This is a genomic window from Formosa sejongensis, from assembly GCF_033447105.1.
In the GTDB taxonomy this organism is placed as follows: domain Bacteria; phylum Bacteroidota; class Bacteroidia; order Flavobacteriales; family Flavobacteriaceae; genus Formosa.
Map to the genome: position 1 here is coordinate 1 of NZ_JAWQUN010000003.1, position 57,671 is coordinate 57,671.

Genomic DNA, 57,671 nt, shown 5'->3' on the forward strand with positions numbered 1-57,671 from the left:
CATTGGAGCTTTTCACAAATCAACATTATTGCTTAGATTTGTGCAACAAGAGCCGTGTGAGGGGAGACTTTCAAGCACGGTTCTGTGAGAGGCTTAGGGTGAAAATCCCTTTGCCTACTCGATGCCTAGACGTTGTAAACAATACCCGAAAAATGCCGAGAATTGAACTTCAAACTGTAATAAAGGCTGATAGAAATATCGTTTTTGACTTGTCGAGAAGTATTGATTTGCATAAAATATCGACCGAACAAACTAATGAAGAAGCAATCGCTGGAATAACAAGCGGATTAATTGGAATGAATGAAAGCGTAACTTGGCGAGCAAAACATTTCGGAATCTATCAAAAACTGACTTCCAAAATAACGGAATTTGACAGACCGAATTACTTTGCGGACGAAATGGTTAAAGGAACGTTTTCGGAATTTAAACACGAACATCATTTTGCGGAATCAAATGGCGGAACTTTGATGACTGACTTTTTTGATTATAAATCACCATTTGGAATTTTAGGAAAGTTAGCTGACAAACTCTTTCTCAAAAAACATATGACTGAATTACTAACTGAAAGAAACCGAATTGTAAAAGAGTTTGCGGAATCTGACAAATGGAAAGAAGTGATAAATGAATAAAGTACTGTTTACAGTCGAGTAGACGGCTCTTGCTAAAACAGCCAGAGTGCGCCTCTCACACCACCGTACATACGGGTCTCGTATACGGCGGTTCGTAAATCATCAAACCAAAGTGCTTTGCACTCTTGGTACTATCTTCTAATTTAAGCAGAGGCTACAACTAGTGCTCCTATGCGAATTTTGAAGAGAATTACGTTCAGCCCTTCCCTATTTGTGAGACCATCTGAGATATTGCCTCTGCTCGTTTCCTGTAAGTACAATGACTTCTGCTGACTTCTCCAATTAACCAATTCGTAATTTTCCCACTTCGCGTTCTCCAGTTGTTACTCTCGTATCGAAATCGAGATTATGACCACGGTTAATACTCGTTGTTTCCTGTTTTACTATTTCAAAAAAGCGTTCGTAATATTTAGCGGTATCGGGATCATTTACTTTCCCGAAAAACTGATAGGATAAATTACTTAGAATAGCACGACTCGCTTTATCCCCATACATAATATCATTCTGAATTTTATCCTGCATCACATAATCTGTGGCAATTTTATAACTCCTTGATGTTGCCGGAATCCGATGCATATTTAATAATCGAATAGTCGGCGCTTCTTCCATCATAAGAAATGAAGGATTACCATGGCGGACACTCATTTGTTTTGTGAATATGGCCGCATTAAGTGTCGTTAATTGCCATTTTGGCCAAATTACTATCAATTATGTGTAAAAAATTACACCTCTTATAAGCTTAAAGAAAAAAGGTGTAAAAATATAGAAAATAAAAGCTTGAATAAGAAAAGTTGAAAAATCACCTATTCACACAAATAACTGATTATTAGCTAAATATAAACAAATAAAGACATTTAAGAATCATTATTACTTACCAATACAATATGTAGTACAACCTTGTAAATAAGGGCTTTTAGCATATCAGGTGTAATCAAGGTGTAACACTTTGTTATCCTTTGTTTGATAATTTTATTCTAAAACTAAAGCATCTTCATCCAATTTCATTAATACCATATGCACCACTAAAAATGAAGTTGATAGCGCACTTATATATGTAAGCAACAACATGGTTAAATTAATTCAGTGTAAACCTTGGTAAAATACAAGTATTAAAGGGTAAGTATTAAGAAGGTTTACAAATAAAAAATGTGCTATTTTGAAGTCTATTATAATCTCTTTATCAATGAAACACACAAACATTATAACACTCGTTGTTTTTACAATTATATTATCTTCAAATCTATTTGCACAACAGAAAAAACAACCCAATGTGCTTTTTATAGCTGTTGATGATTTACGTGCAGAACTCGGATCTTATGGTTCTAAAATCGTTAAATCGCCTAATATTGATGCCTTAGCAGAAGTTGGGGTTCAATTTAATCGGGCTTATTGCCAGCAAGCTATTTGCGGTCCTTCACGTGCAAGTATCATGACGGGAGCACGACCAGAAACCATCAATGTTATCGATTTATTTCAGGATTTCCGAGCCAATCGTCCAGATATCGTTACGATTCCGCAGCATTTTAAAGACAACGGATACGAAACTGTTTACACCGGAAAAGTCTTTCATGGAGAATACACAGATGATGCCATGTCGTGGAGTCGTAAACCGACTTTAGCGAAACGTAGCCCTGATGCTCCAAAAACTGAAGGGGGTTATGCTTTGGTAGAGAATCAATATATGTATTTGAAAAACAAAATTGATTTAGAAAATAAATACGGAGAAAAAATGATCCGTGAAAATTGGTTAGCAAAAGGTCCTGACACAGAAATGGCAGATGTCCCTGACGATACCTACGATGATGGTCTTAACACGCTTACTGCGATTGCTACTTTAGACGAATTAGTTAAAACGGATAAACCCTGGTTTTTAGCTTTGGGGTTTAAAAAACCACACTTGGATTTTATTGCTCCAAAAAAATATTGGGATATGTATGATGAAAATGCCATTCCTATCGCTACACAAATTAACCCTCCAAAAAATGGTGCGTCTATGGGTTTATCACAATCTTTAGAAATTCGTGTAGGAGCAGATATGCCAAAAACCGGTGATTTTTCTCCAGAATTACAGCGTCATTTAATTCATGGCTATTATGCTTGTATAAGTTACATTGATGCGCAAGTTGGAAAAATGATAGAAGCTTTGAAAGAATCTGGAGAATATGATAATACCATTATTGTATTTTGGTCAGACCACGGATTTAATTTAGGTGAAATGGGTTATTGGGGTAAAGCAACAAATTATGAAATCGCTACTCGAGTACCTTTTATTATTTCTGCACCTGGTATAACAGATAAATTTGCTGGCTCACAATCCGATGCATTAGTGGAATTATTAGATATATTCCCTACTCTATGTGAATTAACAGGAACAGAGCAACCAGACCATTTAGAAGGAAATAGTATCGTACCCATTCTAAAAAAACCAACTTTGAATTCTAAAAAACCAGCCTTTAGTTTATTCCCTACTCCTGCGATGCGCGAATGGGCAGCTAGACCATTTACACCGCCTTTTAGAAATTCGTTTTTTCAACCTTTAATCATAGAAATTGAAGCAAATATTGAAGCCCAAATGGGAGATAAATGGGACAGAGAAACCTTTGAAGAGTTTGTTATGGGCTATGCTATGCGTACCGACGATTACCGCATCGTAATTTGGAAGGATAGAAGATATCCTGATGAAACGCCTTTATTTGTTGAATTGTACGACCATAATAATGATCCTGATGAAACCGTAAATATCGCAGCCCAAAACCCTGAATTAGTTAAGAGTTTAACAGCTACTTTCAATAAGGAATATCCTAAATCTTAAATTTAAGTATAGATATTTAATCATTTAAAACAATAATTCAAGGGACTTTCGAGTCCCTTTTTGCATATAAATCATCCCTTATAGCCTTCAAATACACAGGCTTATTTACGGAACTAAAACGCAATCTATGTCATGTTTCTATTCTAAAATTTGACGCATTACCATCGTCCAAACTAAGATAAATATTCCAACGCAGTAGACACCTGAAATAGATATAATTTACAATTGTATTTTTGTGCGCTCCTAGCACCTGATAGTCTTTAATCGCTAAAACAAAATGCTTTAAAGAATATAGACTGAACTACTAATAGTAGTCAAATCAAGGACAATTCTATTTCATCATCAATATGCATAAATAACATAAAAATGCGTTTTAAACAGCTATTTAAAACATTTATAATAGCATTAAAAGAACCACTTCTGTATGCATTTGAATCTGATAAATAGCCTTCACTTTTGTTATAACTGAATATAGTATTACAACCTCGCTATAAAACAAAAAAGAACCCGTATTAATTAAAACACGGGTTCCTGATGCAATAAATATATGAAATGTTATTTCCCTACTCCTAGAATAACAGTATCATTAGTTGTCTTTACCGTCTTTTCAAGGGTTTCACCATTACTCCAAACGACCTTTACTTTTACAGGTTTTTTACACGTACCTAAACCAAAATGGGCATAATTATTATGACTTAAAGAATAAGCCGCCCCAGTTTCTCCAACACGTTGTATTTGCGAATTATTACAAGACTTTACAGTAACTAAAGCGCCTAACGGACTCACGTTTCCTTTTTTAGAATTCCTAACTTCTACGGTTATAAATTTATTTGTATCTGTTTTTAAACCTTCATTTTTAAACAAATGCCATTTCCCCCGTTCATTACCAATCACAACGTCTACTTTTCCATCATTATTATAATCGAAAGTTTCTGTAGCCATTCCGATAGCTCCTAATTCAGGCGTTACAATATTATGTTTTAGTGATTTTTCGAAAGTAGAATCGCCATTATTTAAATACAAAGTCGATGTATTTTCATGAATCAAATCTCCCCTATTGATCACCAAAATATCTTGAAAACCATTATTATCAAAATCTGCAACCGATGCTTCTACCGTATGTTCTAGATCTTTTAAATTGGCTTTAGCTGTTACATCTTTAAAGGAACTACCTGTATTTTCTAATAAAATATCATCTAAACCTTCTGGATGATTGTATTTAGGATAATCCTTTACACCATGAACAATTCCTGTTGAAGGTGCAAATAGGAAACCAGCGATACGCCATTTATTATTTCCCACATAACCAATATACCATCCTTTTTTTTCTTTATAATTTGCATGATCAGGAAAACCTAAGGCATCACTAACAACCAGTTTAATGTCTTTACCTGAATGGGTTTCTGCAGGAAATTCATAATCGTAAGATGATTCTCCAATATAATAGGTATCGTTATTTGGCCATTGCGATTGGAAATTTTCCATATTTAAAACATCTCCAACCTCTAAATCTTCAAACTGAAATTCCCCACGTTTTGTAAAGAATCCGAATGTATTGGTATCTTGATCGAAATACGTTTCTCCTTTTTCAAATTCTAATCCTCTAGTAAAAAACAAATCAAAATCTCCATCGTTATCAAAATCTAATTCTACCACAGAAGTCACTTCATCAATTTCAGCTGGTAGTACCTTTTTGGTTACATCTTCAAAAGTAAACCCTTCTCCTCCTTGGTAAACAATTACATTACCATAACCATACATAATGATATCTGAAATATTATCGTCATTAAAATCGGTTACTAATACTTTTTGGCCATTCACTTTACTTAGTGGCAACATTGAATTTAAAACAAGCTCTCCATTGCCATTATTTTCATAGACATAATTTTCACTCTGTCCTTTTTTAGTTTCATCTGGAAACGCAAAATTTAAAAGATCTAAATCGCCATCATTATTCACATCTACAAACTTAACCGTACGACCGCGCATTAATGCTAAAGGGGTCTTAAAATCAGGTAACGGAACAAATTCTCTGTCTTTTGTAACGCGATACATTTTAGAATTTCTAGCATTTCCTCCAGAACCTCCACCTCTAGACATAACAACTTCTAGGTTGCCATCTTTATCGAAATCTCCAACAGAAATACCGTGTAAATCACCCATAATAATATCATGAGGTTTTGCAAATTTTCCATTATTATTCCAACACACTTGAACAGCATATCCGTGATCGTTAATAAGTAAATCTAAAAAGCCATCTTGATCTAAATCGGCCACTACTGGAGCGTCCCATTTTCTCAAATTCTTTTCCTGTCTTGGGAAATCGTTATAAACTTCGGTAAACTTAGTGGTTTGATTTGTTTGTCCAATAACAGATGCCACTGTGATAAGCATAGCACAAGCAGACATTTTTAAGTTACGTTCGTACTTTTTTAATAAAAAATATTTCATAATTAATATGTAATAAAAGGTGTGTTTAAGATCATACAATTACCAAAAAAATCATTAATTTTAATTGAGTCATACTATCTTTTACTATTACTATTTTACCTTATTTAAAAGTAAAATCATTTTTAGAACTTTTCCTCTAATTGAAAATCGTATTGGATTAAACTGAATTCATTTATTGAAAAAGCGTACTATCACGCAATTGTTCCCAGTTCGATTTATCCCAACCTATTGGAGAAGGGAAATCCGAAGATTCATTAAAATATTCCTTAGCCATCATTTTAACGATATCAGGAAATTGTTTCGCAATGTTTTTTGTTTCAGCCGGATCATTTTTTATGTTATACAGTTCCACAAGAGCTCCACGCCCATCCATATAATCATAATAAATTCCTTTTTCTAATTTACCAGTATAGCGTAGCAAATAATCACCTTTAATTATTACCCAGGCCGGAGGAGCAAATTCTTGCTCTGTTTTATGATTCATGGTAGATTTAGTTATTAAATATCCCCATCTAGTAGAATGTATACCAGCCCAAATTAAATGATCACGAATTGGTTCTTCTTGTTTTCCCTTTAGAAGAGGTAGAAGGCTTTTACCATCTATATTATCAGGCAATTGTAAGCCAGCCGCATCAATAGCTGTGGGCAATATATCCATTGCAGAAACTAATTGTTCTGAACGCTTTGACTTGGATATCCCTTTAGGCCAATACATAAACATTGGGACCTTAAAACCTCCTTGATAATAGTTGCCTTTTGTTCCTGAGAAAGGCGTATTACCAGGAAGTGGGGATCCCGATTTGAAACCATCATAAGAACCGCCTGCCATAGCTCCATTATCTGAAGTAAAAATAATAATCGTATTATCAAGTTCATTTTTGGACTTCAGATAATCTACAATTCGTTTTACATTCGTATCTACAGCATTTATATGTGCGTAAAAATTATTCAGTGTATATGAATCGGAATTAAACTTATTATAATACTTATCAGGAGCTTTAGGTTCTATAGAATCGTGAACAGCATGATAATGCAAATCCACATAGAAGGGTTTGTCGCTTTCAATAGACTCTTTAATAAAGGTCAATGCTTTGTCCGTAAAAACATCTGTATTATAACCTTTCTGTTTTTCAGCATGTTCAAAATTTTCCCAAACAAGATTAGAATTATAGTATTGACTGGCCCAATAATTATAACCAAAATAATAGTCAAAACCGTTGTTTATAGGATTTTGTTCGTCTACGACAGAGCCCATATAACCACTTTCAACCATTTGGTCATATACTTCTGGCTGCTCCTCTTCTAAAAGATAATGATTCATATTTTCCTCTAAACCATTTTTTCGAAGAATACTATTTAAAATTTCTTCATTTCTTTTTCCTATATGCCATTTCCCAATATGAGCGGTTCTATAACCATTCTTTTGTAATATTTCTGGCAGAAGTGTTCCTGGTATAAACCCTCCATTATCAATGTCTTCTATAGTATACATGCCATATCTATTTTGATTGGTACCAGTCATTATACCAATACGGGATGGAGCGCAAAGATTGCTAGAAGTATGTGCATTAGTAAAAATCACACCCTCATTTGCCAGAGTGGACAGCTCTGGAATTGCTGTTTTTGAGAATTCTAGTGATTTATCTAAGGAATACCCTTGTAAGCTGTCTACTAAATGAACAAAATAAGGATCAAAATCTTCTGTCGTAATTGTGTCGTTATTAATACCAAATTGTCCGTAACCCAGATCGTCCATTAATATAAACAAAACATTAGGCTTCTTTTCTTTAGGCTCGGAACAACTGTAGATTAGAACAAATAGTACTAAATATTTAAATGTTTTTTTAGAAAATAGTGTTCTCATGGTTATAATTCTTGAATAAACCGGTCTGCTTTATAGTTTAAATTTATTTAATTTCAATAAGTAAAATTCCATTAGATTTCAACGTAAAATTAGAACCTAGTTTTTGACCTGTTAACATATCCGTAGCATTTATTGTTTCTCCATTTTTCATAGCAATTTTGAGGTCTGCTGAGTTTTTCCCAATGTTAAGAATATTCATTAAATAACCACCTTTAGAGTTTTTAACAACCCTCCAAGTACAGCCTTTATGTTCACTGCCATTTGATTCAGTTAAAATTACTTCTGGTTTACTATCTAAAATTTCGTCTAAGACTTTATTTTTAATTACATCTGGAGTAGAGTCTATATCAAGTAAAATAAGGTTGCCGTTACTTGCGTTAAGACTTAAATTCCTATCTTGACTATATTCATTTTTTGACAGACTTTCATTACTATCCATTATTACTGTTCCTCCTTGATCAAGGTAACTTTGAAGGGTATTGAATTCATTATCTGTTACGTATTCTGTTTTATAAACCAAAATTACATCCCAATTATTATTATCTTGTTTTTTAATAATATTTTCAGTGGCATAACCCATTGGAAAACCTTCGAAATAAAGAGCTTCGTACATAGGAAATTGCTGAGTCATGTGTAACTTTTTATTGATAGCAGATGTTTCTGAATAAAATAAACGTACAGGTCTTCTTTGTTTTCTAAAAGCAAATATTTCTTCTGAGAATGAATTTAAATCCATCATTACCTGAGTATATTCATTTGCTACATGCGGTTGCATATTTACAGAACCCGCAAAAGAACCTGCCAAAGCAGGATCGAAAAAATCCAATTCACCTTCTAATCTATCTTCTGGAGAGCCATCAGGATCTCTTGCCCAAAACCACGCTAGTTGCCCATCCATTCCTTGTAAAGTTGACAACCATGTTGTGCTTCTCACATAATCTGCCGAAATACCTAATTTTCGCCAATTTGATGCCGATAGATAATGAGATTCTGAATTGAAATGAATTTTATTTGGTGAAACAGACTCCATAAAATCATAAGCAACACTCATTTCTTCCCAGAAATATGCATAACGATCTTCCCATTCTTCTGGTTCCTGTTTTCTAATATCGTGTTCTCTTATTTTGGCATCATCACCAATCATAGATGTTAATTCAGTTAATGCCTCCATATCTATACCGTGTGAACGTGCATTTTCTGTAAACATATTTGGCATTATTTTGATACTAGTATCTGCTTCTGGATTTGTAATTCTTAATTGAGTTTGAAGAAAAGTAAACCAATCTATACTTCTATCCATATTATATCTACACCAGTCGTACCACATTGGAGTTCCTCTTTTAATACTGTCTATAGGAATTTCAATTTCTACAGTTTTAAAATTTTCGAATGAAGAATCCCAGTTTTTATTTAAATCATTGATTTTTCCATCATATTTAGCAGCTAACCACCCTCTAAAATTATTAAGTGTATAAGAAGATAATTTTGTCATTTCATTAAAACGACCTGTCCAATGGTTTTTTTCAGAAAACCAATGCGCTTCATTGGACAATACATATCCCATTTGAGTCACTTTTTTGCCTTTGGTCAATGTACCTGCTTTTTGTATTACATCGCTCCAAACTTGTCTTGCGGTTGGATTGTCAATATCAAAACCCGTAAAAAGGGAACGTCCATCTGCAAGCTCAGGGTCTTTTTTATGTGCCCAATCTGGCATACCCATATTCCAAAGAATCATAAATCCAACATTAGTATCTGGAATGTCTGTAATTAATTTCAGTTTTTCTTCATCGAAACTACCATCTTCATTTAAGATAAAAGGATTAATAGCTCGATCTTCATTGACCTCGTAAAGTGTGCTCCCACCGTGATATATAGCACCTAAATGATCGTTATAAACACTTGTATTAGTTAAAGGTTGCCCCACAGTTTTAGAAAAATAATCGTACAAAAAAACGGGTTTGTTATCACTAACATACATATCCTCTTCTACATTAATATTTTGCCAATTAACTTTAGAAACAGCTCTTCTTTTTAAGGTACCATTAAGTTCCTTTTCAAGATTCGTTATCCCTTTATTTAAGATCTCGATAACTTTTCTACGCTCAAAATCTGGAAGTTGTTGAGCGTATTTTGTCTTTTCACTTTCAAAAGGTTTATAGTAACCGAAAAGTTTTTCAATATCTTCAAAATGGGCTTCATCCCAATCAGCAAATTTCAGAAACTCTTTAGAAAACCACAGTGTTGTTTCTTCTCTTGTTACATCAATGGATTTTGATTTTGCTTCATCCATTAAACTCTCAAGTTTTTCAAATTTTTTTATTGCCTCAGCATTTAGTTGATTTTCTGGAGCACATGCAACAAATATGAAAATTAAAGAAATAATGCAATATATTTTATGAACAGTGGTGGTGCTATTTTTTATCATTTTATCTTAAACATTTTCACCAAACAATAGGCATGAATACAGTCATTTCTGCTTGCCCTCTATTGCTCCAAGCATAATAAGGAACCAGCTGTGTTTTATACGATTTAAAATTCGGTTTGGTAACCGTTTGATACATATCCTCTGTTTTACCTTCACGTAATAAAAGTTCTGCTTCTACAATAGTTACACCACCTAGAAAATCATCTTTATGAACTGCTTTTAAAGGCACATCTCCTTTTAAATACACATCTAAAATAGCGACGTCTTTTGGTAAATCCGGAGTTTCAATACAATATACTATTGGACCACGTTTAACAGCCACTTGGTTTCTAACCTCTTCAATACGGTCATGACCTTCAATTAAGGTCACTTCCATTGGCATATATAAAACAATTGTATCTCCTACTTTCCAAACTCTATTTATAGTAGCAAAAGTTCCAGGGTTTACTTCAACAGGAACAGCCTCTCCATTCACTTTTAAAGTACTACTAACAGCCCATTTTGGAATTCTTACTTTAATATCGAACGCAGAATCTTTACAAGCATCAACCGTAATTTTCACAACCCCTTTCCATGGATATTCCGTGTCTTGAGAAAGTTTTAAAGCTGAACCATCTAGCATTTTTGTATCTAAATTATTCCCACCAAATAATACTACGGCAACACCGTTTTCTGATAAATTATAAGCCCATCCTGAACTTTTACAAATGGTTCTTACTAAATTTGGTGGACAACAAAAACACTCTAAATAAGGTTGTCTAACAGGACTTTCTGTAACATCTGCATGGGAATCGTAATTTCTAGAATTGTTTACCATTCTTAACGGATTAGAATAGAAATAATCTTTTCCTTCAATACTAATTCCAGATAAACCACTGTTATATAAAACCAATTCGATAATATCTGCATATCTTGATTCGTCCTTAATAGCCATCATTCTGCTACTAAACATCGCGTTACACAAGTTTGCACAGGTTTCGTTATAGGCTGTCATATTTGGCATCATATACGCATCAATGAAACCTTCTTCTATCATATCTAAACTGGTTGAAGCACCATAATGTGCTTGTCCAACAGCTCCCGTAACATACATTTTTTTGCCCGTTACATTTTCCCATAAAGCATCTAAAGCATCAAGTAATGCCTGTTCTCCAGTTTCGGCATATACATCGGCAGCTCCTGCATAATAATACAATGCTAAAACGGCATGACCAACAGCTTCTTTCGATTCTCTAAAAGGTGTTCTTTCCTGAACCATATCTCCAATAGGATAGCCAACTGTAGTAGAATCGTGCTTTATTTCGAACGTTCCTCTTCTGTTAATAAACTTTTCTGCTAAATTTAAGTACTTCTTATCCCCTGTCGTTCTGTACAATTCTACCAAGCCCATAATTTGAGTTTGATTAAATCCAAAACGTTGATAATGCTTCGTATCTGGCATAAAATACGCGTATAATAAATCGGCCATTTTAACGGCTATATCTAATAAATTACGTTGTCCCGTAATACGATAGTGTACAGAACCTGCAATAAAAAGATGTCCGAAATTATACATTTCGTGATATTTTCTGTTCTCAAAACGGTCTACTCCTTCCGTAATTTGAACATGTGTATGAATGTAACCATCCGCCTCTTGAGCCCTTCCAATAACAGCAATATACTCATCTAGTTCTTTTAATAAAGACGCATCTTGAGTCAGTCCATACACATACATTTTAGCTTCCATAAATTTATAGAAGTCACCATCATGCCAATAAAATCCTTTATGCTCACCTTCCATTTCACCGGCTGCGATTTTAAAGTTATTTAATCCGTGGCCAATATCTCCACATAAAAGATCTCCCATATATGGAAGCATTTTATCTTCTGCCGTTTTTACTTTATCGGCCCAAAAACCTGAATTCCATTTACAATCACCGAAATTGATACTTTTAAGTTTTACAAATGGACTCTGAGAATTGTTTGTAATGGCATTATTATGAAAGTTAGTGCTCATAATTTATTTTTTAAAATGTAAGTATCTCCCTTACGTTAATGTTTTAGTTTGCTTTTTTAATCGTGATGTCGTCAATAAATAGTTTTGCTGCTCTATTTTTTGGCAAGTCGCTTTTATGAATTTCAATATGCATTTTATCGGTAACTGCCGAAGCTGATTTTCTTGAAACCTTAGCTTCTACAGTAACCCATTGGCGACGTGCTAATTTATCTAGATTAGGAAATACAACATCTATCTTCGGATCGTCAAAAACGATATGAATTTTATTAGCTACACGACCTTGGTCTAACCAAACTTTCATAGATAGAATAAAATCTCCAGCAGGTAATTTCAGCGCTCCTTCCGGTGTTATTGCTGAAACAATATCAGCATCTAATGTTTCATTTTTTCCATATCCTGAAAACTGTAAACTATTTACACCAGAGGCATAATCGCCTTCTACAATCGTTAAGTATTTTGAAGATACGTCGTCGAACAACCAGAATTTTTGGTAGTCGTTAGCATTCGAATCTTCTGGAACCATTTTTAATGGTCTAGGATTTTCTTCAAATAAAATAGGCCCTTCAAAACCATAAAATGCACGGTCTTTAGCTAATAAATTATCCGATGGTTTTTGCCAAACACGCATGTATTCAATTTCAAAATCTACTGGTAATTCTTCTTTGTGAGGTAAACCTAACCATTTAAATATTTCAGAATCTAACCACACTTCCATTGGATTGTTTAAAATCCAATCTAAGCCAACATCGTCTTGAGTAAAGTGGTGAACTTGTTTCCCATCTATAAAAAGTTTTAAGAAATCTTCTCCCCATTCTGCGCCGTAAACATGAAAATCGTCTGCTGTTCTAAACGGTAAATCTTCGGTATGTTGAAACACATTTGTTGGACGTGTTGCTGGCGGACTCCAATCGTGTGCCGTTGCTAAATATGAATCTTCTTTAATGTTCCCATTTTTATTCTTAGGGTTACCCATTAATTCGAATACATCCAACTCTTGTTCGTAACCTATAGCCCAAAAAGCCCCTGTAATTGCAGCATTTCCAACTTTAGATTTCACTTCCATATAACCGTTTAAAAATCGTTTTTTGGTAATCACACCTGCCGTTGTAATAGGTAACGGCTTACCGTCTATCATACCATATGCGGCTGCCCCCATATTCCCATCGGCATATTCTTCTTGAGCAAACGGATAATCAGGTTCCCATTGGGTTCTCAGTTTTAAAAGTCCATCTTCCACAATTACATTATGAGGTGCAAATTGTGAAGGCGCACGACCTTTCCAAATATAATAATCATTATTCTGACCTTCAATAAACCATTTGGTTGTATCTAATTTAGTCCCTTCAAATTCGTCACTAATCTCTTCATTTAACACCCAACCTTCTGTATTTTTTAAATCAGAAAACGGATAATACGGAGACTCTGGAATTTCAATTTTACTTTTTTCTTTTGAAGTTGTTGTTGATTTCTTTTGTGCTTCACAATTCAAACTAAATAAAGCTATTACACCTAACAATGGCACGAGTTTGTACACTTTTCTATATGTCATCTTTTTATTTTTTTAATTTTAATTGAATCTCTTCTATCGATAAGTTTTTAGTTTCCGGTAAGAATTTAAACAGGATTAATAACCCTATAAAAACAACCCCTCCATAGAATAAGAAAATCGTACTTGCTCCCATATTAGCCAATTGCCAAGGGAAAAACAATTGTGTTAGTGCGCTTATTGTACTTGAAATAAGTGCAAAAAACGGAATCGCAATACCTCTTAACGATATTGGGAAGATTTCGGAAAGTAATACCCACATTATTGGTCCTACAGAGAAGTGAAAAGCTGCTATAAAACTAAGAATTCCTATTAATATTAAAGTCGCATTAAGTACTGCCGATTTTTGCAAAAACACACTAGAATTATCTCTGGCAGAGATATCTCCCATAACGCCTTTTACAGCTTCTTTAAATTCTATATCTGTTGCGAATTGCGTGCCTACTAATACTGTTAATTTATTCACATTTGGTATATCTTGCATTTCTGAAATGGCTTCATTAGTCACTTCATATTTAGCCGAACCAAAACCATAGGCACAAATACCCAAACTTATAATTACCCAAATTAAACCTGAAATCATCATTGGGCGTCTTCCCATTTTATCGATTAAAACTAAAGATAATATGGTAAATATTACACTTGTTAGACCAATCCAAATGGCTTGTTCAAATGCTGCATTTTCACCCAAACCTAATTGCTCCATAACCGTTGGCGCATACGTTAAAACGGCATTTATACCTGTAGATTGCTGTACAATCGCCATTGTTAAAGCCACTATGGCTACAATACTCATTTTCTTACTAAAAATTTCTTTTAGCTGACTCCCTACAGAACGGTCTTGATTGCCTTGTGCAACACTTTCTTTCATTTCTGCAACATGTGCTTCTATTTCATGTTCTGGAATAACTTTGGTTAAGGTGCGTTTTGCTTCATCAAAAAATCCTTTATATACTAACCATGCAGGACTACGAGGTACAGTAAAAAGTAATATAAACCATACTAAGGCAGGTATAATTTCTATCCCTAACATCCATCTCCAAGTATATTCTCTCAAACCTAAAGTCGTTACCCATTGCGCATCAGAATTAGTAACTTGTAGCAACCAATAATTAATAAAATAGGCGGCAGTTAAACCAACTACAATATTTATTTGCGTCATAGACACTAATTTACCCCTCCATTTTGGTGGTGCGATTTCACCGATATACATCGCTGCTAACGTAATAGAACTAAACGCTAAACCACCTAAAAAACGGGCTGCAAATAATGTAATAAAAGAAGGTGCAAATGCAGAGCCTAAAGCTGAAATTAAATATAAAGCTGCTATAATTTTCAACGTAGCTTTACGTCCGTATTTATTACTAGACCAAGCCGCTAATGGCAATGCCACTAAAACACCTATCCCAGGACCGAAACCCAAAGACCCGACTTGCCATTCGTTAAGATTAAATTCTGCAGTAATAAATTTAAAAGCTCCAGAAATTAAAGCGGCATCTAAACCAAATACAAATCCACCCATAGCGACTATGGTAGAATATGTAAAGGCATTATTTTTATGTGAACCCATGTTTAGTTTAATTAGTTAGTGGTTTGTTTGTTTATACTCGTACTATTTAATTTTGGTTAGCCTTTTATTGGTAGCATCATCTCCTTTTCTACCAATTCTGGAGTTCTATAACGATCCATTCTATCGACATCATACTTTTCAAAATCTTGCTTTAACATCCACATTGGGCGTTCTAAGGTTAGTTCCCATGCAAACAATTGCTTATACATGGCTTTAACACGTTCTGGATATTTTGCAGCTAGATCGTCTAATTCTGAAATATCTTCAGGAATAAAATACAGTTCTGCTGGTCGATCTGCAAAGCGTATTAATTTCCAATCGCCATCTCTATAAACAGCACGTGCTTCCTTTTTCCAATATAATGATTCGTGAGGTCTAGCAGTATTTTCGCCTGTTATAAACGGTATTAAATTCACACCATCTACGTCTACTAAATCTTCAACATCTCCACCTCCCGCGGCATAAAATGTAGGTAATAAATCCATAGTACTAACAGGATAGCTATATGTTGTATTTTCCGTTAACACACTTGGCCAGCTTATTAAATAGGGCACACGAATTCCACCTTCTAAATGATTGGATTTTGTACCACTTAAAGGTAAGTTAAGTGATGCATTTTTATCTGTAGGTCCACCATTATCGTTAGAAAACACCACTATAGTATTGTCTTCTAATCCTAATTCTTTCAACTTAGCCAAAATCTTTCCACTTGCGCGATCTAAAGCTAAAGTCATCGCTGCAACTTCTTGACGTTTTCCTGTTAAATTTGGAAACTTTGCCAAATCTTCTTCTGTAGCATCCATTGGAGTATGCACCGCATTAAAAGCTAAGTAAATAAAGAATGGCTTATCTTTATTGCGTTCCATAAAATCGATAGCACTATCTGCTAATACATCTGTTACATAACCATCTGGCTCCACGTAGTTCCCGAAACCTCTTTCCATTTTATTATCGTCGTGTACATTATTAAAATTCTTGTAAGGAAAATAACTTCTTGCCCCTCCTCTAAATCCATAAAACTCGTCGAAACCTCTATTTAAAGGATGAAAACGATCTGCATCTCCCAAATGCCATTTACCATACATGGCGCTTGTGTAACCTAATTTTTTAAGATAATCGGCAATTGTAGCTTGGTCCAAAGGCAATCCCATATCGTCACCTAAATATTTTGAATTTGGACTCATATAACCTGGAACATTGATTTCCCCATAACCAAAACGTTGCTGATATTTACCAGTCATTAGTCCTGCTCTAGATGGTCCACAAGTCGCATCTGTAACATAGCCTTGAGTGAAACGTACGCCACTTTTCGCAAGTTTATCTAAGTTTGGCGTCTTCATGACATCACTGCCTTGAAAACCAAAATCTGCATAACCAGCATCATCTGAAAATAGAAAGATGATATTAGGTTGCTTTTGAGCATAAGTACATAACTGAAAACCAAGTACTAAAAGGGTTATTATTATTTTTCTCATTTTGAATAAATTATGTATATAGTATTAACTGCTTTTTATTATGTTTATAATTACAATGCATTTTTATTGCGAATTATGAAATTAAAACCGTTATACAAACAAAAGGAATTATACGAGCATATTCATAGTTAAATTTACCTCATCATTACTTTATTTTAACTCAAATTCTAATTTGAGTTTTAAATACGGGTAATATATGCACAAAAAAAAACCGATCTCTAAGAGACCGGTTTTAATAATTAAAACAAACTAACTATAAATGTGAACTAAAGTAACACCATTTATATTTTTTAATAGCCATCATTCTGAATTAAATTAGGCGCTTTTTCTATTTCTGAAGCTGGTATTGGTAAATAAAATTCATTTGGAAACCAAGGTCTAGTTAACACAGTTACTTCTTTAAAAGACACCGTACCATCTGTTGCTTTAGTCCACTTTAAGCCTTTCATATCAAAACCTAAATGATCTACATCCATCCAACGTCTATCATCAAAGAAGCTATGTCCTTCAAAAGCTAATTCAATACGTCTTTCTCTTTTTATGGCCTCGTACAACTCTTGTCCCGAAGCTGTTATTTCTGGTAAAAGTGCACGTTGTGCTACTTTATTTAAGTATAATCTACTTTCACCTTCATTCCCTAATTGAAACTGAGCTTCAGCATAATTTAAATACACCTCAGCCAAACGATATAAAATAAACGGACGTTGTGGTGAAATATCGGTAAGTTGATTTAAACTTTCGTCTTGAAATTTTCTTATATTATATCCTGTTTTAGAGGAATGTAATACATTTCCTAAACCTTCCGGAGAGTCTAAACCGTTTGGATAAACGTTTGGATCTTCAGATAAATAATATTGCACATCACGACCTCTAAACATCGCACCATTATAATTAAGATTTGCATAATATCTTAATTCTCTATTTGCATTAGGGTTGTTAGGATCGAACGTTCCACCATTTGTTGTAGATCCGTCTGCCATATTAAATTGTAAAGCAAAATTATGTGTTGGAGATGACAATGCCCAACCACCGTAACCACTAGGAGATTGTGTTTGATCTGGTAATGAATTTACATCTGTACCAAAATCATAATACATAGAACCATAAGGTCTTGCAAATAAAATATCATCATTAGGAGACAAGAATAACTTTTGATAACCTTCTGCATCGGTTACAGGAATTAAATTTCTTCCGCCTACCATATTTATTAAATTTAAAGCTGCATCTGAAGCATCCTGCCATTTACTAGCTATAGGATAGTCGAATAATGGACCGCTAGGAGCAACATTTGGGTCGTGAAGTTTACTCGCCGCATATAATAATGTTCTAGATTTTACAGCTGCTGCAGAAAGCACTGTTGCTCTACCAAAATCTCCGCTTGAACGGGTTTCTGGTAGTAACTCCATAGCTTGATTTAAATCGTTCACTATAAAATTAACACACTCTTCGTACGTATTTCTAGTTAAATTAAAATCATCGTTTAAGCCTAATGCGTGTTCCATTATTGGTACACCTCCGTAAAAATTAAGTAATTTGGCATATAAGTTTGCACGTAAAAATAGAACCTCGCCTTTAAGCATATTTACCTTATCAGGATCTACTTCCATAGCTCCGCTAGTATCAATATTATCTAAGAATTCATTGGTTAATCTAACATAGTCAAAATAATTTCCCCATTTTTCATTAAATATCCCTGCGTTATTTGCGTTCAAACCTGCTTGAAGTCTAAACAAATCTAGGTCGTTAAAATTAAATTTAGATTCGTAAGACGCATTCTCTATATTAAAGCGTCTAGACCACCATTGCTGTTTATTAAAACCCCAACTTTCTGTACTATTATACATGGTATATACTAATCGTTCTACTTGAGCTGGATCGTTATAAATAAGATCCTCGGCAAACGCATCAGACGATTCTGTATCTAATACATCCGAACAGCTTAAAGCCGTGAACAGTATACATAAAGCTGCTATATATATTATTTTTATATTTTTCATTTTATGATATTTTTTTATTAAAAACTTAAATTAAGACCTACACTAAAACTTGTTAATGAAGGGTATGTACTATTTCTAAAATTACTATATCCATCTGCTTCTGGATCTAACCCTCTTTTGTACACTTCTGATCCGAAAGTAAACAGATTGTAACCTCTTACAAACATTCTTAAATCGCCAATTCCAATTTCATCTTTAGACAAACTATAAGCCAATTCTAATTCTTTTAATCTTACAAAAGCAGCATCCATTAAATACACATCGGCTACTTCTAAGTTTTCTTCATCTCCACTTTGATTTCCACTATATTGATCACCTTGTGCAAAAGCTCTTGGATAGTCAGAGTTAGAATTCTCTGGTGTCCATCTTTCATTAAATATATAATCTGGTTTTGCTCCTGCCTGATCGAAGAATACTAATACCTTAGCTTTTGCTTGCCCTTGAAATAAGAAATTAAAGTTGAAATTTTTATATCCTATACCTCCATATACACCATATTGTATTTGTGGAACATTGGATGAATATGTTCTAATTCTATCATTAGCATCAATTTTACCATTACCATCTGTATCTAAGTAAATAGGTTCACCTGCAACAGTTCCGTCTTTTTTCACTAGTGTAGCATCGACTTCTGCCTGATCGTTAAAAATTCCGTCTGTAGGATATACAATATAAGAGTCTATGCTGTGTCCTTCTTGCTTTCTCCATTCAGGTACATTTTCAGCTTCGTCCATATAGACAACTTTGTTTTGTGCATTAGTAAAGTTAGCTCCTAAATTATAAGTTATGTCTCCAATTTGGTCATTCCAACTTAAATCAAATTCCCATCCCCAACTATTAACTTGTCCTAAATTCTCTTGTGGTAATGTAATACCCACCGCTTCAGGAATAGATGCATTTCTAGTTATTAAGATATCTTTTCTTTTTTGATAGAAGTAATTCGCATCGACACTTAATCTACTTTTAAACGTATAAAAATTAATACCGATGTTACTCATATCTGCTTTCTCCCAAGTAATATTTGGATTAGCTACATTATCTGGATTATAGCCATTATAACTTACTCCTGGAGATCCAAAAACATAAAAATTAGGTTGCGGAGTGTTTACAATACCACCGTAATCATAACGCGTTAAGAATTGAAAAGATGGGATTCTGTCATTCCCCATTAATGCCCAAGATGCTCTTAGTTTTAATTCGTCAATCCAAGTAACACTTTCCATAAATTCTTCGTTACCTATAGACCAAGACACAGCTGCTCCCGGGAAAGTTCCGAATTGATTTCCATCTCCAAAATTACTAGAACCATCATATCTTATGGTTAAATCTACATAGTAACGTTGTTTATAATTGTAAGATACAGAGCCAAAATAATTTAAACGTCCCCATTCTTGAGACGATCCAAAAGATTGTTGTCCGTCATCACTACCAGCAAATAACTCTGGATGATCATCTGAAGGGAATCCTCTTCGTTCTGCATAAAAATTGCGCTGATTAGAAGTTGTTTGTTCAATACCTACAAAAGTATTAAAGGAATGTGCATCATCAAAAGTATGGTTATAATACAATGTAGCATTCAACATTAACTCATCATACTTATAAAAACTCTCTCTTAATATTCTTGTATTTCCACGTTGAGAAAACCCCTGTTGTGCAACATATTCTGGATCTCCACCTTCTTGATAAGAATATACGGTCCATGGTGTGTACCAAGATTTTTCGTCGTTAGACATTTTTCTAACTCCAGCAAAACCAGTTAATCTTAATCCTTCGGTTAGGCTCTCAAGATTCCAGTCTAATGAAAATTTACCTCTTAAGTCATTATCATAACGTTGAACAAAACCTGTTTCACTACTAGACATTATATACGGATTTGCTCCGTTTTCTCCTCCCCATCCTGTTAAGCCGTTTGGATAGATCCCAACTTGTGTAGGTTCATTAGTATATATATGTTTATAAATATATGCATCATCTACACCTGGAGCATTATTTTCTCCAAAACGTCCAGATAGGTCTACTCCTAATTTTAATTTTTTATGCAATTTAATATCAAGATTAGAACGTATTTGATATTGTTCAAAACTTAAATCACCTGATTTATACATCCCTTCTTGAGACAAATAATCTCCACTTACAAAATAGGAAACATCTTCACCTCCTCCAGAAACAGAAAGCGTTGTTCTAGATTCCGGTGCAGTATCTGCAAATGTTAAATCTGCCCAATCTGTACTTGGATAGTTTATAGGATCGTTTCCGGATTCATAATTATTTATATCACTTTGTGAATACGGTAAATCTTGACCTTTTCTAGCTGCAATTTCATTTTCGTAAATCGCATATTGCGTAGAAGTCATTAAATTAGGAGTTGCAGAAAACGTAGACCAACTAAATTGTGTTGATAAATTAATTTTTGGTTTTCCTAGCCTTCCACGTTTTGTCGTTACTAAAATTACACCGTTGGCAGCACGTGCACCATAAATGGCTGCGGCACCATCCTTTAAAACGGATAATGATGCAATATCTGAAGGTGCTAAATGAGAAAACGATGCTGCAGGAACATTATCAATTAAGATTAATGGTTCATTATTATTTAAAGTAGACTTCCCTCTAATAAGAAGTGTTGTTGCATTCGATCCTGGTGCACCACCCCTATCACTTACAATTAAACCAGAGACTTTACCAGCAAGCGATTTATCTAAATCTTTACTCCCGGCTTGCTCTAAAACTTCTGTGCCTATAGTACTTATAGCTCCAGTAATATCACCCTTTTTCTTAGAGGTATAACCAACAATAATAACTTCTTCTAAACTTTGCTCGTCTTCAACCAATATAATATTAAATAATCCTTGCCCGTTAACAGGAATTTCTTGAGTGACATACCCCATAAACGAGAACACTAATACATCGCTACCATTAACATCATCTAGTGTAAAATTTCCATCAAAATCGGTTACCGTCCCTTTGGATGTTCCTTTTACCATAACATTTACACCTGGCAAAAACTGAGTTGCATCCTGAACTGCTCCTGAAACGGTTAGTGTCTGAGCAAGATTTTTTTTCTTTACGACTTTGTTAATTGACATTTTAATTACCTCATTATTTTCTACTGCCGCATAAGAGCTATAACTAACTGCTAAGCAACACATAGAAAACATTAAGCCCTTCTTAATTTTTTTAAAAACTAAGCCGTCTTGGATTAGACCCTTAGATTGCGTTTGTTGTTGTTTTAATTTTTTCATTAAAATTGATTTAGTTTATTTTGACTCCCTTGGTTAAAAGAGTAATTGTGTTAGACTATAATTTCTTAAACCGAATCTTGTTCTCTGGTTTTTAATTTTGATATATAATGAACAAGAAACTCAGACTTAATCTTTTGTCATTTTGAGAAAAAACAACTAATTGAAATAAGATATTCTTAATAATTATAATCTAACTGGAATGTTTTGATAAATTAACGACTATACAGCGATTAAATATTAACGTTTATTAACATACACTAACACTATTTTACCCTATTTAAAATATTCCTTATAGCACTTAGTATTAAACCTTTAAATAAAAAACCCCATCTTGAAAAAGACAGGGCTTAAAACAAATTAACTAAACAAAACTATAATGTAAAAAAGTTAGAGCGGTGGCAATTTAATCACCTCTCATTTTTTTTCTGAATAAGATCTACTGCAAACAATAGCGTTTAATTTTAATTCACAGTATAAGTATCTAAAACATGTACCTTATTATCTATTCCTTTCACGCATAATTGAATTTGAAATATATTTTCTAAATCCTGTAATGGGTAATTTAAAACGAATGCATGAAGTGGATTAACGTCCTTATTAACCACTATTTCAGACGTGTTTCCTTTTGAATCTAATACTTTTAGAATCGCAAAACCTTCAACAAAAACACCATATTTTCCGGTTGCCTTTTTAGACACCTTATCTAATGCTAATTTTTCTGAAATGATTCCCGTAGTATTTACATCTAACACAGGACCAGGCACAATCTTGGCTGCGGCTTGAATTTCTTTATAATCGAAACTTTCGTTGGCTGCCAAAGTATATAATGGTGTACGTACTTCGGTTTCTATATACCCAGTTTCCAATCCACTACAAAAAACAGATACATTTATACCTTCTGCATAGTCTAAAGACGGATTATACGGTTCGAATATTTTTACGAAAGCCGTATTATTCGTTTTATTCACATAACACATCCATGGTTTTGAAGCTATAACATGAAAACCACTCATTAAATAATAATCATACTCTATTTCGTAAATTCCTGGAGCAACTTCACCCTTCCAATTTGTTCCATGATTAAAATATTTTTCAACATGTTCTGGGTTATTTTTATCTAAAGGCATACGGTTTTTATTAATATATCGCCATCGTGCCTCTGCAGTTCCAGAAATTTCATATTGTTGTCCGTTTGGCAATTTATATTTTTCATCGAAAGGGACATAAACTACATAGTTCTCCCCATCGGTTAGTTCTGGTTTTGTACGCGATACATGCTGACTAGACGTCATTATTCCACGTTTTACAGTTTCCGATCCTTTATTAATCAATGTATGAGTAATGTGCACTAAACTACTTGACTGTTCTATATGCAAACTTCTTTTATATTGTAATTGTTCGTCTATTTTTTCAGGATAAATAAACGATTTTGTTTTGCCATAAAATTGAGGAACAGGCAAATCTTGTATTCCTGAAACAACTTCAATAGATTTCACTCCATTTAAATCTGTTTCTATTTCTGTATTGTAAGGAGCATCACCGATTACTACTGGTGGTGGCCAGCGTTTTGCTTTATTTCCGTTACTATCTACCGAGCAATTATCTATTGGAAGTGGTACCAAGCGATACCCTCCAAAATTTCTCCAATCGCTCATTTTTACCTCATCACTAGTTCCAAAGGATTCACCAAAAAGCTTTGGATTTACCCATAAAGAAGGTACATCGCCTAAATTAAATTCTAACATCCGTCCTGCTGCTTCCGGCACAACCGCAACACTAATAAATTTATTATTAGCTACATAAACATCGTTCCATTTCCAATTATTATAATTAAATTCTACAGAAACCGTTTGTGCTTGAATTGGTAACATTAAACCAAGTAGAAAAAACAAACAACTATATATTCGGTAAATCATATTAGAAATTATTAAGTAAATCTACTTGTGAGATTAAAACAGTATGTTGAAATTGGTTTCAGTCGGAATGTCGACGAAACAGAATAGAATTTTTATCAGAATAAAATTAATAAACCAATAGTGCATCTTGAAAACTACTTGTCTTTATAAAACTACGCTGACAACTAATCTTAAACCAAACAACAAAATGCACATTGGCTATATGTTAAAAAATATTACAAGTTAAAACTTTAACACACTTATCTTACTACACGTCCAGATCCTGATCCGCCCATTAAAGCTTCAACCTCTCCACGTGTAGAAAAGTTAAAATCACCTTTAATAGAGTGTTTTAAACAAGAGGCCGCAACGGCATATTTTACTGCAATTGCAGGATCGCTTAATTCTGGTGTATTCAATGCGAAAATTAAACCTCCTGCAAAAGAATCTCCTCCACCTACACGGTCTACAATATTTTTAATTTTATAAGATCTATAATTTCCATCCTCATCTAAAGGAGCAAAATGTGGTGTATCTGTAGCAACATCGTAAAGCATAGCTCCCCAATTATTATGAGAAGCAGAAAGACTTTCTCTTAATGTAATCGCAACTTTACTCACATTTGGAAACTGTGCAACAACTTGTCTTGCAACATCTGGATATCTTGAGGTATCTAATTTTCCTGAATCTACATCGGTATCTCCTGCCTGAATGCCTAAAACATCGTGACAATCTTCTTCATTTCCGATTACAACATCTATAAAAGGAAGAATTCCTTTCATGGTTTCTTGAGCTAATTCTTTTGCAGACTTTGACGCATCCCATTTCCATAATTTACCTCTAAAATTAAGATCTATAGAAACTAACAATCCTGCTGCTTTTGCTTTTTTAGCAGCGACTAAAGTTGCTTCTGCAGCATTTTTAGATAACGCTGGCGTAATTCCACTTAAATGCAGCCATTGTGCATCTGTAAAAATGGCATCCCAATTGTATTGATCAGGTGTAGTAATAGCAATTGCAGAATCTTCTCTATCGTAAATTACATTACTAGGTCTTTGGTTTGCTCCCGTTTCTAGAAAGTATAAACCAAGACGTCCTTTATCTGTTCTTAACACATATTGCGTATCTACACCTACAGCGCGTACTGAGTCCATAGTCGCTTCTGCTAAGGCGTGTTTTGGCAATGCCGTTACATAACGTGCTCTTCCTCCAAAATTACATACAGATGCAGCAACACTTGCTTCTGCCCCTGCATAAGTGACTTCTAAATTCCTTGATTGGCGTAAACGCAAATTTGCAGGCGCTGCCATTCTTCCCATTATTTCTCCAAAGGTTACTATTGCTTTCATCTTGTTTATATTTATATTTTGAATATTCAATTCTGAATTAACTCAGAGTAATTATTCGTATTTATTTAAAGTTGTTGTTATTTATTAGATTTTATATCTGTAATTAAATCTCTAATTTCTTGTGAATTTTTTGTAATTGCATCCCAGTTTTCAGCTTCAATCAAATCTTTTTTTGCTAGCCAAGACCCTCCAACTGCTGTGATTAAATTAGATTCTAAATACGAACGGGAGTTCGCTATATTAATTCCTCCTAAAGGAATAAAGCTCAATCCAAGATAACTGTAAGGTGCTACCATATTTTTAAGATTCTCCATACCTCCAGATGTTACTGCCGGAAATAATTTAAGGACTCTACAACCATGTTCTAAAGCGATTTCGATATCTGAAGGTGTTACAATTCCTGGTGCAAACGACAGTTTTTTGTCATATGCTTCTTTCAAAATTTTAGGATTACATCCTGGAGCTACGGCAAAATCAGCACCCAGATCTACAACCGCTTTAACTTGGTCTACAGTTAGCACTGTACCAAAGCCTAAATTAATTTGTGGAAATTCTTTTTTAATAAGTTTAGCTGCATCTAAAGCAACAGGCGTTCTTAATGTTAACTCTACAGCATCTACGCCTCCTTTTAAAAGCGCTTCTGCAACAGGCAAGGCATGCTTTAAGTTTTCAATAACCAATACCGCAATAACTCCGGCATCATCAATTCGTTTTATTATTTCTGGGCTCATTGCCCGTTGTGCTATGGGTTGCATAATATAAAATTTAAAGGTTTTTAAATAGCTTTCAAAATCCTCATTTAAGTCTAATATTTAGTCCTGACCAAGACCTAAATATTAAACTTTTGTAAATGAGTATCTTGACAACAAAATAAGCCGAATAGCTTCAAGTTTTTCAAATTGAATTTACCCAAACTCTACATTATTTTATCCTCTTTAGGGTTTTATAGATAAAAAGAAGGAATAGATGCTCCATTTTACAACACATCTACCTTCTTTTTGTACTGCTCCATATATTCTGTTGGCGTGAGATGCATTAACGTTTTAAATTGTCTATTGAAATTCGTTAGCGTGTTAAAGCCGGATTGATAACAAATCGTGGCTATCTGATTTTCTCCTTCTATTAATAATCTGCACGCATGTCTTAAACGGATTTCATTTAAATATTGTGTGAAGGATTTTTTAGTTCGTTTTTTAAAATACCGACAGAACGAATTAGGAGTCATATATGCAATTTCGGCAACTTCATCTAATTCAATTTTCTTATCAAAATTATTGGTTAAGTAACAAATTACACGGGCCATGCGCTCTTTTTCGTTACTATTAAAGGTGTTATTTATAACTTCTGCACACAGTGTACTATAATTTTCACTAATCGAAAGTATATCAAGAATCTTTAATAAACCAACAATACATGATAACCCCCGAGACCCTACTAAACCTACCATATGTCTATGCACTAAGTAAGCCACTGCATTAGAAAATTGAATCCCGTGATCTGCTTTTTTAAATAATAAATTTAGCGACCTCGTTTCTGATAAATTTAAAAATGAAGCCCCTAAAAACTCGACATCAAATTTTACCACGATGAGATCTACTCCTTCATTTTCAACTTCATCTTTATAATACTCTTTATGATTTTTGAATAAATGTGGCACATTACTCCCAATTAAATAAAGCTCTCCAGGACCAAAATCGCCAATAGAATTACCTACATAACGTGTTCCTCCACTCTTTATAAAATATATGAGTTCTAACTCTTTATGGAAGTGCCAATTTTCTTCAATACAAGGAATTTTATCTTGTCGAATTAGAAATGAATTTTCTGGTTTCCGTTCGGTTTGTTTATAGGTAAGTTTCATTAAAAAAATACATGATTATGATTATTACTCTATCTTAAATGCTATTAACGCTTGTAGCCAAAGCATAAAATACTATATGTTCCTATCTTTAGATTTTACTGTTTTTCTGGATTAATATTCAATCCTAATAGACTTAAGCTGAAGTGTATTTAAATTAGTTTAAAGCTTTATCACTTTTTCGAATGATAAATTTTCATCTGCTTTCACTTTAAGTATATAAATTCCTGCAACTAAATCTGAAACATCGACTTGGGAGTTTTTCGTGTTTTTAAAATTGATGGTTTTAACTGTTTTCCCTGACATAGAAACGACTTCTATATTTAGGATCCCAATTGTATTCTCAAAATTTAAATTGAAATAATTTGAAGATGGGTTTGGAGAAACACGAACGACGTTATAAAATAATTCATCAATACCTAAAACATCACTTCCAAAAAGTCTGTCATATCCAGGTAAATTTCCATTTTGCCACATCACGTCGTGTGGATGCGGATAGTGATCAAACCAACCCGGTTTTTCATCTTTAAAATCGACCACCCAATTTACAGCTTTGTCTAGTAAACCTTGGACAAGTAAGTCGGCGTCAGGTTCAGAATTTCTTAAGTTTTTTGTTTCACCTGGATCGTTTTCTACATCGTATAAACGCCAATCTCCATTTGCTGTTTTAGTAATTTTCCAGTTCCCAGACATTATCGCTCCATTATGAAAACCATTATAAGGCCTCATAATATATAGCGATTCGTCTGCCCTAGTTTCATCACCTGCAATAACATCATCTACAATATCTTTACCTTCTAATAATTTTCCTTCAGGAACACTTGCTCCTGCTAATTTCAAAAATGAAGGATAAAAATCTAACGAACTTACTAAATGAGAATACGTTGTTCCTGCCGAAATTTTTCCTGGCCACGTCATAAACATCGGTACACGATGACCACCTTCATTTACACTTCCTTTCCCATCAGACAAAGGATAATTCGTTGCACCTGCTTGTCTTAACTTCCCTCCGTTATCGCTTAAAAAGATAATAAGCGTATTATTTTCTATTCCGTTAGATTTTAAAGCCTTCGTAATTTCTCCAACACCATCATCTACCTTCTTAACCATAGCCGCATAGATTAAGCGATCTTCAACAAGCTGCGCTGTATACGCTTCTCTAGTTACTCCGTTTGGTAGAACGGCATTTATTATATCTGGACTATTTTGAATATCCGATTCAAAATTCGGGTTTTCATCTTTAAATTTAGCCAGATATTCATCGGGTACTTGCAACGGTGTATGCGGTGCATTATACGCTACATATAAGAAAAACGGATCTGATTTAGTTGCATTTGTATTGATGTACGAAACGGCCTCTTCAGACAAAATATCGGTTAAATATTCATCCTGTTCGTATTCATCTCTATCAACAAATTTTCCATTTCTTTCTAGCGGAACTTGGTATTCATTAGTCACAGGATTTCCGTTTTCTAATCGTCTATAATACATATCTTCATAAGACGATTCGAAGTAGTTTTTACCACCACCTGTAAATCCTAAAAACTCATCAAAACCTCTAGAATTTGGATGAAACTTGTTTGCTACACCTAAGTGCCACTTTCCAACCATTCCTGTATTATAGCCGTCATCTTGTAATACTTTACTAAAAAACACTTCGGTGGTAGAAATCCCGTCTGTATCATAAATATCGTTTGGTAAATTATACTGTGCACCAATGCGATGCGGATAAACCCCTGTCATTAAAGCAGCCCGACTTGGCCCGCAAAATGCATGGGCAACATGTGCTTTAGAAAAAACCACACCGTTATCGGCTAATTTATCTAATTCTGGAGTAGGAATCGTACCGTACTCTTTAGGGAAATTCGCTGTTCTATTAAATCCTACATCAGAATATCCTAAATCGTCGGCAAGCACTAAAATTATATTAGGTCGCGTACCTGCAGTTTGCGCGATTGTATTAAATGTAAACATAAACGCACACAGAACTATTGATATATTTATAATTTTTCGCATGTTTTGTTCTTATTTAATGATGATTTTCTTGGTTTCTACAGACGTTCCTGAAGCAATAGATAAGAAATAAATACCCGGAGATAATGCTGTAATTGGTATCTGAAAAGGTTCTGCCGTTTTATGCATTCTTAATATTTCGGCACCTGTTACATTATATAAAACAAGTTGTGTTCCCGTTGGAGACGAAACATTTAAATATTGATCCAAACCTGAACGCATTGGATTAGGATAAACTTTACTTGAAATCTCATGTGTTTTACTATCATCTATACCTAAAGTCTCGGTTGCATTTACATAAATCTCATCGAAATACAAGGTTGTTGTGCCTTCTGCAACATCAGCGGGTTTAATAAGAATTCTAATACGGTCCTTTTCTCCAGAAGGTATAGAGCGTTTAAAATCTTGTGAAATGGTTACCCACTTCCCTGTTTCTACACCCGAAACATCAAAATTTAAAACCGTCCAGGGATCTTCAAAAATGACTTGAAACGTTTTAATATCAGCCCCTGCTTCTAACCAAATTTGCATAGAATAAGTAAAGCTTCCAGTCTCTAATTGTACGGATTTAAATGGTGCAAAAGCAACCACATTATTAGGTAAAGGTCCTGAATGATTGAATTTTAATGAATTATACCAGCGTGCAGCTTTATCTTCACTTACAGACATAAATGCTGCTGAAGCTGCAGGAATAAACCAATTTTGTTCAGACTCATCGATTTGGATTGGTTTTTCAAATCCAAAAAAATCAGAATCTATTAAATTCTTTTTATCCCAAACCCGAATGTATTCAATTTCGTATTCTACAGGTAAATCGGCTTCTTCAGGAATACCCAACCATGGGAACGTTTCTGAGTCAAACCAAATCCAATACGGCACATTAGTAACCCAGCGTTCTTCTCCTAATTCCGATCTTAAAATCGTACCATCCGGATGTAAAACGCCATCGACATAAATTTTTATATAATCCGGAGTCCAGTCAAATCCATACACATGAAAATCGTCTGCTGTATTTTCTTCAACTTGAATATTATCGGTATAAGCAGGGCCTTTTCCGTCAGGTAAGTAATAATAATTCTCAGGATCCCAACTTATCATATTATACTTTAATCGTTTTTTCCAATTCTGATTGGCTTCTTTTGGCCCGCCAAACATTTCGAACATATCCAGCTCCGATTTGTTACCTGTTGTCCAAAACGAACTGGTAATTTCAGCATCAGCCGACTTACATTTAATTTCCATATAACCATAGTGAAACTGCGCTTTACTAATTACAGCTGCTGTAGTTATATTCTCGTATTTCACACCATCTTGAGGGGTTTCTGAAAAGTCGAAATCAGGTTCCCATTTGGTCTGAATTTTTAGTTTATCATTATCTACAACCCCATTTTTAGTACTAAACTGTGAAGGCGCTCTTCCGATAAAATTAGATTTATAAACATTATCCTCACCCTGAATGTTCCATTTGGCTTTATCTAATGCATCTGTATCAAACTCATCACTTACCGTTTCGTTAAGCACCCAATTTCCAGAGTTAGATTGATCGGATAACGGATAAACTTGAGCTTGCATTTCAGAGAAAATGAACAAGAACAAAAAGAGATACAGAGATTCTTTTAAGTAGGTTTTGGGTTGATAAATAAGTAAAGTTGTTTGCATGGAAATTTTCTTTTTAGTTTTGTGAAAATTAAGATGAAAATCTCAGCTATAATCCCGCAAAATTACCTTTACCTTACTTTATATTACCTTATTATTAATAAAATGTAAAAAACAAGGGTAATCATTATTAATTACACAAAACAAACACCTTTTAACTGTGTTTTAATACAAAAAAAAGCGAAGTCCTAATGACTTCGCTTTTCGTGTAAATATATTCGCTTTTTTAAAGCATGGATTTAATTAATATCGAAAGTTGTTAGAAACTCACCCATCTTATCATTTTCCCAAACTTCACTTAAATTTTCAGGATCAAACCACCTTGGTTCATTATGCATTTTACTCCAAGTCTGAGCACCTAAAACCATCTCTTCTAACTGTTCTGGATTTTCTTTACTAAGGTCGTGCTCTTCACTTATATCTTCATTAATATTATATAATTTCCATTCTTGATTGTAAGCTTTTGTAGCCTTCCATTCGTCTTGACGTACACCTACATCCGAATATCCTGAACGGTGACGCATTGCGAAAATCATTTCACCTTTACGGGGATTTTCATCTACTACAAAATCTTCCCAAATATCTATACCATCTAACTGTTTACCTTCTGGGACCGTTGCATTTGCTAAGCCTAAAAACGTAGGGTAAAAATCTAAAGAGGTTACTGGGCTATCAAACTGCATGCCTTCTGGGACGTGATTTGGCCAATGAAAAAACATAGGTACTCTAAAACCACCTTCATAGGTATCTCCTTTTCTTCCTTTTAATGGAGAGTTGTTAGCGCCTTGATCTGGACGACCACCATTATCGCTTAAAAATATAATTAGAGTATTTTCATAAGTTCCGGTTTTCTTCAACGTTTTTATTAACTCTCCAACTCCACGATCTACGGCATAAACCATAGCCGCATACGTACGCCTTTTTTCATCTTTTATATTTGCAAATAATTTCTCGTCTTCAGGTTTAGCTTCCAATGGTGTATGTGGTGCATTATATGCTAAATACAAGAAAAAGGGTTGATCTTTCTTGGCTGCCTTAGTAACAAATCGAGACGCTTCACGAGAAAAAGCATCGGTTAAATACTCAGTTTCTTTAACTTTTACTCCATTATGCTCTAAAGGCGTTAAATAATCCCAAATATTATCATTTCCTGCGGCTGCTTGTTGATCATATTTAGCGCGATATTCTTCAGGGAAATAATTATGTCCACCTCCTAAAAAGCCATAAAACTCATCAAAACCACGTTTGTTTGGGTGATATGCTTCTACTGCACCTAAGTGCCACTTCCCAATTGCACCCGTAAAATATCCCGATTCTTGAAGTGCTTTACTTATAAATGTTTCATTTAACGGAATACCTTCTCCTACTGTTTTTTCACTATTTGCAGGGAGATTAAATTGTGAACCAAATTCATGAGGATATTTTCCTGTTAATAAACCGGCTCTACTTGGACCACAAAAAGGATGTGCCACATAAGCCGAAGAAAAGACAGTTCCTGCCGTTGCTAATTTATCTAATTCTGGAGTTAAAATATCTTTAGAGCCATTAAAACCCACATCCGAATATCCTAAATCATCTGCAAGAATCACTATTATATTTGGCTTGGTCTCTCCTTTGGTTTTAGATTTCTGAGCTTGACAATTTACACTTAAACACACCAACAATGCTGTAGTTAAACGAAGCATAAATCCATTTTTAATATTTTTCATCATAATACAATGCTATAATTATAGGTTTTTAAACCGCTATGTTTTCTAAATCTCAAAGTTACACGTTCAATTAAAAACGAATCTTACGTTTTTTATCTTATACCTCTTAAATATTACCTTTAGTATTTAATGACTCAAAAATGACTATCTGGCTTCAATTAGAACTAAGACTTATTCTTTCACTTCAACAAAATAAACTTCATAAGGTTTTAGTATAGGTTCTGATGACACTTCTATTCCATTTATCAAATCGATGCAAACTGCTTTATTTAAGGTATTCTTCCATTGTAATTTTAATTGAACATCTTGTTTTCCAAAATTAATAACCGACAATACAGATTTCCCCTCTTTTGTTTTTACAAATCGCCAAATACAGGATTTTTTATTATGTTCGGTAATCTCTTCAACCGTTAATTCTGGCATGCCTCCAAGTGCTTCTACTATAGATAATGCACTTTGTTTTATTTGCTTTAACCCTGTAACCTTTAGCAACGTGCCTTTACTGTTAACCAATCCCTTTAAAGGACGTCCGTATTCATCTGTTTTAAAACTTTTATCATCTATAATCACTCTACCGCCTGCATTCAAATAGGATTGAACAGCCTCTAATTCTGATTGTGTGACCTGTTCTGTTTTGTAAATCACCACCACATCCCAAGCATTATTATTATTTCTTTTAATGATATTTTTTGTTGCAAAACCGAGAGATAAACCTTCAAAATTTAAATCTTCGTAGATTTCGAAAATACCATCCATATAATCTGCTTTTTGATTCGCAGACGTTTTAGAATAAAATAATCGAATGGGTTTGCGCTCCTGTTGAAAAGCTGTAATGTCTTCACTAAACGTATTCAAATCGATAATAGTGCTCTGTAATTCCTGAGTTACTCTAGGCTGCTGGTTATTAGAACCTGCATAAGCATTTGTTAATTTCCTACTAAAAGCACCATCTACACCTCTTGGCCAATACCATGTTTGAGTGGCATTTAAACCTAATGTGTACGCTGCCCAATACACAGCTCGCACATAATCGGGATTCATAAATAAATCTCTAGTATGGCTCGTACTAAGCAAATGACTTTCTGAATTAAAATTGATAGTATTTGGGTTTACAGATTTTAAAAAATCATAACCTAAATACAATTCTCTCCATCCTAAAATATAATCATCTTCCCAATCTGATTGCGCTCTAATATTATTATAATGTGCCGCAACATCGTTACCATTAAAATCGCTTAACGCCGTTAAAGCTTCGAAGTCTATTCCCGAATCAGGGTCGTTATCTGTAAAAATAGAAGGCATAATTTTTAAATGGACTTTTGCTAACGTATCATTTTTTACTATTTCAGATTTTAAATACGAAAACCAATCGGTCACTCTATCTTGATTAAAGGTTGTCCAATCATACCATTGCGGCGTACCCATTAATGAAATATCCATAGGGATTTCACTTGAAACACCATCAAAATCTACATACGACGTGTCCCAAATTGCATTTAAACTCTCAATATTTCCATGTTTATTTTTAAGCCACGTTTTAAATTTATCTATGGTATAATTAGACACATCTGCTCTAAAATACACCTTTTTATCACTATCCTTATAATTTGCCCAACGGGGTTCATTTGTAAGCATATACCCCAATTGCGAATAGGTTTTACCTGAAATTTGAGGGACAGTACTTTTAAATAAATTGGACATCATATCACGAGCACCTAGATTATCAATATCGTAGGCAGTGAATGGTTTTCCTTCAATTTCATTAAACTCAGCACCATATGCTTTTGCTGTCCAATCTGGAACTTTATTATTCGCAATAAAAATAAATCCTGCTTTACCTGAAGGTTTATTTCTTAATTCATTTTCTACTTTATCGTTTAACTTACCTTCCTTATTTTCGAGCTGCATCGGACTTATTAAGAAGCCATCTAATTCTCCAAAAAAGTCTTCAAATTCTGGAGTTTCAGGTTTCCATGTATAATCAGATAGAAAAACAGGTTTATTATTATAAAGTAACTCATCATTATTAATTTCAATTTTAGACCAATCAATCTCTTGATAAGGTTTTCTAAAAATGATACCTTTATTAATCTTTTCGGCGCTTTCTATGGATTCATTCAACATTTTAACCACATCGTTCCGTTCGAAATCAGGTAAGTCTTTGGCTAATTGATGGGCGTGTTCTTTATAATTTCGAACCATTTTAAAGGCATCTGTATTAAAAGCCACATTTTGCTCATCCCAATTGGCATATTTTAAAAATATTTCGGCCACACGAAGCGTCATTTGTTCTTTATAAGAATCTATTCCTTTTCTATTTAAATCTAAAATTAAGCCTTTAAGTTCCGTCATTTTTAATTGTGCGGTGTCCTCTATCGATTGAGAAAAAAGCTGTGGTCCGACAAATGCAAAACCTATAATTAATATAAATTGTACCTTTTTTATTTTAAAAAATTTCATCTTTTTTTAATTGTTTAATGTCGTATTACTAACATATTCAGTAGCGCTAAATAACTTCAAAAGTTTGAATTATTATAAGTGGAATTTACCATGCCTTAATAAAAAATTACCCAATTCGTTTTATGAAAAATGAACTGAATTTCAAAATACAGAATTATAAAAAACATAGTATTACGCAATGATTGATAAAATAAAGTCGTTAAAAGGTAATAATTAGGTATATTTTATGAACTTAAAACACTTTTTTTGTAACTATCAGTCGTTTTTTTTAAAACAAATTCAAATAAAACCAACTTAGGATTATCCTTTTAAACTTATTAAAAAATGATCACACTAAACATAAATGGAAAAATCCACGAATTGGATGCAGACCCTACAATGCCTCTGCTATGGGCCTTAAGAGATATTATTGGCTTTACGGGAACGAAATATGGATGTGGTATCGGATTATGTGGCGCATGCATGATTTTAATGGACGGTGTTGCTGTAAATTCTTGTGTTTTACCTCTTGCTGCCGTTCAAGATAAAAGTATAATTACGATTGAAGGCGATACAGAAAACCTCCAAAGACTACAAAAATCGTGGCAAGAATTAAACGTTCCTCAATGTGGATTTTGTCAGCCTGGGCAGCTTATTTCTGCGACAGCATTATTGAATTCAAATCCTAATCCTTCTGAAGCAGATATCAATACAGCAATGTCTAGAAATATTTGCAGATGTGGTACGTACCAACGTGTAAAAAAGGCAATTTCACTTACCGTTGAACAAAAAAATACCAAATAATTATGGCTCCAATTAAAAATATAAGTAGACGTGGTTTTTTAAAGCAATTCGGACTCGTTTCTGGCGGATTACTTGTCGCATCATCCATGTATGGATATAATTCTGAATTAAAAATTGAAGGTGCAGAAGATTTCAATCCTAATCTTTTCATTCAATTAAATACCGATGGTAGTCTGATATTAGTATGCTCCAGATCGGAAATGGGACAAGGCATTAGAACCTCTTTAACTTCGGTTATTGCAGATGAAATGGACGCCGATTGGGATCGCGTAAGTGTAAAACAAGCTACAGGAAATGCCATTTACGGCAATCAGAATACAGATGGCTCTAAAAGTGTCCGCTTATTATACCAAACAATGCGAGAAATGGGTGCCACTACGAAGGCCATGCTTATAACAGCTGCTGCGCAATATTGGAACGTTCCTGAATCCGAATGTAAAGCGGAAAATCATTTCATTATTCATTCTTCAGGAAAAACGATTGGTTATGGAGCCTTAGTTCCTATTGCAAAAACATTAATAGCCCCTACAAACGTGACTTTAAAATCTCCTAAAGATTTTAAATATATTGGAAAAACATTACCGAGTATAGATGTACAAGATTTCACAAAAGGAGCAGCCATCTACGGATTAGATACACGTATTCCCAATATGGTTTTTGCAGCTATAAAACGCTCTCCAGTAACCTTCGGAACCGTAGTAACTTTTGATAAGACAGAAGCTTTAAAAATTGCAGGTGTTTTAGAGGTCATTGAGATTCCGCGTATTGCAAAACCCTTTGGTGCTTTAGGTGGGATTGTGGTTGTCGCTAAAAATACATGGGCCGCTTTTAAAGGCCGAGATGCATTAAAAATAACGTGGGATAAAGGTGCAAATGCAACTTATAATTCTGAAGAATATTTAGAAGAAATTTCTGAACGCGTTCAAAATCCAGGACATGTAGAAAAAAGTATAGGCGATATAAATTCAGCGTTTAACAGTGCTGCGTCTACTTTCGAAGCAACTTATAATCTTCCGCATTTAGTGCATACACCAATGGAAGTTCCCAATGCTATTGCGTGGGTTCAAGATAACAAATGCGATGTTTGGGCTCCAGTACAATCACCCCAAACGGCTAGAAAAGAAGTTGCAAATTATTTAGATATAAACGAAGAGAATGTGACTATTAACGTTACACTACTAGGTGGTGGATTCGGAAGAAAAGCGAAACCTGATTATGTTGTTGAAGCGACTATGATTTCTAAAGCGATACAAAAACCGGTTCAAGTGGTTTGGTCTCGCGAAGACGATATACAAAATAGTTATTATCATACCTTAGCCTCTCAACATTTAAAAGGAAGTCTCGACGCGAATGGAAACGTGACCGGCTGGTTACATCGGTTTGGCATTCAAAGTATAGCTTCTACTTTTAAACCGGGAACAGATTCACCACAAGCATGGGAAGTTGGAAGTGCAACACAAGTCCCTTTCGATGTTCCCAACATGCAAATTGAATCGGTTAAAGTCGATGCCTATATTCGTATAGGGTGGTTACGTTCTGTAATTAATATTCCGCATGGCTATGCCATCAATGTCTTTGCCGATGAATTGGCTTTTAAAGCGAATAAAGACCCCTTAGAATTTAGATTAAACTTGATTGGAAATGACAGAATTCAAGACACTAAAGATCCTTATAAATATGAAACAGCAAAACTAAAACACGTATTAAAAACCGCTGCTAAAAATGCTAATTACGGCAAACCACTTCCTGAAGGACATGCTATTGGATTGGCTGTTCACTATAGTTTTTATTCTTATGCGGCCGCTGCAATAGAAGTTTCTGTGGTCGATGATAAAGTGATAGTCCACAATGTAAATATGGTTATCGATTGTGGAACAGCGATAAACAAAGATAGTATTATAGCACAAATGGAAGGTGCTGCAATTTTTGGATTAACTCTCGCCTATTATGGAAAAATAACAACCATAGACGGTGCTGTTACACAAAGTAATTTTCACGACTACCAACTCATGCGCATGGCAAATGCTCCAAAAATACAAGTCGAAATTATTGAAAGTGATTCCAAACCAACTGGTGTAGGCGAACCAGGTGTTCCTGTAATAGCGCCTGCTTTAGTAAACGCCATTTTTAAAGCCACAGGACAACGGTATAGAAACTTACCTCTTTCCGATTATGGTCTGGTTTAATAAAACAAAAAATGCCCAACTTAAACGAAAGTCGTTCAGTTGGGCATTTTAATTAACACTTATTTTTATTTATCTTACTTCTAAAACTTCTTCTGGTAATACAATTTCTCCTGAGTTCCCCCAACTGTTTCTAACATAATTTAGCACATCTGCAATTTCATTATCAGACAATTTAATTGCCATCATAGTGCCATAATACGTTACGTTATTCACTTTTAACTCACCGTTCAATCCATTTATAATTATTTCTGCAGCTCGCATTTTATCAGCCATTAAATAATCTGATTTTGCTAAAGGCGGAAAAGCTCCCGTTATCCCTTCACCAGTTACCATATGACACGTTACACAGTGTTGCAAAAATATTTTTTCACCACGGACTTTACTTTTATCAAGAGCAGATTGCCCAAAAATCACACTTGGCATTCCTATTAAAAAAAGGAAGATTATAAAGCTTGCAACGTTTTTATTCATTTGGAATACTTAATACTATTGGGTTGTTAAATTCAAATTTATTTCAATTTAACCTAAACTCAACTATAAATCTAAATTCATTTTAAATTGAACTCTAAAATCTGTTTTAGTTCAATTTCTACTTTTCAATTTTAAGGGCTATATCATCAATAAATAATTTTGAGGCTTTCGTTTTTGGTAAGTCTTCATTACGTATTTCCAACTTCATACCATCATTAATTCCGGATGCTTCTGCTCTAGACACTTTGGCTTCCACCGTTACCCATTGGCGTCTTGGCAAGGTGTCCAAATTATCAAAAACCAATTCTAGTTCTGGATCTTGTAAAGTGACATATATTTTCTTGGCCGCTCGACCTTGATCTAACCACACCTTCATAGATAATACATAATCACCTTTAGGAATATGTAATGCTACTCCTGGTGTTAAAGCTTCAACTTTAGCAATATTTAGTGAGTCATTTTTTCCATAACCAGAAAACTCAAGACTATTTACTCCTGAAGCATAATGGCCTTCAATAATTTTTAAAAATTTAGAAGATGGCTCATCAATCATCCAAAATTTCTGATAATCGTTAGGTATAGAATCTTCTGGAACCATAGTTAAAGGTCTCGGATTTTCTTCAAATAAAATCGGCCCTTCAAAACCGTAGAATGCACGATCTTCTGCAAGTAAATTATCTGATGGTTTCTGCCAAACACGCAAATATTCCACTTCAAAATCAACTGGTAATTCTTCTTTATTAGGCACACCTAACCATTTAAAAATTTCAGAATCTAACCATATTTCCATCGGATTATTTAAGACCCAATCCGTTCCTAAAGTTTCTTGATCCACTTCATACGTTAATTCTCCATCTCTAAACACTTTTAAATAATCTTCACCCCATTCTACAGCATACACATGAAATTCATCTGATGTATTGTAAGAAACCGTTTCGTCGTTTCCAAATGCTTTGGTAGGTCTAACCGCTGGAGGACTCCAATCGTGAATCGCTGTTCTTACGGTATTAGAAAGTATGGTTCCATCTATATTAGGATTCCCCATTTGTTCGTAAATATCCAATTCTTGTTCGTAACCAATAGCCCAAAATGCGGCAGTTATAGCTGCATTTCCTGCCTTAGATTTCACTTCCATATATCCGTTTAAGAATCTTTTCTTCCCAACAATCCCTGCCGTTGTAACAGGCAAAGGTTTCCCCTCAAACATCCCATAAACGTCTTTATTACTTCCATCGGCATAGCTTTCTTTGGCAAAATCAAAATCTGGTTCCCATTGCGTTCTTAGTTTTAACATGCCGTTTTCAACAATTACATTATGAGGTGCAAATTGAGATGGCGCTCTTCCTTTCCAAATATAATAATCGCCATTCTGTCCTTCTACAAACCATTTAGTCGTATCTATTGTAGTCCCTTCAAACTCGTCGCTAACCGCTTCATTTAGCACCCAGCCACCAGTATTTTCTGGATCAGAAAACGGATAAACACCATCTTCCTCAACTATAGTTTCAACAATTGGAATCTCTTTTTTTTCATCTTTACAACTCATGTTTGCAAGAAGACTTGCTCCAATACAGGTAAATAGACTAACTCTGATAAATTTCATATTGATATATTTTTAACGCGTTGTACACTTTTAAACATTAGGATATCGTATAACCGGTCGACGTATTTTCGACAGTAAATAATATTGATAACTAATTTTTGAAGTTTTATAATCGCATTCATTTCACACAGAATTAGGTGTGAAATGAATGCGATATGAGGCCTAGCTAAACTGAATGAAGTATTAATAAATTTCAGCAAAAGCACTACCTGTAATTTTATTATTAATCGAAAAAATTAATGTGTTTCGATTATTATATGGCAGTAGACACTCGTTTTTTAACTAAGTAATCGTCTAAGGCTAGATGTGAACAGTCGTGACCTATACCACTATTTTTAATACCACCATGTGGTAAATAAATTGAATATTTAACCCCGTTAATTTGAATTTCTCCAAACTCCAGTTCTTCTGTAAAACGTTCAATTCGTTTATGATTATTTGTAAAAATATATGAGGCTAAACCATATTCTGTATCGTTTGCAAGTTCAAGAACTTCATCATCCGTTTCAAAACTCATAATACCTGCAGCTGGTCCAAAGGTTTCATATCTAAATATGTTCATATTTGGTTTCGTTCCTGAAAGAATTGTTGGTTCTATCCAATTTCCATGGTCTGGAAAACCATCAGGAATTTTCCCTCCGTACTCTAATTTCGCGCCTTTACTAACAGCATCTTCTACCAAATCAAAAATTCTATCTCTATCTTTTCTAGAAACAACAGGCCCCATAAAGACATCTGAGTTCTCTTTTGTACCGAAACCAATTTTAAGTTCTGAAGCTCTCTTTACATAGGCTTTTAAGAATTTATCGTATATACTTTTATGTACAAAAATTCTATTTGCAGCTACACAAATCTGACCTGCATTACCAAATTTTAATCCGATTGCTAAGTCTAAAGCAGTTTCAAAATCGGCATCTTCAAACACAATAAAAGGTGCATTCCCTCCTAACTCCATACCTAATTTCTTAATAGAAGTTACACTATCTGCAATAACACGTTGCCCTGTTTGTGTAGAACCAATCATGGTTAAAACAGCAGGAATCGTACTTGTTGTCATTGGTGTTGCCACTTCACGACTTGGTCCTGCCAAAATATTTACTACACCTGCAGGGAAATTAATATCATGTAAAATTTCACCAATCATGTATGTGGATAATGGAGATAACCCTGACGGTTTAATAATTAATGAACATCCGGCTGCTAAAGCTGGTCCTATTTTAAATCCAACATTTAACAAAGGAAAATTCCAAGCTAAATACGCAACGGCAACACCTGCTGGTTGTGACACCATTTTGTGGGTATGCGTATTTTCGTAATCTGGAATTTGCTCTTCTCTCATATTCTTCATCGCCGCTGGATACCACTCTAAGGCATTAGTGATAGCTTCAATATCTTCATAAGCACCAGTATAAGTTTTCCCCATTTCATGCACCATAGCATTTCGTAGTTCATCTTCTTTTTCAAGAATCGCTAATCTTAATTTAGACATCCATGCTGTACGTTCAGCTAGAGATAGTTTTTTCCAAAACTTAAATCCTTTTTGAGCTGACAGTAATGCTTTTTCGGCATCTGCCTTACCTGCTTTCGCAACTTGAGCAATAACTTCGCCTGTTGCTGGGCAGATTACATCGTCTCGTTCTCCACTTTCTGCATCGACTAATTGTCCGTCGATGTATAATTTTTTATATCCGAATTGTTCTGTTTTCATGATATTCTATAAGTTTCTAATATATCTTCATCTATATCGATTCCTAAACCTGGACGATTAGGAACCTCTAAATATCCATTTTCCATTTTAATAGCTGGAAATGATAATTTGTCTCTTAAACCATTTTCTGTCTGATCGAATTCTATTAAAAAGTCAGGTTGAAACATTCTACCTGGCATAGATTCTAAATTAGAAATAAAATGCAATGCCACATGAATTCCTATTGAAGTTCCCCATGTATGCGGAATTAAATCTACACCATTAGCACTTGCCAAAGCCGCAATACGTTTTGCTTCTGTTAAACCTCCGCTGGCACAAATATCAGGTTGAATAATATCGACAGATTTACTTTTTATTAACTGCTGAAATCCGAAACGTAAATATTCACATTCCCCCCCAGAAATTGGAATAGTTGTCTTTTGACGTAACTCGTTATATTGATCGTAATACTCGGGAGACAAAGGCTCTTCAAACCAACCAATATCATATTTTTCAATTTTACGTGCTAATTCTGTCGCTTCTCTTAAGGTGTATGCGTGATTAGAATCTACCATTAATTTAATATCTGGTCCGATAATATTACGCATTTTTTCCACGTTTTCAACGTCTGCTTTTATTCCCAATCCGACTTTCATCTTTATGGCTTTAAACCCTTGGTCTATGTATGATTTTGCTTCTTTTTCAAAGTCTCTTGTAGGATTATCATAATCTGTAAAATACATCCCAGTAGCATAAGGCATAATTTTAGTTCTATGCGCACCACCCAATAATGTTGAAATAGGTAAATTTAAAATCTTTCCTTTTAAATCCCAAATCGCAATATCTATAGCACTTAATGAAGCGACTAAAACACCACGTCTTGCAAAATCTAATGTTTTACGGTACATTTTGTTCCAAACCACTTCGTTAAGCAAAGGATCTTCTCCTATTACAAAGGGTTCCAATAATTTTATTCCAGCTTCTAAAACTTTGGCAGGACCATAACCTTCTCCCCAACCATATTGCCCATTAGAGGCTGTTATTTTTACCAAACAAATACAACGTTCCGAATATTCCCATTGCGAAAAGAAAAAGCTCTGAGCAAGTTTATCCTTTAGTATAAATGTTTCTATCTTTTCAATTACCATAATTTAATTTTATAAAAGTTGGTTATTTAACAATTTGTAACTCCCCTATTTTTTAATATTTTAAGTAAAGGCTTACGACTTAAAACCGTCAGGTAGTACAAAAGACCAAATTATATAATATGCCTACATTTTTATCCTTAAAAATTACCCTAGAGAAAATGTATTTTACCCCATTTATAACAAATTCTGCTTTTATTGGGTAGAAATAACCTTTTCATTGCTTTTAATTAAAAAAAAAACCACTAAATATAACAGTTTAACATTTACAAAAAAGTCACCAAAAACTAAATCTAATTAGTTTTTGATGACTTTTTCACGTTAAAACAAACCGTATATTTTAATTAAAACACACAAGAATTTATTTCGGGTTACACTTTTTTTAATTCGGTTTGCATACGTTCAGAAAACGGTTTTAACTCTTGTTGTGTTTTACCAGTAATATCTGAAAAGGACTGATTAAAATCTCCATTCACTACATTTAATTTTGTTTTCTTTTCGTCTTGTGTAAGAGTCCCAGCTTTAAAATCTTTCGTAACCGCCATATATTCTGAAACATAAGTGTTACGTGCTTTTAGTAATGATTTAGTTTGTGCTTTGTCCAAACTAAATTCTTTGTTGGCCGCGTCTACAAAATAATTAATCTTCTTTTCTTGCGTTTTATTTTGTGCAAAAGCACTAGAAAACGAACAGACTAACATTAGGATAAAAAGGATTTTTTTCATGTTTTACATTTTTTATATTAATTAATAATCACACTAATTGGCTTTACTTTTCTTTTGCCAAACTCTTACATAATCTATTTCAAAATCAACAATACCATCGTCTTTTTTACCTTCTGGACTGTTAAATTCTAGATCTTCTTTACTATCTGGTACACCGTGCCAAGGAAACGTTTCTTGATCTAACCAAATATGAATAGGATTAGTTATGACGTAACCTTTATCTACGTTCTTATTTTCTTTAGCATAAGCATCTATTTGCGCCGCTGTAGCTTGAGTAAACAATTCGCCATCTATATAATATTTTATCCCTGTTTCATCCCATTCGAAACCATATACATGAAAATCGTCTGCGACACGAAAGCCTAAATCGTGATGTTCAGTATACACACTTTTTCCTTTTTGTTCTGGACTCCAATCGTGAATAGACCACCAAAGCTCTCTGTCCTTATCTAATTTATTGGGCTGTCTATGATCGCCAAATTGCTCGAACATATCCAATTCTGTTCCGTTTCCGGTCGCCCAAAAAGAACTTGTAACTTCTGCATCTGCGGCTTTACTTCTAATTTCCATATACCCGTATTTAAAATCGTGTCTCCCAATAATACAGGCTGTTGTAATATTTTCAAATTTTACGGCAGAACCATCGTCTAAAGATTTATCTAAGGTTTCACTAAACGGAAAATCTGGTTCCCATCGTGTTTCCAACATTAACATCCCGTTATCTAATCTATAATTACGTCCCGAAAACTGCGAAGGCGCTCTACCAATCCACACTTTTTTATTCGGTTTATCTGGATGTTTATAAACAGGTTTTCCATTTTCAAACTTCCCTACGATATACCATTTATCTTCGTCTAAATCTTTTGAATTGAACTCATCGCTGATCTCCGTATTTAGCATCCATTCTCCTATGTTTTCTGAATCTGAAAATGGTAACACTTCAACTGATTTTACAGCCATTGTTTGCTTCGCTTCTACACCTTTCGTTTTACATCCTACAAGCATACCACAGGCCATCGAAAGCGTGAAAAATGAAAGCATTCTATTATTTGTTTTCATAAAAATCTATATCTATTGTTAGAAACTCTACCCTTTTTGCCAAACTCTTAAATATTCAATTTCAAAATCTACGGAACCATTATCTCCTAAATCCGCTTTAGAATCTGGAACACCATGCCATGGAAAGGTCTCTTGATCGAACCAAATTTTTATTGGTTTATCTATTACATAATTAGGATTTGAACCATTACCACCATTATGCTGACTATCGTCGTAGGCATTAATTTCTGCCACAGATACTTTACTAAACAATTCACCATCTACATAAATCTTAACGCCGTCTTCGCTCCAATCATATCCATAGACATGAAAGGCATCTGCGACTCTAAATCCTAAATCATGATTTTCTGTATAGGTTGTATTCCCACCACCTTCTGGAGACCAATCGTGAATAGACCACCATAATTCTCTATCTCTCCAAAGTTTATTTGTTTGTTTATGATCACCAAACATTTCAAAAAAGTCTAATTCTGTATTACCACCGGTGCCCCAAAATGAACTTGTAACTTCTGCATCTGCTGCTTTTGATTTTACTTCGAAATAACCATAAACAATCTCCTTTTTAGTAATAACTGCTGCTGTAGTAATGTTTTCGTACGCAGTGCCTTCTGCATCTACTTTTGGCGAAAAATTATATTCAGGTTCCCAACGGGTTTCTAATTTTAGTTTGCCATCTTCTAATCTTACATTTTCTGTTGAAAATTGAGAAGGCGCACGACCTACAAAATTAGACTGGTATACACCATCGCGACCTTGAACCAACCATTTACTCTCATCGATAACATCTCCCTCAAATTCGTCACTAATCTCTGTATTTAAGATCCAACCTCCCATATTTTTTTGATCAGATAAAGGATAATCGGAATTTACTGTTGGTATATCAATATCTCCGCCGTCATCTGTGGCATTAGAATCATCGTCTCCAGAACAATTAAAAATGAGTCCTGCGCATAAAGTCATGAATGCTACATTTAAAATTTTCTTTGTCGTTATTAATTTCACCATATTCTTAGTATTTATTAAATCTGCTATTAAACTCACATCTACATAAATGAAGGGTCTATTTTAGATTAAGAGAAAAGACCTATTACACATTTCGTAAAAACTAATCTTTAGAACCTTCATAACTTATGAAAAACCTACATTTTAGCTTAAAGATGTTTATGGATAACAAAAAAATAGAAAATCGGGATATACTTTAAAGCGAAACTTATCTTGTACATACACTATTTTACCTCCTTTAAAAGGGGTGAAAACAAAAAAACTACTTCTTATTAAAATAAGAAGTAGTTATATATAAGTAACGGAAATTAATCTGAATAGAAATTACAATTTATAGCGATATGCTTTAGGCGTAAGCCCCATAATCTGCTTAAACTGTTTATTAAAATTAGGAATGGACTTATATCCAACTTTATAACAGATCTCTGAAATCGGGCTATTTTCTTGAACCAACATACGAGATGCATTACGTATACGCACTTGATTTAAAAATTCGGTAAACGATTTATTAGTCATTTTTTTAAAGAAACGACAAAAAGAATTTGTAGTCATACAAGCGACTCCTGAGACATCTCCTAAATTAATATCGTTTTTATAATTATCAGAAATATATCGTATTACAGCATCTAAACGATCTGGGGATTCGTTTGAAAATTGACGCATATCTGTGGTAGATAATATTTTTTTATCTTCAATTAAGGATAATTTATACAGAATATTTAGTAATGTAATAGATTGCTCTGCTTTAGATAATAGTGGAAGACCAATCAATTCATCATGAAACAGATCACTTATATCTTTATTGAAATAAATACCATACTTAGATTGATCTAATAATTTCTTTATTTCAGAAAATTCAGGATTATCAAAAGTACCTTCACCCATAAAATTTTGGGTAAATTTTGTAATAATCGTATTTACCATTAAATCCGTATTATCATCATAATAGGCTTCATCATTTCTCCAAAGGTGAGGTAAATATGATCCTACCAGAACTAAATCTCCAGGATAAAATGGTGAAACATTATCGCCCACAAATCGTATTCCACTACTCTGTGAAATGTATAACAATTCAAATTCGGCATGATAATGCCATGCCTGATCTAAACAAGGGACATATCTCTTATAGATATTCACCCTTTTATTTACAAAATTTTCTGTGTTTTTTAAGACTAATTTCATTCGATATGTCTATTATAGTTTCAGTTGTCTTTTTACCCCTATTACAAGTTTATTAATAAAACATACAGCATAAATAACAAACAACCTATACTATATTACCCCAAAATAGAGTGCAAATATAACAGTTTTATAACACTATACTATCCAATTTAACGATTTTATAACGCATATATAGACAATTTAATAATTAAATGTTCTAATTTTTAAGATACCCATAATAACTCCTAAACGCAAAAAACAACTAAACACTGAATAACAGCACATTAACAAAACCAATAGACACCACACCTTAATAAGGTAATAATTGAGTTAGTTTCTCTCGAAACCTAATTAAAACATTCTCTATACTTCTAAATCAAAAATTATCTATACAACACGATTTAATCAATCTATTCAAATATTGAATTCTCAGAAATTCACTTAAATCATTTTTATTAATAAGAAATAAACCCAACATATTAACCACAGCAACAATAAAAGACACACTTTATTGTCAAAAATACAAAAAGAGATAAAAAACAGTTGACTTAAGGTAATTACAAAGAAACCAACAGTTTTAATATTCATTTTCTTTGATGCATAACTAATTCTAAAAAATTAAACATCATGAAAAAAATTTACTCAAGTATTTTTGTTGCCTTAGCAATGATTACTGTTGGACAAGCTCAAACCGTTGTTACCTTTGAAGCTGAATCGTACCATACTGCACCTGTAATAGAAAACATAGGAAACCACGCTGATTGGAATTCTAGTGGACCAGCTTGGCATACAGATAACGATTTAGCACAAATTGTTAACCTAAAAAGTAATTGGGCAAGATGTGTATACTCGGTTCCTTTTAAAGCTGAAGGCACTAAAAACACGGTAACGGCAAGAGTAACAACAAAATTAGGAGGTGACGACTCACCCTTTCAAGACGCAGAAGGGTTCTTATTAGTCGCATTTCAAGATACAGACGCTGCAACTGGAGCATCTAACAATACGAATAGAGATGGGGTTATTATTAAGTCTACAGCTGTCGCAGGGGATAAAGTATTTTTAGGCGTTCAAGGTAGTTCTGCTTTCGAAACAAATCCTTCAATTTCTCAAGCAGACAAGTCTACTTATGAAATAATTTTAGAAATTGAAGTTGGAGATTCTCCTGAAAATTCAAATTTAAGAACCCGTTTATCAAATTTAGAATCGGGAGAAACATCTGAAGTTGCCGAAGCAAAAGGAATAAACCAAGCGACATTTGATGCAATAAATGGTGATGGTGCTTACCTATTATTATATACATTTAATCCATTTCAAGGAGAAGACGGTACAGATTACCAAATTACGTCTCTGTATGTAAACGAAATTGTTTTAGATGTAATTGAATCGAGTACACTATCTGTTAAAAATGAAAAAATAGCAGACTTTAAATTGTACCCTAATCCTGTTAACAATGAATTACGTATTAACTCTATCTCACAAATTCAGAACGTAGAAATATTTGATTTATTAGGAAAATCTGTATTATCTCTAAATAATGTTCAAGATAAAGTAAATGTATCTTCTTTAAAAAGTGCATTATACATTGTTAGAATAACAACACAAAATGGTGTGTCGACTAAAAAATTCATAAAGAATTAAAACGAACAATTCCAAAAAGCCTCCTGTTTTAAAACTAAATAGGAGGCTTTTTTTATGGCAAATTATTCACGGTAAAAATCAAGACTAAACGCATACACTTTCTAATTAGAAAACAACAAACAACCATCTAACACAAAATAAGATTATGAAAACACAACTTTTAACCCTTGCCCTATTTACAATTAACATCATTCCTGTTTTTGCACAAACACCAATAAAACTAAGTAATAGCGAATATGGTTTTAACGAAGGTCCTGTTTGGGATCGCTCAGACAAAATCTATTTTTCAGATATTTCTAAAAGAAAAGTTTTTACGTATTCGGTAACAGACAACACTTTCGCAACGGCTTTCGACGTCCCTTCTCCAGCACGAACCAACGGCTTAATGTTTAATTCTAATCTAGACCTTATTGTCTGTGATTTTAGAGATGGAAATGTTACGAACCGAAATGTAGACGGAACCATTTTAAACACCTATACCAATATTCTAACTAACCCAAACGATTTATGTGTAGACAAAAAGAATGGCGTCTACGTTTCGAGTCCTGGAGATTTTAACAACAATCGCACTAAAGAAATTTATTATATTAATGCAGATGACAGCAATACAACTACCCTATTAGATGACTCTCTTGAGTTCCCTAACGGAATTCTAATATCTACCGATGGTAAACATTTATTCGTAACAGATTCTGGTAGTTATAATATTTTTAAATTCGATATAGACCCAGTAACTGCAGCCATAAGTAACAAATCTATATTTGCCACATTAAGCGACTTAGACGACACTGATACGAATTCTAGAGCAGATGGAATGGCACTAGACACCAAAGGGAATTTATATGTTGCAGCAAAAAAATCCATTCAAGTTTTTGACCCTACAGGTTCTAACATTAAAATTATAGATTTTGAAGAAAACCCTACCAATTGTACTTTTGGCGGTTCCTCTTTAAGCACTTTATTTGTTACCACACCTAATGATTTATATAAAATTGAAATGGAAGACGTTGTTGGATTTCAACATCCTTTTGATTTGCCTGAATCTGTTTTATCTGTGGACAATTTTAACACAACAAATCCAAACATTAAGGTTTTTCCGAATCCAACAAACAACCATGAAATTGAAGTCAGCGTAGGGAATCTGGAAATTAAAGACGTAGAATTATACAATACTTTAGGACAATATATTGGAGCTTACACCTTTTCAAAAACCAATAATAGCATTAAAATACATCTTGACTCCAACCTTAAGAAAGGCACCTATATATTAACGTTAAAAACTATAGACGGTCAAGTTAAAAGTAGTAAAGTTATGTTACAGTAGCACTTAAAAACAGTATTTAAAGACAAATACAACGCAACAAAAAGGAGATAAACTAAACATAGTTCATCTCCTTTTTTAGGCTTAAAAGCGACCTGATTTAACAACATAAAGTTTTGGATTGAAGCAGTATTATAACATGAGCAGCTAAACTAAATTCAAGTTAATACTAAACCCCAACACACTATAATTACATTTAAAAAAGCTAAATAACATCCCAACATACACCGGATTATTCCAAATAAAAACACCTTTTACGTCTACAGATCATAGTTCTAAACACCTGAATCTTTAACTAAACAAGTTACTTCAACAGTGTTTTTATCATGTAGCAGCATTCCTGTAAATCGCTAAAAAAAAATACAAGTCAAAACCCCTACTAATCAAAAAAACAAAAGACAACTAAAATAAGCCTTGTATCCATTTAGACTTTCAATAATTACACTAAATGTTATACCAACAAAAAAAGGTAAATAACATAAGTTATTTACCTTTTTACCCAATTAAAAAACAAGTGATACTCTAAAAATAATAAACTTAATTATAAACTTCTTCATTGGCTATACTTACAGTATAGTCTAAATCTAATGTTGTTCCATCTGCATAAACATTTGAAGCATTTAACACGCCAGTTCCCCATTCTTTACTACCTGTAAGCACATAATTTACAGTGTAATTTTCCATTATTACATTATCATCAGCATCTAAATCTCCCGATTCGCGGTCCTTAACAACACCCCAAGACACATTATATTCGGTATCTGTAGACGCGTCTTGAAAACCTAACATATCATAAGAATTCAATTGTACTTCGGCAACATACTCTACTGTTAGAGGTGTGTCTTTGTATACATTTATTTGATACAGCGCATTCGTACCCGTAATATTTGTGATTGCATATACGGGAACCAGTTCTATATTCGGTTCTTCAAAATTAGATTCCTCTTCGCAAGAAAACACTACCAAAACAAGGGCGAGAATGCTCGCTATTTTTAATATATTTTTCATTATCTGAATTTTATTTATTGATTATTCTTTACTAAACAACCTGAGTTTAATACAAAACTATCTTTTGCTTACGGTCTTACTTCTACAATTTTCAAAGAGAAATCGTCTAAATAAATTGTTTGTCTTGTTGAAAGCGCATTTGGATTATCTTCTTGACGAAATACCGTTGTTAACTTCATTTTCTCATCTATAGAAGGTAGGGTTACAATTTTCTTAACCTTAACCCATTGTCCTTTTGGAAGCGTAGACACATCCCAAACTAAATCTAATTCAGGCACCTTTTCTCCAAACGTTAAAAAGCTATCTAAATTACTAGCCGAATTTTGAAATACCATATAAGATACTTCGTAAGTTCCTGCTGGAATAATATCTATTAATCCAAGACCGTAAGAAAACAATTGATAGTTTTTGGTTAGACCTTCTACAGACATTTTCATACTCGCATTACCTTCAAAAGCACGCTCTTCAGTTCTTGACCAATTAGGATCTTCTGCAGTATTATTTTGCCCTACCCAAAAGGCACCATCTGGACCTGCATAGCCTCTATTTAATGCTGCATGTGCAACTTCGTAACTTGCCCAACTTCCGGATTTTAAAATATTACGACCAATATGCATGGTTACCATTTCTGGGCCAAAAGGTTGTAATTCTCTTTCGTCTGTAGATAAAATATTTCCCCCGTTATAGGTTACCGTAACCTCATCTGAATTATAAATAGAAGCTGATAATCTTAAATCTAAATAGGTAGCATCTGAACTACTTACTTTTGCACTTATTACAGGAATATCCTGACTAAATCCTGAGCTAACATTCTCTACATGAACTACAAAATTTGATTCTTCTCCGGTAAATGTTTTAAGTTCTCCATTCACTCTAAAAGAAATAACTTGAGAATCGTCTTCTGTAATATTTCCATCGAAAATAAAAGGTTTAGAAGATTGAATTACATTAATTTTTAAAGGAATTAATTTCGTTACATCATATTTAGGTAATTCATTAATTCTTGCAGATTTCATTTCACCTGCTAAATAGCTTCCTAACTTAAAGAACTTAATAGGTGCTACAACACCTCCTGTTTGATTTGGAACACCTTCTGAAACAAACCATGTTCTAGAATTAGGACGACCTATAGTTGTAAGGTCTTCAAAAACCAAAGTCGACCCCGCTTCAACATCTACAGAAGCCCATGAGTTTACATCATCTAAACTTGGCATATCTTCTGCAGTAATTTTTAGTATCTCTACACTATCTTTTAACACTCTAAATGCCGGCATAATATTCGCATACACATCGAATGTAAACGTGGTATCGATAACCCATAAATCACCTTCTTTAAACGAATTTAAGGTCCCTACACTTGAATGGTAACTTACTGGATTATTAAATGTATTATACAGTCTAACATTATTTTCTCCAGGGTTATTAAACAATACATTCGCTTTTTCAGTAGTTAGTTTAAGGCCTGCTTCTTCATTTATAAAATTACTTAAGGTATCTGTTTTATCGAATCCTTCGTTTAAGAAATTATTGCCTTCGTCTATAATCCATTCGTGACTAACAGTCCCTTGAGACAAATCAAAAAACGACATAAACGTATCTATATTTACACTTAATGGATTTTGAGCATTCTTATCTAAGCTAATAACCCATGACACATCAGACAATTCATCTGGGGCGGTATATTCTACATAATCATCATTTGAACAACTTGCTACGAACAGCAAAGCAAAAAAGATTAATGATATTCCTATATTTTTCATATTCATTGCTTTTTAATTAATTATTGGTATTTCTCTCAGCTACAGGAATTGGATAATATCCGTTAGTAGATTCTGAATAATTAGCTGCTGGTTTATCGTACTCATAATCTACAATTACTTGATCCTCGCCACTTGGCTGTAAGGATAGAGATGGATTATTAAAATTAGTTCTTGGTTGTCCTTCTGCATTTGTATACGAATAATCGACACCATAAAAAGACATATTAGACAACTCCTGTAAACGATCTGCAAAGCCGTAATTTTCTGATTTTTTCCATCTTTGAAAATCCAACCATCTAATACAGTGTCCTTCTGCTCCTGTTTCTAGAGGCTTATCTACATACATTAATTGATGCATTGCTGTATTTGCAGTATAAGACACATCATCGTAAGTACTAGACGCATCTGCACCAGACGTACCGTATAATACAAGTCCCCAACGTTTTCTAACTTGATTAATTAAATCTAATCCGCCTTGAACATTTCCCGTTTTAATTTTACATTCCGCTTGCATAAGTATTACATCTGCTAAACGATTTACGGTAACATTTTTACTTGATAAGGTTGCAGAACCGTTTGGCAATTCATTTTCAGCAGCTACAATATCATGATTTGAATATTTTTTCCACCAACCGAATCCCCAGTTTCTACCATTAAAACGCGTATAATCGCTTGTAGACACCAAATAATAATCTGTTTGCGTGTCTTCAACCATAGCCATCATAGCAGATGCTCTTAGTGGTACACTACGTTGTGTTTCTCCTTTTATAGGATCCATATAATAATTTCTACTATCTAAAGGATCCATTTGTTCGGTTTTATACGCATATGTAATCCAAGCTGGACCACTCGCTCCACGTGTACTCGTAGTTTGTTGGTTTAACCAGTTTGTACCTGAATCTCCATTCCATCTGTTTAAATCGATTTGAATAAAATCTTCAGTGAAACTAATTTCGAATATAGATTCGTTATTAAATTCGCCTGCTGTAGTAAATAATTTATCTTGATCGTAAACTAACTGATACCCTTGATTGTTTATTACATCGTCAAAATATATCATGGCTGTTGCATAATCTAAATCATACAAATAACTTGTTCCTAAAATAGTTGCTGCAGCTCCAGCAGTTACTCGACTTAAATCCCCACTAGGATATTCTCCTTTTTTATATAAATGTGAATACGCATATTCTAAATCTTCTCTAATAAAAGCGATTACTTCTGATGGAGAAGATACTGGTTTAGCAAAATCATCATTTGTTACAGCCACTTTATCACGAATTATTATGCTACCATTATTGTAGGTTGTGTATAAATAAAAGTGAAATAATCCTCTTAAAAATCGTGCTTGTGCCATTTGAGAATACCATTCTGCTCTATCGGTAGTTACATCTTCAATGCCTTCTAAACCTTCTATAACCTGATTGGCTCTAAAAACACCTTGATAATTTGTAAGCCATTTTTCACCTATTCTATTTGTACTTTCTGTATAGGTATGATTGTAAAAAGGTTCTGTCGCTTGTGGTACAGGACGTCCATAACCAGGATACCCCATATCTGAACGTTGCATTTCTTCAATCACATTTAGAATATATGGACTATGCAATGTTTTATAAACGGCATTAAGTCCCGCTCCTGTTTCATTTAAATTTCTCCAAAAATTATCTTTAGATATTTCGTTTGGATTTGTTTCGTTTAAAAATTCATTGTCTTGGCATGCAGTAAAAGCTCCTACTACAAACAAAACCATGGTATATTTAAAAATTATTCTTTTCATAATAATCTTGTATTAAAAATTAAAATTTAATCCTAAAAAGTAAGTTGCATATGTAGGTCCAGTTCCTTTATCCAAACCTTTTGCAGCGATACCACCACCAACTTCTGGATTATAACCTGAGTACTTTGTAAATGTTAAAGGGTTTTGAGCACTCACATAGAATCTTAAGCGATTTATATTCAGTTTTTCATTTACCTTTTTAGGTAAACTGTACCCAACAGTAGCCTGTCTTAATCTTATATAAGATCCATCTTCTAGAAACAAATCACTATATCCTATAAAGTTTCTATGGGTACGCATATCGCCTCTAAAGGCAGGAATTGATGTTTCTGGGTTGGCTTCGGACCATTGGTAGATTTGATCTTTATGACGACCAAAACCATATGCCCAAGCGTCGAAACCATTCATAATTTCCTGCCCAACAGCTGCATACCAGTTCATAGAGAAATCAAAATTTCTGTAGTCTGCAGAAAAATTAAGCCCAACTTCATATTCAGGTAACCCACTACCACTATAAATACGATCCTCGTCGGTTAAATCATTATCCCCATTTTGATCTATAAATCTGACATCTCCCATTCTAGCACCCTGATCAATTTTTTGATACTCCGCCAATTTTTCCTCTGTATCTATAATACCATCTGTCCTCCATAAAAAGAATGATGAAACTTCATGTCCAACAGCAAGTGCTGTTACTCGAGATTGATCTGGAGCTCTACCTACTAAACCAAAATCGTTTGTAAGCAAGAAGTTTGTATTGTTATTAATTTTAGTGATCTCGTTATCGTTTATAGAAAACGTTCCATTCACTCTCCATGTTACGTTACCTGTTTTAGCACGATAACCAATAGCTAGTTCTCCCCCATCATTTTTCATATTACCAACATTTAAGGTTACTGTTGCATTCGTACCTCCTCCTACAGATAATGGTAGAAATACAGGAAACAACATGTCTTCTTTACTTGCGCGATAATAGTCTGCAGTTAGTGTTAACTTGTTTTTAAAGAAACCTAAATCTATCCCAACATTTCCTGTTGTTGTGGTTTCCCATTTTAATAATTCGTTAGCTAAATCTGTTTGTATAGACCCTAAATTTAATGTTTCAGTATTCCCATTGTTTCCTATATAATTAATATTCTGAGTGATACCAGGAGAATATACATAAGAACCAATTCTATCATTACCTACCGAACCGTAAGACAACCTCAATCTAAAGTTGTTTACTTTTTGTTTTGCACCTTGCCAAAAAGGTTCATCAGATATATTCCATGCAAAGGCTATAGAAGGGAAAGTACCCCATTGATTATCTTCACCAAATTTAGAAGACCCATCTCTACGAATACTTGAACTTAAAATATAACGTTCTTTATAGCTGTATTGAATACGACCAATATTACCAATTCGAGTATCTATATAATCGAATCCTGAAGTGACACTCTGGTCTCCTGTTGCACCATCTAAAACAGTTATATCCGGGTTAGTAGCACCTAATCTCATAGCACTAAATGCTTCGTTTTTATATTTCTCGAACGTTGTAAATAATGTAAATGTTATTTTATTATTTTCATCTAATTGTTTATCATATATTAAACCCGCATCCACACTAAAAGAAGTTCTTAAACTACTGGTTCTACTAATATAACTACTTGTTGGCGTTGTTTGCACATTACCTTTATCACTTACTACTTCCTGATAAGGTCTGTATTCACTTCCGTAATTATTTGTAGCTGTAATACCAGAATTTACTTGCGCACTTAAACCATCGATAATTTCATATTTTAAATTCACAGATGCATTAGTTCTTAATGCTTTATTATCTTGTTCAGTTCTGATACTCTCTAACACCCAATTTAAACGATTTACATCACTACCATCTCCGCCTTCTAAAGAATCATAATAACCTGGATCTAATGCATTTTGAGTTGGATTGTAAACAATCGCTTGAGACACTAAATTACCTTGAGGAATATCTCTTTGATCTAGAGATAAACCAACACTAGTCTGAATTCTAAGTTTATCTTTTTCGTAAACGGTATTAGACCTTACGTTAAAACGTTCGTAAGCTGAATTAATTTGTAATCCATCCTGCTGAAAAAACCCTAGAGATACATTATAAGTAATATCGCTTGTACCACCGGATATGTTTGCATTATAATTCTGAGTAGGAGCAGATTCGTTAAAAATTAACTTATTCATATCTGTCTCGTTCTGATAATTATAAGCACTATTATTTAACACCAAACTATTACTAGCATCATCATCATATGCGCCCTCAATATTTCTTTGTGTTACAATATTAAAATACGTTTGCTCGACAGAATTCATTAACGGAATAGCCGAATCTCTAAATGCGACTCCGTAAGTTGCATTTAAACGGACTTGCAACGTACCTGCTTTACCTTGTTTTGTGGTGATAATAATTACACCTGTTGCGCCACGAGAACCATAAATAGCTGTAGATGCCGCATCTTTTAAAATATCAAGCGATGCTATATCTGAAGGCGGAATTCTAGGATCACCTTCTTGAACAATTCCATCTACCACATATAATGGTGTATTATCTGTTAAAGAGGTTATTCCTCTAATTAAAATTTCGGAATCTCCACCAGGCGTAGAAGATGTGATAACATTTACACCTGCAGCTTGCCCTTGTAAAGCGGCACCAAGATCTGATGTTACAATTTTTTCTAACTCTTCCCCTTTAACTTGATCTACAGCTCCTGTTAATTCTTTCTTGGACACCGTTCCGTAACCAATAACTATTACTTCATCTAATGCAGAAGCTTCTTCAACCATCGTAACATTTAATGTTTTCGATTTTATCTTTAAGGATTGTGTTGTCATTCCTAAATAACTAAACTTTAGGACTTCTCCTATTGAAGCTTCTAATGAATACACACCGTCAAAATCAGTAATTGCTCCCATACTCTTTCCGTTTTCTAAAAGCAAAACAGTAACCCCGGGTATTGGCACATCGTCTTCTCCCATAACAATTCCTGTAATTGTTTCTTTTTGTGCTTGGGCATAAAGACCGCAATGCAAAACAAAAAACAGTATCAGGACCATTTTACCCCTTAAACCTTTTACAGTTAATCTTTTTCTCAATTTCATTGGTTTGTTTATTTTATTAGCTTGTTTTAAAAAATCGAACCCCTTCTTTTGTGATAAAAATAGATTTATGTAATAAAACTATATTTTTTTTAAGGAATTCTTATTTTAACCTACTTGATACGGTGTAAAATTAAATTTTATAAACGTTAACATAATATTAATATTTACCTTTTACATACTCTATATTACCTCTATTTTACCTTGATTTATCGCTAAAACAAGAATAGACTAACACAAAATATTCACATCAGAATAGCCCTATAAAAGACTGTAATTCAGAGTTATTACAT

Annotated in this window: 35 protein-coding genes and 1 pseudogene; 6 read left to right on the plus strand and 30 right to left on the minus strand. The window is 33.9% G+C overall.

Going from position 1 to position 57,671, the window contains the following annotated elements; genetic code table 11:
- Positions 1 to 152 precede the first annotated feature (152 nt).
- The gene (locus R6X41_RS04375; RefSeq protein WP_318498255.1) at positions 153 to 629 is read left to right on the plus strand and encodes an SRPBCC family protein; all 477 of its coding nucleotides are present in this window, start codon (positions 153 to 155) and stop codon (positions 627 to 629) included.
- 291 nt (positions 630 to 920) lie between these two features.
- Here the strand turns inward: R6X41_RS04375 and R6X41_RS04380 are convergent.
- A pseudogene (locus R6X41_RS04380) lies at positions 921 to 1,283 on the minus strand (TraM recognition domain-containing protein); the annotation flags it as partial.
- Between the two features lie 529 nt (positions 1,284 to 1,812).
- Here R6X41_RS04380 and R6X41_RS04385 point away from each other — a divergent pair.
- Entirely contained in the window at positions 1,813 to 3,441 is a 1,629-nt protein-coding gene (locus R6X41_RS04385; protein ID WP_318497810.1) for a sulfatase, read from the plus strand.
- Between the two features lie 555 nt (positions 3,442 to 3,996).
- Here the strand turns inward: R6X41_RS04385 and R6X41_RS04390 are convergent.
- The 17 genes from R6X41_RS04390 to R6X41_RS04470 all read right to left on the minus strand — a co-directional run bounded on the left by R6X41_RS04390 (position 3,997) and on the right by R6X41_RS04470 (position 34,947).
- Positions 3,997 to 5,892: an FG-GAP repeat domain-containing protein gene (locus tag R6X41_RS04390; protein WP_318497812.1), complete on the minus strand. Its 1,896-nt coding sequence runs from the start codon at positions 5,890 to 5,892 to the stop codon at positions 3,997 to 3,999.
- A 172-nt stretch (positions 5,893 to 6,064) separates the two neighbouring features.
- On the minus strand, positions 6,065 to 7,756 hold the full coding sequence (locus tag R6X41_RS04395) for a sulfatase family protein (protein WP_318497814.1): 1,692 nt from the start codon (positions 7,754 to 7,756) through the stop codon (positions 6,065 to 6,067).
- A gap of 43 nt (positions 7,757 to 7,799) precedes the next feature.
- Positions 7,800 to 10,184 (minus strand): hypothetical protein, encoded by a 2,385-nt coding sequence (locus R6X41_RS04400; protein ID WP_318497816.1) that lies wholly within the window; start codon positions 10,182 to 10,184, stop codon positions 7,800 to 7,802.
- A 16-nt stretch (positions 10,185 to 10,200) separates the two neighbouring features.
- Complete coding sequence (locus tag R6X41_RS04405; protein ID WP_318497817.1) at positions 10,201 to 12,180, minus strand: glycoside hydrolase family 127 protein; 1,980 nt, start codon at positions 12,178 to 12,180, stop codon at positions 10,201 to 10,203.
- A gap of 43 nt (positions 12,181 to 12,223) precedes the next feature.
- The gene (locus R6X41_RS04410) at positions 12,224 to 13,729 is read right to left on the minus strand and encodes a family 16 glycosylhydrolase (protein WP_318497819.1); all 1,506 of its coding nucleotides are present in this window, start codon (positions 13,727 to 13,729) and stop codon (positions 12,224 to 12,226) included.
- A gap of 4 nt (positions 13,730 to 13,733) precedes the next feature.
- Entirely contained in the window at positions 13,734 to 15,296 is a 1,563-nt protein-coding gene (locus tag R6X41_RS04415) for an MFS transporter (protein ID WP_318497821.1), read from the minus strand.
- 56 nt (positions 15,297 to 15,352) lie between these two features.
- Positions 15,353 to 16,771, minus strand: coding sequence for a sulfatase (locus R6X41_RS04420; RefSeq protein ID WP_318497823.1), 1,419 nt, complete (start codon positions 16,769 to 16,771; stop codon positions 15,353 to 15,355).
- A 290-nt stretch (positions 16,772 to 17,061) separates the two neighbouring features.
- Entirely contained in the window at positions 17,062 to 18,768 is a 1,707-nt protein-coding gene (locus R6X41_RS04425; protein ID WP_318497825.1) for a RagB/SusD family nutrient uptake outer membrane protein, read from the minus strand.
- Positions 18,769 to 18,785: 17 nt separating this feature from the next.
- The gene (locus R6X41_RS04430) at positions 18,786 to 22,007 is read right to left on the minus strand and encodes a SusC/RagA family TonB-linked outer membrane protein (RefSeq protein ID WP_318497827.1); all 3,222 of its coding nucleotides are present in this window, start codon (positions 22,005 to 22,007) and stop codon (positions 18,786 to 18,788) included.
- Between the two features lie 461 nt (positions 22,008 to 22,468).
- Complete coding sequence (locus tag R6X41_RS04435) at positions 22,469 to 23,923, minus strand: hypothetical protein (protein ID WP_318497829.1); 1,455 nt, start codon at positions 23,921 to 23,923, stop codon at positions 22,469 to 22,471.
- 239 nt (positions 23,924 to 24,162) lie between these two features.
- Positions 24,163 to 25,251 (minus strand): sugar kinase, encoded by a 1,089-nt coding sequence (locus tag R6X41_RS04440; protein ID WP_318497830.1) that lies wholly within the window; start codon positions 25,249 to 25,251, stop codon positions 24,163 to 24,165.
- A gap of 77 nt (positions 25,252 to 25,328) precedes the next feature.
- The gene (locus R6X41_RS04445; RefSeq protein WP_318497832.1) at positions 25,329 to 26,006 is read right to left on the minus strand and encodes a bifunctional 4-hydroxy-2-oxoglutarate aldolase/2-dehydro-3-deoxy-phosphogluconate aldolase; all 678 of its coding nucleotides are present in this window, start codon (positions 26,004 to 26,006) and stop codon (positions 25,329 to 25,331) included.
- Positions 26,007 to 26,227: 221 nt separating this feature from the next.
- On the minus strand, positions 26,228 to 27,112 hold the full coding sequence (locus tag R6X41_RS04450) for an AraC family transcriptional regulator (RefSeq protein ID WP_318497833.1): 885 nt from the start codon (positions 27,110 to 27,112) through the stop codon (positions 26,228 to 26,230).
- Positions 27,113 to 27,271: 159 nt separating this feature from the next.
- Positions 27,272 to 29,125 carry a sulfatase-like hydrolase/transferase gene (locus tag R6X41_RS04455; RefSeq protein ID WP_318497835.1) on the minus strand — a complete coding sequence of 618 codons (1,854 nt, stop codon included), beginning with the start codon at positions 29,123 to 29,125 and terminating at the stop codon, positions 27,272 to 27,274.
- Between the two features lie 9 nt (positions 29,126 to 29,134).
- Positions 29,135 to 30,781, minus strand: coding sequence for a T9SS type A sorting domain-containing protein (locus tag R6X41_RS04460; RefSeq protein WP_318497837.1), 1,647 nt, complete (start codon positions 30,779 to 30,781; stop codon positions 29,135 to 29,137).
- 236 nt (positions 30,782 to 31,017) lie between these two features.
- Positions 31,018 to 32,490, minus strand: a complete 1,473-nt coding sequence (locus tag R6X41_RS04465; RefSeq protein ID WP_318497839.1) for a sulfatase-like hydrolase/transferase — start codon at positions 32,488 to 32,490, stop codon at positions 31,018 to 31,020.
- Positions 32,491 to 32,658: 168 nt separating this feature from the next.
- On the minus strand, positions 32,659 to 34,947 hold the full coding sequence (locus R6X41_RS04470; RefSeq protein ID WP_318497841.1) for an alpha-amylase family protein: 2,289 nt from the start codon (positions 34,945 to 34,947) through the stop codon (positions 32,659 to 32,661).
- A 324-nt stretch (positions 34,948 to 35,271) separates the two neighbouring features.
- Between R6X41_RS04470 and R6X41_RS04475 the strand changes: the two genes are divergently transcribed.
- Both R6X41_RS04475 and R6X41_RS04480 read left to right on the plus strand, forming a co-directional pair.
- Positions 35,272 to 35,730 (plus strand): (2Fe-2S)-binding protein, encoded by a 459-nt coding sequence (locus R6X41_RS04475; protein ID WP_318497843.1) that lies wholly within the window; start codon positions 35,272 to 35,274, stop codon positions 35,728 to 35,730.
- Between the two features lie 2 nt (positions 35,731 to 35,732).
- Entirely contained in the window at positions 35,733 to 37,916 is a 2,184-nt protein-coding gene (locus R6X41_RS04480) for a xanthine dehydrogenase family protein molybdopterin-binding subunit (RefSeq protein ID WP_318497845.1), read from the plus strand.
- Between the two features lie 69 nt (positions 37,917 to 37,985).
- Here R6X41_RS04480 and R6X41_RS04485 read toward each other — a convergent pair whose 3' ends face one another.
- From R6X41_RS04485 to R6X41_RS04520, 8 genes are all read right to left on the minus strand, one after another.
- Positions 37,986 to 38,387 carry a c-type cytochrome gene (locus R6X41_RS04485; RefSeq protein ID WP_318497847.1) on the minus strand — a complete coding sequence of 134 codons (402 nt, stop codon included), beginning with the start codon at positions 38,385 to 38,387 and terminating at the stop codon, positions 37,986 to 37,988.
- Positions 38,388 to 38,505: 118 nt separating this feature from the next.
- The gene (locus R6X41_RS04490; protein ID WP_318497849.1) at positions 38,506 to 39,990 is read right to left on the minus strand and encodes a family 16 glycosylhydrolase; all 1,485 of its coding nucleotides are present in this window, start codon (positions 39,988 to 39,990) and stop codon (positions 38,506 to 38,508) included.
- A 253-nt stretch (positions 39,991 to 40,243) separates the two neighbouring features.
- Positions 40,244 to 41,698 carry an NAD-dependent succinate-semialdehyde dehydrogenase gene (locus R6X41_RS04495; RefSeq protein ID WP_318497851.1) on the minus strand — a complete coding sequence of 485 codons (1,455 nt, stop codon included), beginning with the start codon at positions 41,696 to 41,698 and terminating at the stop codon, positions 40,244 to 40,246.
- On the minus strand, positions 41,695 to 42,825 hold the full coding sequence (locus R6X41_RS04500; RefSeq protein ID WP_318497853.1) for a mandelate racemase/muconate lactonizing enzyme family protein: 1,131 nt from the start codon (positions 42,823 to 42,825) through the stop codon (positions 41,695 to 41,697). Before R6X41_RS04500 ends, R6X41_RS04495 begins: the two co-directional genes overlap by 4 nt.
- Positions 42,826 to 43,193: 368 nt before the next feature.
- Positions 43,194 to 43,547: a hypothetical protein gene (locus R6X41_RS04505; RefSeq protein ID WP_318497855.1), complete on the minus strand. Its 354-nt coding sequence runs from the start codon at positions 43,545 to 43,547 to the stop codon at positions 43,194 to 43,196.
- A 33-nt stretch (positions 43,548 to 43,580) separates the two neighbouring features.
- Positions 43,581 to 44,606 carry a family 16 glycosylhydrolase gene (locus R6X41_RS04510; RefSeq protein ID WP_318497857.1) on the minus strand — a complete coding sequence of 342 codons (1,026 nt, stop codon included), beginning with the start codon at positions 44,604 to 44,606 and terminating at the stop codon, positions 43,581 to 43,583.
- Positions 44,607 to 44,633: 27 nt separating this feature from the next.
- On the minus strand, positions 44,634 to 45,566 hold the full coding sequence (locus R6X41_RS04515) for a family 16 glycosylhydrolase (protein ID WP_318497859.1): 933 nt from the start codon (positions 45,564 to 45,566) through the stop codon (positions 44,634 to 44,636).
- A 366-nt stretch (positions 45,567 to 45,932) separates the two neighbouring features.
- The gene (locus R6X41_RS04520; RefSeq protein WP_318497861.1) at positions 45,933 to 46,790 is read right to left on the minus strand and encodes an AraC family transcriptional regulator; all 858 of its coding nucleotides are present in this window, start codon (positions 46,788 to 46,790) and stop codon (positions 45,933 to 45,935) included.
- A gap of 606 nt (positions 46,791 to 47,396) precedes the next feature.
- Here R6X41_RS04520 and R6X41_RS04525 point away from each other — a divergent pair.
- Positions 47,397 to 48,407 (plus strand): T9SS type A sorting domain-containing protein, encoded by a 1,011-nt coding sequence (locus R6X41_RS04525; RefSeq protein ID WP_318497863.1) that lies wholly within the window; start codon positions 47,397 to 47,399, stop codon positions 48,405 to 48,407.
- A gap of 145 nt (positions 48,408 to 48,552) precedes the next feature.
- Entirely contained in the window at positions 48,553 to 49,731 is a 1,179-nt protein-coding gene (locus R6X41_RS04530) for an SMP-30/gluconolactonase/LRE family protein (protein WP_318497865.1), read from the plus strand.
- 534 nt (positions 49,732 to 50,265) lie between these two features.
- Here the strand turns inward: R6X41_RS04530 and R6X41_RS04535 are convergent.
- From R6X41_RS04535 to R6X41_RS04550, 4 genes are all read right to left on the minus strand, one after another.
- On the minus strand, positions 50,266 to 50,736 hold the full coding sequence (locus R6X41_RS04535) for a hypothetical protein (protein ID WP_318497867.1): 471 nt from the start codon (positions 50,734 to 50,736) through the stop codon (positions 50,266 to 50,268).
- Positions 50,737 to 50,804: 68 nt separating this feature from the next.
- A complete protein-coding gene (locus R6X41_RS04540; protein ID WP_318497869.1) occupies positions 50,805 to 52,496 on the minus strand; it encodes a hypothetical protein in 1,692 nt (563 codons plus the stop codon).
- 16 nt (positions 52,497 to 52,512) lie between these two features.
- Complete coding sequence (locus R6X41_RS04545; RefSeq protein WP_318497870.1) at positions 52,513 to 54,270, minus strand: RagB/SusD family nutrient uptake outer membrane protein; 1,758 nt, start codon at positions 54,268 to 54,270, stop codon at positions 52,513 to 52,515.
- Between the two features lie 12 nt (positions 54,271 to 54,282).
- Positions 54,283 to 57,381 (minus strand): SusC/RagA family TonB-linked outer membrane protein, encoded by a 3,099-nt coding sequence (locus R6X41_RS04550; protein ID WP_318497872.1) that lies wholly within the window; start codon positions 57,379 to 57,381, stop codon positions 54,283 to 54,285.
- Positions 57,382 to 57,671 lie beyond the last annotated feature (290 nt).

Coding starts and splice junctions, on each gene's coding strand:
- R6X41_RS04430 (WP_318497827.1), bottom strand. CDS start 22,007: ATGAAAAAATTAAAACAACAACAAACGCAATCTAAGGGTCTAATCCAA.
- R6X41_RS04450 (WP_318497833.1), bottom strand. CDS start 27,112: ATGAAACTTACCTATAAACAAACCGAACGGAAACCAGAAAATTCATTT.
- R6X41_RS04415 (WP_318497821.1), bottom strand. CDS start 15,296: ATGGGTTCACATAAAAATAATGCCTTTACATATTCTACCATAGTCGCT.
- R6X41_RS04455 (WP_318497835.1), bottom strand. CDS start 29,125: ATGCGAAAAATTATAAATATATCAATAGTTCTGTGTGCGTTTATGTTT.
- R6X41_RS04510 (WP_318497857.1), bottom strand. CDS start 44,606: ATGAAAACAAATAATAGAATGCTTTCATTTTTCACGCTTTCGATGGCC.
- R6X41_RS04375 (WP_318498255.1), top strand. CDS start 153: ATGCCGAGAATTGAACTTCAAACTGTAATAAAGGCTGATAGAAATATC.
- R6X41_RS04425 (WP_318497825.1), bottom strand. CDS start 18,768: ATGAAAAATATAAAAATAATATATATAGCAGCTTTATGTATACTGTTC.
- R6X41_RS04410 (WP_318497819.1), bottom strand. CDS start 13,729: ATGACATATAGAAAAGTGTACAAACTCGTGCCATTGTTAGGTGTAATA.
- R6X41_RS04530 (WP_318497865.1), top strand. CDS start 48,553: ATGAAAACACAACTTTTAACCCTTGCCCTATTTACAATTAACATCATT.
- R6X41_RS04385 (WP_318497810.1), top strand. CDS start 1,813: ATGAAACACACAAACATTATAACACTCGTTGTTTTTACAATTATATTA.
- R6X41_RS04405 (WP_318497817.1), bottom strand. CDS start 12,180: ATGAGCACTAACTTTCATAATAATGCCATTACAAACAATTCTCAGAGT.
- R6X41_RS04490 (WP_318497849.1), bottom strand. CDS start 39,990: ATGAAATTTATCAGAGTTAGTCTATTTACCTGTATTGGAGCAAGTCTT.
- R6X41_RS04540 (WP_318497869.1), bottom strand. CDS start 52,496: ATGAAAAATATAGGAATATCATTAATCTTTTTTGCTTTGCTGTTCGTA.
- R6X41_RS04445 (WP_318497832.1), bottom strand. CDS start 26,006: ATGCAACCCATAGCACAACGGGCAATGAGCCCAGAAATAATAAAACGA.
- R6X41_RS04390 (WP_318497812.1), bottom strand. CDS start 5,892: ATGAAATATTTTTTATTAAAAAAGTACGAACGTAACTTAAAAATGTCT.
- R6X41_RS04470 (WP_318497841.1), bottom strand. CDS start 34,947: ATGAAATTTTTTAAAATAAAAAAGGTACAATTTATATTAATTATAGGT.
- R6X41_RS04505 (WP_318497855.1), bottom strand. CDS start 43,547: ATGAAAAAAATCCTTTTTATCCTAATGTTAGTCTGTTCGTTTTCTAGT.
- R6X41_RS04515 (WP_318497859.1), bottom strand. CDS start 45,566: ATGACTTTATGCGCAGGACTCATTTTTAATTGTTCTGGAGACGATGAT.
- R6X41_RS04435 (WP_318497829.1), bottom strand. CDS start 23,923: ATGATTTACCGAATATATAGTTGTTTGTTTTTTCTACTTGGTTTAATG.
- R6X41_RS04535 (WP_318497867.1), bottom strand. CDS start 50,736: ATGAAAAATATATTAAAAATAGCGAGCATTCTCGCCCTTGTTTTGGTA.
- R6X41_RS04500 (WP_318497853.1), bottom strand. CDS start 42,825: ATGGTAATTGAAAAGATAGAAACATTTATACTAAAGGATAAACTTGCT.
- R6X41_RS04485 (WP_318497847.1), bottom strand. CDS start 38,387: ATGAATAAAAACGTTGCAAGCTTTATAATCTTCCTTTTTTTAATAGGA.
- R6X41_RS04440 (WP_318497830.1), bottom strand. CDS start 25,251: ATGAAAGCAATAGTAACCTTTGGAGAAATAATGGGAAGAATGGCAGCG.
- R6X41_RS04480 (WP_318497845.1), top strand. CDS start 35,733: ATGGCTCCAATTAAAAATATAAGTAGACGTGGTTTTTTAAAGCAATTC.
- R6X41_RS04545 (WP_318497870.1), bottom strand. CDS start 54,270: ATGAAAAGAATAATTTTTAAATATACCATGGTTTTGTTTGTAGTAGGA.
- R6X41_RS04495 (WP_318497851.1), bottom strand. CDS start 41,698: ATGAAAACAGAACAATTCGGATATAAAAAATTATACATCGACGGACAA.
- R6X41_RS04465 (WP_318497839.1), bottom strand. CDS start 32,490: ATGATGAAAAATATTAAAAATGGATTTATGCTTCGTTTAACTACAGCA.
- R6X41_RS04550 (WP_318497872.1), bottom strand. CDS start 57,381: ATGAAATTGAGAAAAAGATTAACTGTAAAAGGTTTAAGGGGTAAAATG.
- R6X41_RS04475 (WP_318497843.1), top strand. CDS start 35,272: ATGATCACACTAAACATAAATGGAAAAATCCACGAATTGGATGCAGAC.
- R6X41_RS04525 (WP_318497863.1), top strand. CDS start 47,397: ATGAAAAAAATTTACTCAAGTATTTTTGTTGCCTTAGCAATGATTACT.
- R6X41_RS04420 (WP_318497823.1), bottom strand. CDS start 16,771: ATGAGAAAAATAATAATAACCCTTTTAGTACTTGGTTTTCAGTTATGT.
- R6X41_RS04400 (WP_318497816.1), bottom strand. CDS start 10,184: ATGATAAAAAATAGCACCACCACTGTTCATAAAATATATTGCATTATT.
- R6X41_RS04395 (WP_318497814.1), bottom strand. CDS start 7,756: ATGAGAACACTATTTTCTAAAAAAACATTTAAATATTTAGTACTATTT.
- R6X41_RS04460 (WP_318497837.1), bottom strand. CDS start 30,781: ATGCAAACAACTTTACTTATTTATCAACCCAAAACCTACTTAAAAGAA.
- R6X41_RS04520 (WP_318497861.1), bottom strand. CDS start 46,790: ATGAAATTAGTCTTAAAAAACACAGAAAATTTTGTAAATAAAAGGGTG.